Below are 57,671 nucleotides of genomic sequence, written 5' to 3'. Positions count from 1 at the left end.
TTTAATTGCCTTGGTGTTTTTATATTTCTACTTAAAAAAGAAAGATCATCCGCTCAAACTCGACTTCGAGTTGATTCGTCATATTCGCCATCAACATGATCTCAGCAAAATTATCTTAAAACTAGGCATTCCTACAGGTATTCAGATGGTCACGACCTCTGTGGCCGGTCTCGTGATTGTCGGTTTAGTTAACCGCCATGGTGCTGATGCCACTGCTGCATATGGCGCGGTCAATCAGGTTTTGAACTATATCCAATTCCCGGCCTTGTCCATCGCGATTGCAGCTTCTATTTTTGCCGCGCAAGCCATCGGTTCGGGTCAATCTGAACTAATTAATCGCGTGAAACGTACGGCCATCGGGATGAATTTCATTATTACTGGCATCTTGGTGGCATTGGGCTATTTATTCTCTAAACATTTAATGGCGCTGTTTATTACAGATCCTGAAGTTGTGGTTCTCGGTCAAGAATTGCTGTTCATTGTGCTTTGGTCGATTTTATTTTTTGGTGCCAGTGCGATTTTTGCTTCCATCATGCGGGCCAGTGGAACGGTGACCGTGCCGATGATTATTAATATTATGGCGATTATTTGCATTGAAGTGCCGTGTGCCTACCTATTTAGTGAATGGTGGGGCTTAAAAGGCATTTGGTATGCCTATGCTTTGGCCTTTGTTAGCTTATGTATTTTACAAGGGCTGTATTACCAACTGGTATGGAGACGAAAAGCCATCAAAGTATTGCTATAAAATATGCTAATAGCGTTCAATGCCAATACACGCTTTAAGTTTACATATGGAAAATCTTGTACAGATCCATGCATATAGTTTGCCGTTAAACTGCTGTTTAATTTTCAACATTTGGTTTTATATCCTGTTGATTTATCTACACTTAAAACACAATAGATTTAAAAGTTACATATTTTCAAACAATTATGGTTTGGCATAGATTTTGTTCTTATCCCTTTTATCTTTTAAGAATAATTGGGATGAGAAATTTTTTATGTCTAAACGTCAAATAAAGCTTGGGGCTTTTATTCCAACCACCTCACAGCATGTCGCGGGTTGGCGCCACCCAGAATCTCGCCCACAAGATCATCTCAATATTGATTATGCAATTGAACTGGCAAAAACCGCAGAACGTGGTCTATTCGATGCCTACTTTCTTGCCGATGGTCTGTCTGTCCGTTGGAGTTCTGCTGTCGAAGGTGAAAAAGGTTTAGGCGATAAAGGCGTCGGCTTTGAACCCGTCACATTGTTTGCAGCCTTGTCTGCTGTGACGCAAAATATTGGCTTTATTGCCACAGCATCTACGACTTATGAAGACCCTTATATTTTGGCGCGTAAATTTGCTTCTTTAGATCATATTTCTAAAGGTCGTGCTGCGTGGAATGTGGTAACGACAGCCTCTGCCGATGCCGCAAAAAACTTTAACATTCAGCAGCACCCTGAACCCAAAGAGCGTTACGAACGTGCCGATGAATTTATTGAGGTGACTCAAAAACTTTGGGACTCATGGGAGGATGATACCTTCCATTACAACAAAGAAACTGGGCAATTTTTTGATGCCCGAAAACAACATCAGCCCAATCATCAGGGCCAATACTATCAGGTACTGGGTGCACTCAACGTCTCTCGCCCACCGCAAGGCTATCCGGTGATTGTTCAAGCTGGGCAATCTGAAGATGGTCGTGAACTAGCCGGTAAATATGCCGAAGTGATTTTTACAGCACAGCAGAACTTAGCAGATGCGCAAGCCTTTTATCGTGATGTCAAAAACCGCTTAGTGAAATATGGCCGCCATGCGGATGACTTGAAAATTATGCCGGGGGTTTCGATTTTTGTTGCCAAGACAGAGCAAGAAGCCCAAGAAAAATATGACTTTTTAAATAACTTAATTCACCCAGAAGTGGGTTTAAGTTTATTGTCTGCTTTGGCAGGTGGCATTAATCTGGCCAAATTTGATCTAGATGCCCCTTTCCCGAAAATAGAAGATGCAGACATTAATTTCTCCAGTCGTCAGCAAATGATGATTGATATTGCCCGTAAGCACAATTTTAGTATTCGTCAGCTCTATCAATATATCGCTTCAGCCCGTGGACATTGGACCTTGATTGGTACGCCTGAACAAGTCGTAGATCAACTGCAAGAATGGTTTGAGAATGACGCTGCCGATGGTTTTAATGTGCTGCCACCAACAACACCTGCAGGGTTGAATGACTTTGTCGATCTCATCGTTCCTGAACTGCAACGTCGCGGTCTATTCCGAACGGCTTATGAAGGCAAGACCTTACGAGAAAACTTAGGTTTAAAACGACCTGAAAACCAATATGTTTTAGAAAAAAGACATACCTCCCAAGCCTCATAAACCAACGTTTAATAAAACTGAAAAACAAATGCCCCAACTGGGGCATTTTTATGGACTGATATTAATCCAACTTAAACGATGATCATACTGACCTATATTTGATAAGCCTAAAAAAAGCCCTGAATTCAGGGCTTTTACATTGTCTAGGTGATGGTCAATTCAGACTTACCATGCAAATTTATAATCGGCAAATCGGTGAGATAAAGGTTCAAGCAACTGATCTTTTACTGGATCACTAAAGTCAGTCAAAATGTCATTTTTAATATTGGTCAGACGGACATCTTCGCGTTTACGCGGATGGGCTAAATGAATATCTACAATACGTTTAATTCGTCCCGGATGTGGCTGCATGACCACCACTCGATCGCCCAAAAATACCGCTTCTTCGACATCATGGGTGACAATGATCATGGTGATTTTTTCACTTTGCCATATTCGCTGTAATTCATCCTGTAAATTTTGACGCGTCAACGCATCAAGTGCACCAAAGGGTTCATCGAGCAGCAAAATCTGTGGTCGATTCACGAAACTCCGGGCAATCGCCACACGTTGATTCATCCCACCAGACAACTGCGAAGGATAAGCATCTTTAAATTGGGTTAATTTGACCAACTCTAAATGTTCATCAATCAATACATCTTCTTCTGCACGGCTAAACTGGCTTTTATGCAATGCAATCCGTACATTTTCCCGTACCGTCAACCATGGAAACAGGCGATGATCTTGAAACACGATACCACGTTCCAAACTCGTGCCCTGTATAGGCTGACCATCAACCAAAATCTGGCCCTGAAACTGACGCTCTAGACCAACCAACAACCGTAATAATGTGGATTTTCCGCAGCCACTACTTCCCACAATACTAATGAACTCACCCGGCTGAATATTCAGGTTAATGTCCTTAAGTACGGTTAAGTCTTCTTGCTTTTGTGTGGGATAATGTTTCGTTAGCTGCTGAATAGAAACCGAACCAGCTTGTTCTACGCTCATATCATTATTCTCTATTTGTGCTGACAAACTTTGCTGGACTAAACCTTAGAGTTTAGCCAGTGACACTTCCGTCGATTTAATTAACACCACCACCTCTGAACCTACTTTTAAGTCTAAATCCTTCACCGAACGTGTCGTGATCACGGACGTAAAAAAGCCCGCTTTGGTTTCCACATCAATTTCTGAAACCACAGGACCTTCTACGATTTCATTAATCACGCCTTTGAATTGGTTTCGCACATTTACTGAAGTAATCGCCATTTTAATTATGCCTTTTGTTATTTAGAGAGCTTTACTATAAAACAGTTCAATCACTTGCTATATCTTGATTTATCCTTTAGTTATCCCGATTTTATTTATCTTAAAATCAGATAAATAATCCACGCATGAATTTATCGGTGAAACTGATATTTAAATATCGAATTATTATTTATCTTTTATTTTTAAATCTTTCATCATGATCTGCATTGTCAACAACTATAAGAAACGATATGTCTATTTTGACCCACCCTGCAGTGCCCTCTGCACTGAAACATAAACGGGCAACAGCGACGGTCTTTGCAGACCCGTTATCGCAAGCGTTGTTGTCTCGAATTGAACAAATTGCACCAAGTGAGGCCAATGCACTCATCATTGGTGATACAGGCACAGGAAAAGAGTTAGTTGCACGCCAAATCCACCAATTAAGCCATCGTGCCAAAGGTCCATTTATCGCAGTGAACTGTGGTGCCTTTACCGAGTCATTAGTCGAAAGCGAATTATTTGGACATGAAAAAGGAGCCTTTACAGGGGCAATTAATAGCCGTGTCGGTTGGTTTGAAGCAGCCCATAATGGCACCTTATTTTTAGATGAAATTGGTGACCTGTCCTTGCCTATGCAAGTCAAATTACTCCGTGTTTTACAAGAAAGAGAGATCGTTCGAGTCGGCTCACTCAAATCCATTCCAATTAATGTCCGAATCATAGCCGCAACCAATGTCGATTTAGAGCATGCCGTACAGGACGGGCGTTTCAGGGAAGATTTATTCTACCGCTTACATGTGGCGTTGCTACGCATTCCACGTCTCTCAGAGCGTCGTAGTGACATTTTGCCTTTGGTTAAACACTTCATTCAGGTCTATCAAACCAACCCACATGACACACCATTACGCCTCAGCCCATTGGCGCTCAAGAAACTCCATTTACATAGCTGGCCGGGAAATATTCGCGAATTAGAAAACACCATTCAACATGCGATTTTAGTTAGTGAAAAAGGTGTGATTGAACCAGAAGATATTAGTTTTTCGAGTATTCAAAGTGCATCGTCGTTTTCGCGTGCAGAACCTTTTAACTTACAAAATGCCACCTCTGCTGTAGCCAACATCAAAGATATTCAAGATGCTGGACAGTTACTTGAGCAGACCTTTTTACAAATTTTTCAAGCCGCAAATCAACTTAAGCATGACAATATTAATGAGCTGATTGAAGAAAAATTTATCCGAAGTGCGTATCAGCACTGTCAATACAATCAAGTGCATACGGCTCGTTTGCTTGGAGTGACAAGGAACGTGATTCGCACTCGCCTAATTAAATATGGCTTATTATAAATAAGTCATATTTTTATTTATTCCACATTAAAATAATAATCCCAAAAACTGATACATAAATATTCATCTACATTATTCTTTATTCATTGCATTATTTTAAATATAAAAAATCAGTAATAAAAAACCTCGGTATATCCCGAGGTTTTTTATTTATTTTTCCATTTTGTCTAGATTATTCCACGGGGTTTCGTTTCCACGCTGTAAAGTATTTTTCTAGTCCAATCAAGAAATAGTTAAAGGATAAGCCTACGAGGGTAATGACTAATATGCCTACAAACATTTGTGGAATTTCAAAGCTAAATTGCGAATAAATAATCAGATATCCCAGACCTGCTTTGGCACCAAACATTTCTACTGCAACTAAGGCCAAAATCGAAATCGCCCCTGCCAGACGGATACCGACAAAAATCGTGGGTACGGATGCAGGTAGAATCACTTTTCGGAACAATTGATAGGGTTTTAGGCCCATGGTTCGTGCCGATTTAATCAGTAAAGGATCGACCGTTTGTACGCCTGTAATGGTGTTCAATAAAATCGGCCATGTGCACGCGTAGACCAACAGACTGATTTTTGAGGTTTCACCAATGCCTAAAAATAAGATAAACAGCGGCATCAACGCCAATGCTGTGGTATTTCGAAACAATTCTAACAAGGGATTTAAGGTTTCAGCCACGAGCTTGTACCAACCAATGATGAGACCCAAAGGAATGGCGATCGCTAGGGCCAAAATGAAACCAATAATGGAACGCTTTATACTGGCCAAGAAATGGATGCCTAATTGACCGCTTTGATATAGCTGCCATGTAGTTTCCAATACCACAGATAACGGCGGTAAAAAAGCCGGATTGACCACACCACTCCGCGGCAGAATCTCCCACAGCAAGAAAAAAGCCACAATGGCAATGGTGCGTTTAAAGACCGTGTTTAACCAAGTGAATTGTAGTCTGGGTTTAATGTCGTTATACGATTGCGTATAACTGATGGCTTGTTTAGTCGATGACATAAATAAATCCTCTGAATATTTTAGTTATGTGCAAGCTGTTTATGTTTTTCGAGGGCTTGCGCTTTAATCACTTCTTCACTGAGCAATGACCAAATTTTATGGCGAATTCGGCCATATTCAGGCAATGAACGGACATCTTCACTGGAGCTGCGCAGGCTTTGAGGAATTTCAATCACTTCCTTAATTCGCCCCGGTCTTGAGGTCATAATCGCCACGCGCTGACTCAGATAAATTGCTTCATCAATACTGTGAGTAATAAAAACAATGGTTTTTTTCGAGCTTTTCCAGATATTGATCAGCTCGGCTTGTAAGGTTTCTCGGGTTTGCGCATCTAGGGCAGCAAAGGGCTCATCCATTAATAAAATTTCTGGTTCATAAGCCAAACTTCGGGCAATCGCAACCCGCTGTTTCATCCCGCCGGAAAGCTCATTCGGATAATGCTTTTCAAAGCCACTGAGACCCACAAGCTGCAAATAGTATTCGGCTTTTTCACGGCGTTCTTTTTTTGCTACGCCTTTGGCTTCTAGACCAAATTCGATATTTTCCAGTGCGGTTAACCATGGATAGAGCGCATATTGCTGAAACACAATGCCACGGTCTAAACCCGGTTGAGTAATCTGCTTACCACTCAGTATAATCTGCCCTGCAGACGGTTTGGTTAAACCCGCAATTAAGTCTAATAATGTAGATTTTCCACAGCCACTTGGCCCCACGATTGAAACAAATTCACCCGGCTGAATATCCAAAGTAACATTTTCTACAGCAACAAATTCTGGCTTATAGTTTTTACTGCCGACATGGTTCTGTGCAGGAAAAACCTTACGCACGTGATCTAAATGTAATGCACTGGTCATTGTTATGTTCCTTTTGATTTTTGGTCTTTCGCATAGGGATTAAATTCATTGCTATAGATGCGACTGACCTCAATTTGATTCGGTTTTAATTTGTGTTCTTTTTCTAAGGCACTCACCCATGGGGCAAAATCCTGATCTTTTTGCACACCACCCACTTCGTGGACACCTGTGCCTGTGTAATATGGAATCAGTGCTGTATTTTCATTGCGTTGACGTTTTTCGATAATACTTTCCATACGGGCAATGATTTGCTCTTTCGGCGTGTTGTGTAGCCATTCTTGAGCTTTGGCCACGCCACTGACAAAGGTGCGAGCCAACTCGGGATGCGCTTGAATAAAATCTCCGCGCATCGAAAAACTGCCTGCGGTAAAGGGGCCGTATAAGTCAATATCTTTAAAGATGCTGCGTACACCACCATTTTTTAAGGCACGTTTTTCCAAAATGCCAGAGAACACTGCAATATCAATTTGCCCATTCCTTAAGGCTTGTTCTGAGCTCACCGGTGGCAACATAATCAGCTCAACTTGACGGATTTCATCATCGGTTAATCCATGGCGAGCCAAATAATCTTTCACCACAAAATCATAATGCGCCCCGTAGGCATTCACTGCGACTTTCTTGCCAATAAAGTCTCGTGGGCTACGAATAGGACTATTTTCTAGCACATAAAAACCCACGTTTTGTTCAGCATCACTGCCATAAGAAGCCACTACGGGAACGACATCTAGACCCGCAGCGATGACCTTCACCACAGCACCATTAAAGGCGCCAGCAAAATCAACATCACCGGCCACCAAAGTGAGTAAATCTTGTGGCCCACCTTGTACCGTGCCGACATAACTGAGTTTAACGTCGCCTAAATAGCCCAAGTCTTGTGCCAATTCAGGTAAGGACACCAGTCCCGGATAGCTTTGATAGCGTAGTTCTTTTAAAGCCACTTGCTGAGGTTCATCCACTCGCTGCGTGCTGCAACCAACCAAGGCTGTGCCACCGACCAATGCTGCAAGGAACATATTGCGCCAGAGTTGAGGAATGTTATGGATTGTCATTTTTTTCATTGTTATGTTCTCCTATCCAACCTGCTGCCAAGCTAAAACTTTACGCTCAACCCAAGTCAGTACCGTATTGAGCAACACGCCCACAATGCCTATCAGCAACATGCCAAAAATAATCAGTTCGACATCAAAAGCCTGACGCCCTTGAATCACGATATTGCCCAGACCATTGCCATAGTTCGCCAATAAAAATTCAGAGCCGATGGTGGCAAGCCATGCGAAAATCAGCCCAAGTTGTAAACCGACAAAAATCTGCGCCGAAGCACCGGGTAATATCAATTTACGAAACGCGTATGTCTTGGGAAATTGGTAGACTTCGGCCACTTCACGATATTTATGCGAAATACTGCTCACACCTTCAAAGGTGTGTAGCGCCACGGGATAAAACACCGACAAGGTAATAAACAGCACTTTGGCGCCATGTCCCTCACCTAAAAAGGTCGAAATTAGTGGCAACCATGCAAACAGCGAAATTTGACGCAATACATGAAAGCTCGGTGCAAATAACCAATTCGAAAGGCGTGAACTCGCGATCAAGATGCCAAATAACACACCCGCTATAGCACCTATGCCATAGCCAATAAAATTACGTGCCAAACTTTCGCTAAAACCTGTCAAAAAGCTCGGTTGTTGGAGCACGATCACAGCTTTTTGCAGCACGAGCCATGGACTAGGAATCAACTTCGGATCGACCCAGTTTTGCTGTGAAGCCAAAGCCCACAGTGCGATAAATGTCACAGGCAGAACGAGTGCTTTTGCTGCTTTAACTAAGACTTGGCGCGCTGCCCCGTGTAATGAAAGAATGCTCATGAGTTCCCTCCTACTCGGGTTGCGTGAAAGCGTGCCGTTTTTTCTAACCAAGCCAGCAAGGTATCTAAGACATAGCCCGTAATACCAATCAAAATGATCGCCATGAAGATCAAGTCCATCTGCATTAGCTGACGTCCCCACACCATGAGATAACCAATTCCTTCACTACTTGCTAATAACTCGACAAAAACCAATGCCAACCACGCCTGCATAATGCCTTGACGTAAACCACTGATCACACTGGGTAGTGCAGCTGGGAAAATCACTTCTTTGAGTTTCTGCCAATTGCTGTATTGGTAAACCTCTGCCACTTCCATCAAACTATTCGGCACATGAGTAATGCCCTTATAGGTTGCAATCAACAGCGGTGGTAACACAGCCAATGAAATAGCGGCAATCTTCAAAGCCTCATCGATGCCTAAGAAAATCATCAATAATGGAATCCAGCCAACAATCGGAAATTGAGCAACAAGATTCACCGTCGGAAAAATAAAGTCCCGACTACGCTTTGCTAATCCCAACACAGTACCAAGCAAAATCCCGACACTGGCACCAAGCAAGACACTCCATAAAATACGTTTGGCACTGATGGCAAAATGAAAACTCAATTCTCCGCTTTGCCATAATTCGACTGTGCTTTGCCACACCAGACTCGGTGCAGGTAAAATCTGCTCAGGCAACCACTGTTTAAGTGTTGCCACATACCATAGACCGAACAACAAAACTGGCATCAGGAGTCCACACGCCACTTGCAAAGTTAGTTTTAAATAGGTCTTAAAAAAATCCAACGCACTTCGGTCACTTTGCAAGGGAACCGAATGTGCAGATACATCCGTAAGGCTCATAATTCTTGTCCTTTTACGCTCTGTTCTGAGACATCAGGTTTTAAAAATTGAATAAATTCCTGATCTTTGCTGATCAAAATAATCAGACCAATAAACACCAGCCCGATTGGTAAAAATAAATTTTGTAGTCCAACCTGTGCGCCAAATACGGCGCCTATCAAGCCACCCAACAGTCCACCCGAAGGTCCGACGAGGGCTAAAATTGGAGAAATCTTAGCCATCGCGGTTTGCTCACCGACTCGGGCGAAAGACATAAAATTGGCGATATGCAACATACCGAGTCCAAGTCCAAACATGACCGAAGCAGGCCACATCAACAGCGTGATTTTGGTTAAGGCTAAAATCAGTAATGCCGTTGCCATCAGGCTTAGGCCAATCAAATAAAATTTTTGATAACCCATCAGCTCAGCCAAACCGCCCATGCTAAATAGCGATCCCACAAACACAATGCCTTGTACGGTCAGCAGCATCACCGCCATTGGCTCTGAAAGTGCAAAACTTTGGATAGCAATCACCACAATGAAAAAGCCAAAGTAGTTATTTGCCACGCTGCTCAAAAATTCCAATATGCAGACAATCCGCAGCGAGGCATGGGTTTTGATGAGTGCCAAAGGCGCCACAATATCTCGCCATTGAAAATGCGGGTGATTCGTCGCTTGCGGAGTGCTACGTTGAAAGCACCACGGAGCCAACAGCAAGGTGCCTAAAAAAAGCAAAGACACCACATAAAAACTTCCGCCATAGCCGAAATGCTCGATCAACAACACGCTCAGCGCAGGCGCAATCAGGAAATATCCCATCATGTGCGAACCGCGAAACCAACCCGCACGGGCTGGACCTAGACGTTTTAAGTTGCTCAAAAAAACGGTATTGATCGAAACAAAGCGCATGGGTAAGACAAAACTCACCAAGACTGTCACCGCAAAGAGATACCATGCACCAGCTTTGAGTGGCGTTAAGCTATAGACCACAGCGCCCAACACACTGCCCATGCAGAATATTTTCAAAGACCCAAAGCGCTGTACCAACACGCCAATCGGCAATGCCATGATCAAAATGCCAAAATTTTGCGCTGCTGAAATTAACCCCAATTGCAATTCGGTGGCTTCTAAATGCACGGCATACAAGGAAATTAATACCCGTGCGACACCCACACCCAGTCCAGCCAAAATCGTGAGCAGCACAAAACTGCTCATAAATTTGGTGGTTAATGGACTGGCAATTACATTGCTTTCAATCGGACGACTCATGGCTGCGACTTACTTCGGTTGACCTTGAGCATTAAATTGGCGCCAGTAACCCTCTAACTTCAGCTCTTTCAAGGCATTATTTAGATACTTCGGCTCATACCATGTTTTGGTATCCACATCACGACGGATTAAGCGAGCGTCTTTGGCAATTTTTAAAGCACTGTCAATTTGTGAACGATGGAATTCATCGAGTAATGGTGTAGTACGGTCTTTTAAATTCCAGCCATCCCACGTTTTTTGATAATCCACCAACGGAATGCCACTTTGTGCCCAAAGTTTATATTGCGCACTACGGTTGGCTTCTTGAGAACTCCACTGCGCTTGTTTAATCAGTGTCGTCACGACACGTTGCACCACCTCTGGATATTGTTTTTCAAAGCTTTCGGTCACCCAAAAGTGCGCAATCGGTGATACTTTCGGATCTTTAATTTCCAATAATGTTTTCGCCACACCACGTGCTTGCAAACTAAATGGCGAAGTAATCGTGGCATCAATATCTCCCGTCGCTAACGCCGTACGTGCCGAATAAGCATCTTGCGAAATCACTCGTAAATCGCGCTCAGTTAAATTGTATTTTGCTAATACACGGTTAAAGACGATCTGACCATTGGTGCCTTTAAAGACGGAGAATTTTTTGCCTTTTAGATCTGCAAAGGATTTAGCATTTGATCCGGCAGGCACCACCACATAGGTAGGACCAAAACGCCCTGTTGAAAACAAGACTTTAGTTTTTAATCCCGTTGAACGTCCAACCAATGAGGGCAAATCGCCATGCAATGCAAAGTCCACTTTGCCATTGGCTAAAGCTTCGTTGGTTGCAGGGCCTGCTCCGGGGAAGAACAGCCAATTCACCTTAATGCCATCTTTTTTAAATTCTTGTTCGAGCACACCTCGTAAATGTGCTGTAGCTACAAAACTACCGCCCACTTTGGGTTTACCCCCCTCACCCGCAGCTGATACTGAAATGCGAATTTCTTTGGGATTGGCAGCATGCAATTGAACGCTTAAACCAAGTGCTGAAAGTGCCAAGAATGTGGCTGCGATTTTTTTAGAGATAATTTTCATTTTAAATGTTCCTTAATGGTTTAAATATTTGAATTAAAAGGTGTACTGAACCTGAGCTTGCAGCTCATTGGTGTCTTTTTGATTTGCCGTTTCGACATCAAACAGGTAGTGATTCAGCTGTAATTGGAATTTTGTGGTTTGCGCAAAAAACAGATTTAAACCCAAAGAGTGAATGTCATATTCACCAATACGGCCGCTCGCGGTGTCGAGATAAGTCGCGTTGTTTTTATTCGGGTTATAGCAGTCAAAACGGTAATAGCCTTGGACTGACTTCGGCCAGAAATCATCAAATTTGGCATTGGATTTAATACTGTTGTAGAACTGATCGCCCAAGGTGTAGAAAGCGGTAAAAGTATGCCCTTCCGCTTTGGCTTCTTTGATGTCTTGGGCTACAGTGTCGACATAATCGGTCTTGCCTTGCAGATATTCATAGGTCACGCCAAATGGGGCGTGGTTATAATAAATATCGAAACCCAAACGATCGCGTTTTGCAGCATTATCAGTGATTCCGCTGGCTGAAATTTTCGATTCACCTTTGATATAAGAGGCCCCAAACTTCAACTCACGGAAAATGCTGGCGTAGTCCACTGGCAAGGTAAAAGCCACACGACCGATATAATCTTTGCCGTTGTTGTCATCTGCCTTATTACTGGCGTTCCCATTGGTTACCCCTAAGGCATACTCAAATAGCGGCGCACGGTAGTTCGATGCAAAGTCGACAAAAGGTTTGGCATCTCCACGGACGATAAATCCATTTTGACGATTAAACAGTCCTAAAAAGGTCGAAGCTGCAGCGGTACTAATGGTTGGACGCAAATCTTCAGGAGACTGCACATCTAGACCAAAGGGCAATAACTGCTGACCGAGCGTAAAGTTGAGTTTGGCTGTTTCGGGGCCCGCATTGGTGGCAAAAGCGTTATAGCGAACAAAGGCATCCAGTAAATTAAAGTTACTGTTATTGGTGCCATCATTGCGTTTGCCATAACCAAAGGACAATTGATAATCGAGGTTTTTGCCTTCGTTATAATCACGAAATAAATTCCCGCGCACACCAATTAGCGCAGTCCCAATATCAAATGTCGATTTGGTTGCACCCAACACACCCGTTTCATCGAGCGCACTGGCACGTAGTTGAACCGTGCCATACAGGGTTGTGTCACGGGTCGATTTGGTGGTTTGACGTTCATATTGACGTGACTGATCGTACTTATAGTTTCCAATATCTGCACGTAAGCCGTCGATATCTTCGGATGTTGCTGTGGTTACTTCTGCAACTTGCGTTTCACCTTCAACATCAGCGGCGTTGCTCGTATCGTCTGTCGTCACAGCGGCCGTTTCGACGACTTGGCTTTTCGTCGCACCAGATTCCACGGCATTTAAGCGTTTTTGCAAACTCTCAATTTGTTGTTTTAAGCTGCTCAGTTCTTGCTGAAGTGCTTCATCGGATGCAAAACTCAGCTGACTGGTTGCGGATAAAATCAGTCCGACCGCAACGGTTAATGTGGTTTTTTTCATGATTTGGTTTCACTAACATTTTTCCCAAAGCGCAAAATCCCCCAACCCCATGCAAGGTGCATGAAGTGAATGTACTGCGTGGGTTTTTTAAAAATTAATCTGAGTGGTCGTAGGTTTTATTCAACTTATGCACGACCGAAACTCGAAGACAGCTTTTAGAATTTAAGCGCGCATCATCGCGAGTGTCATAGCACAACAACATGCCTGTTGTAGGACACGAAAAGCAGAAAGATATCGATGCGTAAAAGTACTCATAAATGTTCCATACAGTGGTGAGTTTTGTTCACTCTAATATGGCAACAACTGTGCCAACATTTTAAGTAATTATTTTTTAAAGTTTTATTATTTAAATCTGATAAATTCTGTTGGTTTAAACGCCAAAAAACTGTTGGTTATTCAACAGTTGCTTATTTCAAATCATCAGTTATTTCCATTTTTATATCTCATTTTATGAAATAAGAAATACGCTTTGGGCTTTTAATAACTGATGTTACGCCTGTAAAAGTAATTTCAGATTTTTAAAATGATTTTTAAATCTATTCGATGGAGTCTTACATCTAGGGATTGAATAACGGGATTAGCCTTCGGCTGGAGGTACTCTTACGAAACGTTGTTTCTCATTCGACAAAATGAGAAGCGTGCTTCGAAGGAAACCATCTTGCGGTGCAATACACCTCAACGACAAAACTCATTCAATACCATCAAATGATTCAAAGGATCGCAAAAACATTTTTGATTAAAAGTCGTCTTGTCTCAAACAATTGCGGATGACACTACCGCGTATCGTTCTTTTATTTGGATCAAATTGCGCTTCTAATATTACTAGAGCATAAAAAAACCCACTGACGTGGGTTCTTTTCAATTGATTTTAATTACCGCTTATTGACCAAATTTAGTCGCCATGGCAGTTAATTTTTGATAACCCGTCGGTAGCAAACGTTGAATTAAATCAATCGCTTTTGCATCATTACCAATCAATAAACGACGCTTATCTTTTTGTACTGCTTCAATGATTTGACGAGCCGCTTCTTCAGGTGGACAACGCAAGAATTTATTAAACGACTGTGCCGATTTTTGTGGGTTCATGCCTAAACTTTTCAAGCTGTCATTCATTTTTGCGGCATTGGCAATATTGGTACGAATACCGCCCGGATGTACACATAACGCACTCACGCCACAGTTTTCAATATCCAATTCTTGGCGTAAAGATTCGGTAAAACCACGTACTGCAAATTTAGTGGCATTATATGCCGACTGTGTTGGCTGTGCTGTTAAGCCAAACAAGCTGGAAATATTGATGATATGACCTTCACCACTTTGCTTGATATACGGTAAAAATTCTTTGGTGCCATAAACCACACCCCAGAAGTTAATATTGACAATCCACTCTAGCTCTTCGTAGCTTGCCCCTTCAACGGTCGTACCCAATGCCACACCCGCATTGTTAAAAATCATATTCACCGAACCATGATCTTTAACAGTCTGTGCTGCCCATGCTTTCATTGCTGCAAGGTCTGACACATCGAGTTTTTGCGTCGTTACACGTACATTGCTGGCTTTAACCAATTCAACGGTTGCCGCTAGACCCTGTTCATTCACATCGCTTAAAGACAGATGGCAGCCTTGTTTAGCCAAAAGCACAGCCAATTGCTGACCAATACCTGAACCTGCACCTGTAATGGCAGCCACTTTATTTTTGAAGTTTTTCATTGTGATTCCTTATTCCTTTATGCTGCCGCTTGGCTTTATCACAGCGTGATCTCATTTGCCAATGTGTGCAGTTCGTCGACTTAATATAGTTTTGACAATACATATTGTCAATGTCATCTTAGGACGTGCTAAGCTGTTGAAATCGCCAATGCTTAAACATAGGTTTAAACTGAAATTATTGCTAAAATAAGACAAAATTCTGCTTTAGTTCAGCGTATATTTTCATGACAGATGCAACAAATCACACAGAACAACAACAGGCAAAAAATGTGAAGGAACGTCAATTTAAAGGGCTTTCTCTCAGTGAACGTAAGCAAGCGCGACGTGAAAAACTGATTGAAGCCGGTATAGAAGCCTATGGAACACATGGCTTTTTTTCAGTGACTGTGAAAGATATTTGTTTGGAAGCCAAGCTGACCGAACGCTATTTTTATGAATCATTTAAGAAAAGTGAGCAACTGTTCCAGACCATCTTTTTAAAATTAATCGATGAACTGCAACAAAACGTGATGCAAGCCATCATGCAAGCATCCACCGATTCTAAAAAAATGATTGAAGCAGGTTTAACCGCCCTACTGTTAACTTTAAAAAATAATCCCCGTATGGCGCGCATCATTTACATCGATGCTATGTTGGTACAAGAGCTACATAACCAAGCCACGATTCATGAAACCATGATGCGCTTTGACCGTATGATTCATGCCTTTGTCATGCTCATGATGCCGAATATTGATCGTTCAGAACGCGAAATTTCAATGGTCGCAACAGGTCTCAATGGTTATGTCACCCAAATCGCGATTCGCTGGGTCATGAGTGGTTATAAACAGCCGATTGACGAAGTTTTATCGTCATGTAGCGTGGTCTTTTTGGCCTTGTTGGATGCTTTTTCTGAAAAACCCAGGAAATAAATTCTGAGTTCAACACTGATCTTTACAATTTTTTGAATGATTTTTTTGTGACAACAACATGATGCAAAGCCCATGTTGTTGAATATTTCAGGATTTAAATTGTCACAATTTCTTTCTAAACCCCAATGAAAGATCATTTTTGCAATGATACTGTCATAATTAATCTTTGTAATAAGCCTGTCATAAATATAAAACGGTCTACCGTTTACATAAAATAGGGTATTGCGCTGTGAAAGATGACTATATTTTAATCGTCGACGACGAACTCCCGATTCGGGAAATGATCCATACTTCACTGGATATGGCTGGTTTTCAATGTCAGCAAGCTGAAGATGCCAAACAAGCGCACCAAATGATTGTGGATCAGCGTCCTGCACTGATTTTATTAGATTGGATGATGCCTGGCGGCGTGAGTGGTGTAGACCTATGTCGTCGTTTAAAACGCGATGAAAATTTGTCAGAAATTCCAGTCATCATGCTCACTGCGCGCGGCGAAGAAGACCATAAAGTCCAAGGTCTGGACGCGGGTGCAGATGACTACATGACCAAACCCTTTTCCACCCGTGAGTTAGTGTCACGCATTAAAGCTGTGCTGCGTCGCTCAAATGCATTGGGTGGTGAAAAAACCATTGATGCCAATGGTTTAATCCTCGATCCAGTCAGCCAACGTGTCAGCTTTGGTAACACCATTTTAGATATGGGACCGACTGAATATCGTTTACTGGCCTTCTTCATGACTCATCCTGAACGTGCCTATACCCGTGCTCAATTATTAGATCAGGTTTGGGGTGGAAACGTGTATATTGAGGACCGTACCATTGACGTGCATATTCGTCGTTTGCGTAAAGTTCTTGAACCTTTCCAAGCCGATCGTTATGTCCAAACTGTTCGTGGTACAGGTTACCGTTTCTCTACCCGTGCAGACGCTGTGATGGGTTAGTCATTTTAGGTCTTTAATTTTCTATGTACGAACCGTATCCCGTCCCTGAACTTGCCAGTGAACATAAAAAATTCCGTTACAGCAGTTTATGGACTTTTGCCAAGCAGGATTTGAGACTTCTGGCATTTTTCCTACTCATTGCTGCACTCATCGGCTTTGGTATCGGGTACTTATGGATCTGCATCTTAGTTGCCTTTGCAGTGTTCTTTGCATTGCAAATGCGTTCGCTGTACTTGGTTAACGAATGGATTTCAAACCGGCCCTATGATGTCCCGCCGAATTTAGACGGTATTTGGGGGGCTTTGCTCTTTAATGTATACCGTGCGCAGCGCCAAGAACGCATTGTACAAGCTGAAATGGTCGGCCTAATTGACCGCGCTCAATCTTCCTTGGTGGCGCTTGCTGAAGCTGTGGTATTGATTGATGAATTACACCAAATCGAATGGTGGAACCCTGCCGCAGAAAAACTTTTGGGGATTCAACAGCTTGATCAAGGGCGCAATATTTTAAGCATTTTAAGACAGCCCAGTTTTATCGAATACTTTACCAATATCGATTTAGCCCCCGATGGTTTGAAAATGAAATCATCAGTGCTCGAAGACCATTATGTGCAAGTCAAATTAACCCGTTTTGGTCGCGAAAGTCGTTTATTGGTGGCTTATGACGTCACGCGCATGCATAACCTTGAGCAAATGCGTAAAGACTTTGTCGATAATATTTCACATGAGCTACGCACACCACTTACGGTTTTAAGTGGCTATATCGAAACCTTTACCGATCAGGAAGATTTAAATCCACGCTGGAAACGCGCATTCGATCAAATGCAGTCTCAAACCCGCCGTATGAATGCTTTGGTTAATGACTTGTTATTATTATCTCGTCTGGAAAATGATAAAAAAGTTGCTAAAAATCAAATCATTGAAATGCCCAGCCTAATGAACCAACTATATGACGATGCACATGCTTACAATGTGGATTATGGACATACACTGAATCTCGAGATTGATAGTCACTGTGACCTGATCGGATCAGATATGGAATTGGCGAGTGCCTTTAGTAACCTCATCACCAATGCAATTAAATACACCCCGAAAGGCGGTACCGTGACCATTGGTTGGCATGATGATGGTACGCATGGTTATTTTACCGTTGAAGATACGGGTATCGGGATTGACCCGAAACACTTACCCCGTTTAACGGAACGGTTTTACCGTGTGGACAGCGCACGTAGTCGCCAAACCGGAGGAACAGGTTTAGGTCTTGCCATCGTGAAACACGTTTTGATGCAACATCAGGCACACCTTGAAATTGAGTCCAAAGAAAACCGTGGTTCGCTGTTTAAAGTCGTCTTCCCTAAAGAACGCTTGTATCATGTGAGCTAAGCAGAATCATCCTGCCGGTCTTGCTGTGCTTCCAACTGTTGTTCTTGTTGTTTGGCACGGCGATATGCAGGACGCTGTTGCATCCGTTGTAAGAAAGCCTGAATTTGTGGATATCGCCCTTGAGTTCTGGTCATGACGGCTTCTAATGGAAACGTCATCTGAATATCCGCAAAGCTAAACGGTCCCGCAAAATATTCATTTTCCGCTAAATGTTTTTCTAAAAACTCGATATGTTCTTTTAAGCGAGGTCGTACAAAACCTTTTTTCACCCCATCACAAATGCGATTAGCTACGGGTTTGATGACCCAAGGTACATGGCGTGGCACATTGCTCATGACCAACTGCATTACCAACAACGGCATTAGAGAACCTTCGGCATAATGCATCCAAAAGCGATATTGTTGTTTTGAATGTTCCGCCTTGGCTGCAAAAAAATCATGCCGATCATACTTCTCTTGTAAATACTCCAAGATCGCTGCAGATTCTACCAAGACCAGTCCATCATCCTGCAATATGGGCGACTTCCCTAAAGGATGGATGGCTTTAAGCTCAGGGGGAGCAGACAAATTTGGCTGGCGCAGATAAAACTGAACCTGATAATCCAGTCCTAATTCCTGCATTGCCCATAAAATACGAAATGAACGAGATTTTTCTAGATGATGTAGCACCCGCATGGGTTCATCTCCTATATGAAGTCTAAAATTTTCTTATTTCTGGCATGCCATTATTATTTTGAAGTACTTAAATCATAAAAAGTGTCAGATCACTGCTTGGATCTGTATCAAAACTAAATTTTGCACATTACAGTAGCGACCTGCATTTAAATTAAACTAGAGTGGTTTTAATGTCTACACTGCGCAATAAAGTTTTTGTCACTGGAGTTTTTTCACAAATGGACAAGATCTTTTGCTCTAATTCTGCATCCAAGGATGTTTGAAAATGCAGGCGTCGCTCAACCCATTCAGCACCTTCACGGTTCGCACAAAAGTCTGCCTCGACACTAAACTCCCCCAATTGGATTTGTTTATGTGCTGCATACATGCGCAAGGTAATCATGGTGCATGAAATTAAAGAGGCGCACAGTAAATCATACGGTGCTAAACCTAAATCCCCGCCGCCAAATGATTCGGGCTTATCGGTAATAAGTTGATGTTTTCCACTCTGAATTTCACCTGACCACGGTGCTTCTAAGGTGTTTACTGTTGCCGTTGCGACGATACCCATAATGACTCCCTCATGGTTATACCGCACCATTTTCACCACAGGTACGGCTGTTCATTTTTATTTTTAAGTTAACGTGATGGACGCATTTTATCAGGGAAAGCCGGTGCTTCTAGTCGTGGACCATCATAGTCTGGAATAGAGCCAAAACGTTCGTCCTGATTAATCCACTGCTCACGGGCAATATTCAATTCTTCTTGTGTACGCCCCACAAAATTCCACCACAGCAGAATCGGTGATTCAAAAGGTTCCCCCCCTAATAATAAAACACGGCCACCTGCATGCAGATCAATTTTGACTTGGGTTAAGCCCGGCTCAAGTACCACCATATTGTCTTCATTGAGCTCGTGACCATTGATACTGGCAGTCCCTTCGAGGGCCATAAAGCCATATTCAAATTTTGGATTGAGCGGCAAGACGGTACTTTGACTTTCCGAACTACTCAGATCGACCCCCAATAATTCACTATGCACTTTTACCGGCGATTTAGTCTGTAAAAATTCACCCACCAATACCGTCAATTCAATCCCGTCTTGTGTCACCACAGGCAACTCTGGGTAATGGTCAAATTGGGGCGCCATATTGATTTTGTCATCTGGCAATGCAATCCAAAGCTGCGCAGCATGCATTTGTGTTTCAGACTCTGGAGCAACCTCAGTATGCGAAATACCATAACCCGCTGTCATGAGATTGACTTGTTTGGGCTGAATTAACTGATGTGTGCCCAAACTGTCGGTATGCATCATGGTGCCATCAATCATCCAGGTGAACGTTTGCAAACCAATATGTGGATGCGGCCCAACATCTAAGCCATCACCTTGAGGAAAATGCACTGGACCAGCATGATCAAGGAAACACCATGCACCAATCATTCGTTTATGACGACTTGGTAAAGCTCGTTTAATCACTGTGCCTTGACCAATTTCAGCACGGCGCAGTGGAAATTCTTGAATGAACTGATTGACGTATTTTTCACAATCGTCGGAATGAGATATTTCTGTGTAATTGGTATTGGTCATATTCTTACCCTAAATTTGGCTAAGCCGATGCAAGGACTATCGGCTAGAGCTATGCATTTTTTCCATTATATCTGCATTAACTCAATCTTCTTCAGCTGTCATTAATACGCTGAATCACAGAGATAGGACAATCGTTTTTTTGTTGCCTAATATGACATACAGCATAACAGTTTTCGATGCTTATTTAGACAACATCCAATGCGAAATTACTTGTTCAAATCACGTGAAATGTAAATTTAAGTAACATAAATTAACACTCACTTTTGACCAAACAATACCAAATAATTCACAAATCATTGAAATAACGTGTTTAATTTTAAACAAAAATGATATAGATTATTTGAGTTACATAAAATTACATACAAACCATGCTCACCCGTCGGTAATCTTGCATGATCAATGAGTATAAGAAAGAATCACGTGCACTGATCCAAAAAGCCTTGAAAGGAACCGTTGTTCGCGTTCCTGCTCAATTTCGTCAAGAATTTTTCCACTACCATCGTCGTCAACTTTTTAAATTCTTTTTCCAAGTCAACATCGTTGCACAATTGGCCTATCTCTCTTATGCCATAGCGGATTGGTTTATGTTGCCCGATGTGGGTTTGCTCGCGATAGGCTTAAAAACGGCCTATACCTTACTGATGATGGGCATCACATGGGTCATTTATACATATAGCAAGAGCATTTTACTCTTTGACTTGATGCTTCCCCTATCGATCGTTGGCGCTTCTGCCCTGTGGTTTAGCCTACTCAATTTATCCAATAGCCCCGATGTGCCGATCTATTTATATGCATCTTTGGTTTTTATTGTGTTAGCCAATTTATGTGTGCAAATCCGCTTTAAGGCTGCTGTGCTCATTTCTCTATGTATCAGTCTAATTTTACTGATTGGGGTGTATTTCGCCATTTCTGGCAATATCCATCAACTGCAACTGTTTATCTTGATCTATTCGCCCGTATTGTTATTTAGTTTGTATATCAGTTGGAATTCAACACAAAAATCCAGAATTGTGTTTTTACACAGTAAACTCGATCAGTTGAACCGAGAAGCGCTCAATATTATGGCGCATACCGACGTGCTGACCGGCTTAAACAATCGACGTCAATTTATTCAACTTGCCAATTATCATATTCAGCATCAGTCCAAACCGTTACAGCCACTTTCATTACTGATTTTTGATGTCGACAAATTTAAAAATATTAATGATCAGTTTGGGCACTATATTGGTGATCATGTTTTACAACAAATTGCCGAAACGTGCCGACATACTTTACGTAGCCAAGACATCATTGCCCGCTTCGGTGGTGAAGAATTTATTATCCTTTTACCGCAGACACACCTGCGTCAGGCTCAAGATATTGCCGAACGTCTGCGACGGGCAATAGCCGATGATTATTTAGAACTTGATACACTACAAAAACTTAAATTTACCGTTTCAATTGGTGTTGCCGAATTTGGTCAAAAAAACCGAGATTTACAAAGTGTAATTCGCATGGCCGATCAGGCACTTTACCAAGCAAAATCTGCAGGAAGAAATCAAATATCAACTTATAAAACAGCAAGTTAATAATATATTTTGTAACATTCAACAGACGATTTTTTATCATTCATTCGAAAAATCCCAAGTTTCAGGTAGATATTTTTGTATGTTTTTTATTCATAATTTTCCTAAGCCATTTATGGAGAAGGGACATGTCTGTTGATGTACGAATGAGTTCTCGGACTAATTCGTCTGCTCAGGAAGTTCGTAAAAATCATACTCATACTTTGAAACTTTCTGAGTGTGATCTTGCCAATCGTGCCGAGATTGAACAAGCCATTGCAGATCCTTTTGCACGTATTCCTACGCAGTTTAGAAACTATTTTCTACAACATCAGTATGCCCATCAGTTACCTTATTTACGTCAAGTGAATTACATGGCGCAGATTACGTTTCTTCTTTATTTCTTTGCTGACATTTTTATTATCCCTGACATGTTCTTTTGGTCAGGTCTTTCTCGAGTGGCCATGATTATTGCTGCCCTATTGGTCAGCTTCTATCTGTTTAAATACAAAAAAGATATTCGTGTGCTCGACATGATCTTACCGATTGGGACAGTCTGCAGTACCGCGATTTGGATTGGCTTATTACTGGCTTCAAATAGCCCAATGGTCTCGTCCTATATCTATGGTGCGTCGATCTTTATTTTAATTGCCAATGTCTGCGTACAAACACAATTTAAGCCAGCCTTGTATTGTTCGGGCCTCATTTCGCTATTGGTGTATTTTGCGGTGAGTCAGCTTTTATCATGGCAAGAAGCACTGATTTTTGTGGTGGTGTCTATTCCTGTTTGGATGATCAGCCTGCATATGAGTTGGAACAATACACTCAATGCACGTCGTCATTTTTTACGTACCCTACTTGACGACTGGAATATGCATACACTGAAAAATTTAGCGCATACAGATGAGCTCACCCAGTTATACAACCGTCGTCAGTTTGTTCAGTTGGCTGAGCACCGTATCCATGAATGGCCAACGCCTGCAAGTACTTGCTTATTGATGTTTGATGTCGATCATTTTAAACATATTAATGATAATTACGGGCATGATGTTGGTGACCAAGTACTGCAATGTATCGCTGAAACCACCCGCAAAGAAATGCGCCAAAAAGATGTCTTGGCTCGCTTTGGTGGTGAAGAATTTATTGTGCTGCTGTCGGAAACGCAAATACAGGATGCAATGTTAATCGCAGAACGTATTCGTTTAACGCTTCAAAATCAATCATTGCTAAATGTCGCAAATCACCCGATCCAATTTACCGTCTCCATTGGTGTTTCACAGCTTAAATCACATAAACAAAATTTAACTGAACTGATTAAGCAAGCGGATATTGCACTATATCAGGCAAAAGAAAATGGCCGTAACCGTGTAGAGCGCTATGATTCAAGCATGAAACCCGAACGTAAATCGACAAAGTCATGGCAAAGCTTTACCCATAAAGCGAAGCCTAAAGCTGAACCGAATAATGAAAGCGATAGTAGTTGGTCAATTGTTTATAAATAGAATGTTGAGATATAAAAAAGGACGCCGAGGCGTCCTTTTTTCTTAGAAATATCTAGGTTTCCCTAGATCGCCGCGAGCATAGCTCTCGGTGTAATTTAGGCAAGAAACGTTGTTTCTTGAAATCCAAAACTGCCGCGAGCATAGCTCTTGGCGTAATTTAGGCAAGAAGCTTCGCTTCTTGAAATCCCTAAATTACTCCCATTCAATCGTAGCAGGTGGTTTAGACGATACGTCATAAACAACACGAGAAACTTCAGCAATTTCGTTCATGATACGTGTAGAAATCTTGTCTACAAGATCATAAGGAAGGTGTGCAAAACGTGCAGTCATAAAGTCCACAGTTTCTACAGCACGAAGCGCGATTACCCATGCATAACGACGGCCATCACCTACGACACCCACAGATTTCACAGGTTGGAATACGGCAAATGCTTGTGCAGTTTTGTCATACCAGCCGCTTGCGCGAAGTTCTTGCATGAAGATGTCATCTGCTAGACGAAGGATGTCAGCATATTCTTTTTTCACTTCACCAAGAATACGTACACCTAGACCTGGGCCTGGGAATGGATGACGGTAAAGCATTTCAAATGGAAGACCAAGAGTTGTACCTAAACGGCGTACTTCGTCTTTGAACAAATCACGGATTGGCTCAACCAATTCGAATGCTAAATCTTCTGGTAAACCACCCACGTTGTGGTGTGATTTAATCACGTGCGCTTTACCTTGTTTGCTTGCCGCAGATTCAATTACGTCTGGGTAAATAGTACCTTGAGCAAGGAAGTTCACACCATCAAGCTTACGTGCTTCTTCAGCAAACACTTCAATGAATTCACGGCCGATGATTTTACGTTTTTTCTCTGGATCAACTTCACCAGCAAGAGCTGTTAAGAAGCGATTTTCAGCGTCGGCACGAATCACGCGGATACCCATGTTTTTCGCAAACATATCCATCACTTGTTCGCCTTCGTTCAAACGAAGTAAACCGTTATCTACAAATACGCAAGTCAATTGGTCACCAATCGCACGGTGTAAAAGTGCAGCCACAACAGATGAATCGACACCGCCTGAAAGACCCAATAGAACTTTTTGATCACCAATTTGCTCACGAAGTTGTTCTACGCGAAGATCGATGATGTTTTCTGAGTTCCACAAGTTACGGCAACCACATACGCCATGTACGAAGTTAGACAATAACTCAGCACCTTTCGCAGTATGAGTTACTTCTGGGTGGAATTGGATACCGTAGAAACGACGTTTTTCATCAGAAACCATCGCCACTGGGCAGCTTGGTGTGCTTGCAGTGATTTGGAAACCTTCAGGAATTTGAGTCACTTTATCGCCATGACTCATCCACACTTTTAATTGGTCTTTGGTATCTTCAAGATCACCAATTAAAGCATCACGGACTTTAATATCAACTTCTGCATAACCAAATTCATGCACAGTACCTGGCTCAACTTTACCGCCAAGCTGTTCTGACATGGTTTGTAGACCATAGCAAATACCTAAAACAGGTACACCAAGTTCAAATACAACTTGTGGTGCGCGCGGACTACCTTCTTCATGAACACTTTCTGGACCACCTGAAAGAATGATCCCGTTTGGGTTAAATGCACGAATGTCTTCTTCAGACATATCAAATGCGTACATTTCTGAATAAACACCAGCTTCACGTACACGACGTGCAATAAGCTGACTATATTGAGAACCGAAATCCAAAATCAGGATACGGTCTTCAGTAATTTGGGTATTGGTAGTCATGGCAAACAACTATGCAGGCAACGAATATAAGCGCCGTATTCTAACATTTTTCTTGGACTTTCGCACACTATTCGGACAGGGACAAAAACCACAAGCCAAACGATGTTTTTTACAACACATTTCAGGACTTTACCCATCCGCTTTCAATCAGCGATAGACATGAAAAAAGCGGCAGAACGCCGCTTTGATGGATGCTCGGACTCATAACCGCTTTATTTTGATTTTTCAATCCAATGATCCAAACTGAATTTACCTGCACCATGTAACATAAGAAATAATAAGCCGCCAGACATCGCCAAGTTTTTCATAAAGTTAATGCCATCTTCAGCACCACCATGGAATAAAAATGCAGTGATTAAACTAAATACGGTTAGACCCAATGCCGCAAAACGTGCTTGAAAACCAAACAATAAAGCTAAGCCGCCACCCAACTCAACTAAAATGGTGATAGGAAGTAGCCCTGCCGGTACACCCATTGACTCCATATAACCTGCGGTTGCAGTGTAAGCCGTAATTTTGCCCCAACCTGCCACAATAAAAATATAAGCCATTAATATACGTGCAACGAGACTGATCACTGCATTGATTTGAGGCTGTTGACTCAGATTTTTCACCATCAAATTTGGGTTAAGCATACTGAAACCTATTCTTAATACTGTTCAAAAGATGTGCTTAGATTAGGTCGTTTCTTATTCTCTTTAAATATGCTTTTATAATACTCATCATTCCATATATAGAACGATTTTACTGATAATTAATTACGTTTTAATACTGACTTTACTGCCCCAGACTGATAGCATCAGACCACTATTTTACGCATATAAGCCCCATGGAACTGATTGATTTTATACTACATGTTGATGACCATTTACTCGAGTTCATTACCAATTATGGCGTATGGATTTATGCAATTCTGTTCCTGATTATTTTTGTTGAAACCGGTTTGGTGGTCATGCCCTTTTTACCGGGTGACAGTCTTCTGTTTGCAGCAGGCGCGCTCGCTGCGTCAACAGGTGCCATGGATCCGTGGGTTTTGGTGATTTTGCTGTTTATCGCGGCAGTCTTGGGCGACACGCTGAACTACCATATTGGTAAATATATTGGCCCACGTGTCTTTGAAATTGAATCACGCTTCATTAACCGTCAACATTTGGTGAATACGCAAAAATTCTTTGAAAAACACGGTGGTAAAACCATTATTTTTGCCCGCTTTATTCCTTTTGCACGAACCTTCGCGCCTTTTGTCGCAGGTGCAGGCAGCATGAACTACAAGTACTTCCTGACTTTTAACATGATTGGTGCGATTTGTTGGGTTGGCTCATTTATCACTTTGGGCTATTTATTTGGCAATATGCCAATCGTGAAAGATAACTTCACCCATCTGATCTTCGGCATCATTATTATTAGTGTTTTACCGGGTGTAATTGGTTTTATTCGAGCAAAATTAAAGAAATAAACCGATCTGGTGAACGCCTTTAAGCAAAAAAGCGTAAAACCACAGGGAACATACATAAAATCAGCATCAGGGCCGATCCTTTATACAGAAGATCGGCCTTAATTTTTTGGGTCTTACCGGCCAAAATCGTCCGTCCAAATGACATCCAAAACAACGCAACAGGCAGCAAAACCACACTAAATACAGCGAAAACCAAAATAAAATTTAATGGGCTTGCCCAAGTTTCAATCGGGAAAATACCTGCAGCAAAAAGCAAGGCTTTCGGATTTTTTAATGAGGAAATAAATAATTCACGTGGTTGAATTGAAGGATGTTTTTGATTGTACTGATGTAAATGCGTCGATTTCCACAAATGAAAAGCCAACCATAAAACATAAGCAATACTAAGAAAATGCAGCAAGTGAATTAAATTCGGCCACACTGGAGCGCTTAAATGAATAATCAACGCCCACAAATTAATAGCATAGAAATAGCCCAATAATTCTGCAGGAATCAGCATGCACGTCTTTGCAATGCCTTTTTGATGTGCAGAGCTTGCCATTAGTGCATTGCTAGGTCCCGGCGTCATCATCACCGCAATCATTGCCAATACAAAAAGCCAACTCTCAATCATAAATACCCAGACAATGTTTCAAAGCGCACACCTTAGCCGAAATGAATTTAAAAAAACAAGTACGCGCTAGGTCAGTTTTATCCTTGTACAAGTCAATGCACTCACGCTGAATGTTCAAGACTAGAAGGAGGTGTTAAAATTTACGAATGATATTTAATTTAATTTTTTCATAGATTTAAATATTTTATTGGCTCTAAATAGTGCATTTTATTTGACTCAAAAAAAATGCCAGTAGACGCCTCGCCTACTGACAAATTTTATTACACTTTTCTCATAGCACAGGCCTGAGCCCCTGCTCATGATCCGTTTATGATTTTGCTGCGGTAGCCGAATTTGCGCGAACGATAATCGGACAACCTTTAAATTTTGCTGCCTGTACAATCGCTTCTTGCTCACCTAGAACGCGTGAAAGTTCGGTACGTTTAGTATTCGAAGATTGTCCCATATTGACCGAAATACTCGGACCAATTCCCCAACCTCCACGGCTGCCCCAGCCACCACCGAGGCCAACACCGACACCAACGCCTGTGCGCTTCGGTGTTTCTACACCATTTTGAATATAGTCGTGGATTCGGTTGTATTCGCTTTGCAATTGTTGGCAACTCAAAGACTGATACTGTGTAGGTGAAACATAGCTTGGTTTAGGCGTACTTGCACATGCACCCAATACAACAGCAGTGAAAGCAACTAGACCACATTTAAGTGCATTCATACTTTTCTCGATACTACTTTTGTTCAATTTCATTGAACAATGATTGATAGGCTTGCGTCAATTTATGATCTGCAGCCAAATGGATTAAAGGTTGATTTTTATGATGAGATTCTTTCATCAGCACCGAAGGCGGCAACATGCTGTCCAATACAGGCAGACCTTCATCTTTGAGTTGTTGTACAACTTCGCGCGGCAACTTCGCCTGTGCCTGAAATTGATTGACCACAATGCCTTCAATTTCCAAATGATCATTATGATCATCCTGCGTTTCCAACACATTTTCGATCAGGGTCTGTAAAGCTCGTTTTGAAAACACGTCACAGTCAAATGGAATCAGCACGCGATCTGCCGCAATCAACGCAGATAAAGTAAAAAAGTTAAAGGCAGGCGGTGTATCAATAAACACTCGATCATATTGACCGCTCATCTGCTGCAAAGCATCACGCAGTTTGTAAATTTTATGCTTAGATTCTAAGGCATGTGCCAAGGCGCCTAAATTTGGACTGGCAGGAATTACATCTAAATTTTTAAACGGTGATTGATGTACATAGCTTTCTAGACCTTTAGTACGATTTTTTAAAATCGAACCGATGGCATTTCCCAACAATCCTTTACTTTGTTGTGTCCCCAAGACTTCATCAAAATAATTTTCAATATTGGGTTCAAGTGCAGGCTTATCTGCCGAATACGTCGCATCATCCCCCAACAAATATTGGCTTGAATTGGCTTGAGGGTCGAGGTCAATCACCAAAGTTTTTAAACCTTGGTGCGCGCTTATCGCAGCTAAATTAACCGTAATACTCGATTTCCCCACACCACCTTTTTGGTTAAATACCACACGCGTACACATTCAAAACCCTCTAATCTTTGTTTTTCTACTCAAGCCTTGAAATCGGCCATGTGGATAAGCCATTTATCCAAAAACTGGTTTGATTATAACCAATGTAATGATGAAAATAAGTGCAACAGCTGCAATAAATAAGCCCGCACGGCGCTGAACCAATAAAACACTGTCATCTTTCTTATACGCTTTAGATAAAGAAGACAGCAGCGCCAAAAACAACACAACTTTGGCATAGAACCATGGCTGCACATCAAAGTTCTTCATAAACAATAAGATAATTCCCGTCACGGCAATTAATGTCATTGAGCCATGTTGCAAAGCTACAAAAAACTTACGACCTGCTGGATTGGGTAAATTGCCCTGCGTCCCTTTAAACAGCGTAAAAGCACGAATGAAAATGGCAGCACAGCCTAGAGCCACGCCACACATATGAATGATTTTAATGATTAATTGCGTTTCCATGGCTCACCTTAAGATGACTTGGGTGCATGCGCACATTCAGGGCTAGTGGTATCTTGACCTTTCCATTCTTCGGGTAAAAACGCATGAATGGCCAAGGCATGAATTTGCCCCGGACTAAGTAAATCACCGGCTGCGGCATAGACTTTTTGATGACGTTGCACCAAACGCAAGCCTGCAAAAGCCTCACTCACGATCACAGCTTTAAAATGCGATTCTTTACCTGGGAAATAACCACCATGACCTGCGGACTCATTCACCACTTCAAGATGTGTAGGCGCTAATGTCTGTAGACGCTCAATTAATTGCTGTTCTAAACTCAAAACGGCTCTCCCAAATTCAAAAAAAGTTCAACTGGTCTTAGTATAGCCTGTATTTGTTGAAGTTCTTGTGTCGCAAAGTTGCTGAAACCGCCTGAATTGCATGATTTCATCAAAATGGAAGCCTTTGACCTGCAAAAATATTCCAATTTTCAAACAAATTGTTTTTATTTTATGCAAACGATGCACAGTTTTTCATAAAGTTATTGACCTGAAAAATCCTTAATGTATTATACGTGGCTATGCGGGAATAGCTCAGTTGGTAGAGCATAACCTTGCCAAGGTTGGGGTCGGGAGTTCGAGTCTCCTTTCCCGCTCAAAATTTTTTCATTCGGTTTTTTATTTAAAAAATTGGATAGACTCCGCGGGAATAGCTCAGTTGGTAGAGCATAACCTTGCCAAGGTTGGGGTCGGGAGTTCGAGTCTCCTTTCCCGCTCCAAATTTTTTTCGATTCAGTTTTTTAGTAAAAAAACAGGATAGACTCCGCGGGAATAGCTCAGTTGGTAGAGCATAACCTTGCCAAGGTTGGGGTCGGGAGTTCGAGTCTCCTTTCCCGCTCCAAATTCAAAAAGCCCTCATCGAAAGATGGGGGCTTTTTTATTGCAGATTGAAAAACATTTGAATCAATTTATAGCCCTTTTTTAATCTTTGCATAGCTCTATGATATTGAGCATCTATTGGAGTTCAAGCTGATTGACCACCATTAATAAAAAGTATTAAAAAAACAGCTAAGCCCCTGTCTTAGATATATTATTTTTAAAGTTGAATATCTACAAAGTTGCTAAAACCAGATTTACATCTTCAATACTCTTGTTGTTTTTCCTGCATCTATTGTTTTAAATCAAACACTTATTTTATCAAATTTGCATAATTTTTATGCAGATTAAATGCTAAACAGACATTTTGCTAAGTTAAGAATAATCCATCATTTAAAGAATCACGCATTTACGAGTAGCGTTTTGATATCTATTAAAGGTGTCATTATGTCTCATTTAATCTCTGAAAATATTCATGTTATTGAAAACGACTTAGAAGCAATTCATGCAGCGTATCACGTTGCAGATTTTGCTTTGGAAGGTCGAAATGAACGTGATTAGAACCGCCTACTCCCATTTGCAGAAATCGACTTATTCAGTCAGAAAGGTTTAGGCGGTATTCGTATACCCAAGCAATTTGGCGGTGCCTACGTGTCGAACAAGACACTGGCGCAGGTTTTTCGCATTATCAACAAAGCAGATTCTAGCGTGGGCCAAATTCCACAAAACCAAATTGCCTTGCTGTATATGATTGACCTCATGGGAACAGATGAGCAAAAAGCCTTTATTTTTAATGAAATTTTACAGGGAAAACGTTTAGCCAATGGTGGCCCAGAGCGCAATACCAAAGATACCAAAACCTTAAATACAACGCTGCGCATTGAAAATGGAAAGTATGTTGTTAATGGTGAAAAGTTCTATTCAACCGGCAGTAGTTTTGCAGATTGGTTGGCGATTAAAGCCGTTCACCCTGAAGGTCATGTTGTCCTGACCATCATTGATCGACACGCTACAGGCGTAGAAGTGATTGATAACTGGAATGGTTTTGGTCAGCGCACAACGTCAAGTGGCACCGTCAAACTGAACCATGTCGTGGTAGACCCCCTATTAATTTTTGATGAACGCAAGCTTTCTGCAGGGCCAACGTATCGCGGTGCCTTTTCACAATTGATGCAAGTCGCGATCGATGTCGGGATTGCGGAAGCTGCCTTTGCAGACACCCTTTCTACAGTACAAAAAGCCCGTCCGATTGTGGATGCACAAGTTGATAAAGCCAGTTTTGAGCCTTACACCCTACAGGAAGTGGGTAAATCTGCCGTTTTACTGGATGCTGCGATTTTACTTTTAGATGAAGCCGCAGATTATCTCGATGAATTAGATCAGCTTGATCAGGTGAGCGAACAACAAGCTGCTCTGGCTTCGATTCGCGTCGCTGAAGCCAAAATCTATGCCAATGATGCAGCCTTACAGATCTCTGAAAAACTCCTTGAATTAGGCGGCAGCCGTGCAAGTTTGAGTGCCCATAACCTTGATCAACACTGGCGCAATGCCCGAGTACACACCTTACATGATCCTGTGCGCTGGAAGCTGCATACCTTAGGCGACTATTACTTAAATCATAAATTACCTGCACGCCATGCGTGGATTTAAGGAGAATTCTGATGACCTCATTTCCAAATATTAATTCGCTACAGGCCGCATCAACAACACCTGCGCATATTATTCAGTCCGATGCAGAAGCACTTGAAATTGCAAAACAATTAGCCGAACAATTTAGAAAAAATGCCGTGCAACGTGATGCCGAACGCATACTGCCGTTTGATGAAATCGAGGCCTATAGTCAATCTGGTCTCTGGGCAATCACGGTTCCCAAGGCATTTGGCGGTGCCGAAGTTTCAAGTTATACCGTGGCGCAAGTGATTGCGCTTATGAGTGGTGTTGATGGTTCAATTGGACAAATTCCACAAAACCATTTTTATGCATTGGAAGTATTACGAAACACCGGTACAGCTGAACAAAAGCAAAAGCTTTATGCCGAAGTGCTTGCTGGCGCACGTTTTGGCAATGCCTTAGCCGAGTTTAAAACCAAAACCGCTGCGCAAAAACAAACGTCGATTCGCCCTCATGACAATGGTTTTGTGGTGAATGGTGAAAAGTTTTATTGCACCGGCAGTTTATTTGCACATCGTATTCCCACATTGGTCAAAGACCAAGATGGTCGTGAATATTTAGCCTTTATTACACGTGAAAGTACAGGTTTAGAGCTGATCGATGATTGGACAGGGTTTGGACAGCGCACCACGGGTAGCGGCTCTGTAAAATTTCACCAAGTTGCAGTTCCTGCCATAGATGTCATTCCCTTTGATCGGGCATTTACGGCGCCGACATTGGTTGGGCCATTTGCGCAAATTATGCATGCTGCGATTGAAGTCGGTATAGCTCGCGCAGCCTTTGAAGAAAGTTTGAGCCGCGTACACCAAGCTCGACCATGGATTGATTCAGGTCTTGATCTTGCAAGCGAAGATCCTTTAACCAAATACGAACTCGGTCGCATTGCCGCAGATGTTCGCGCCAGTGAGGTCTTGCTGAAACAAGCTGCTCGCTCCATCGATGCTGCTCGCCCACAGCCCAATGCTGAAAACATCGCAAAAGCTTCTCTAGATGTCGCGAAAGTGCGTGTGCATAGTACTGAAACCGCACTTAAAGCTGCATCAAAATTGATTGAGCTTGCAGGCAGCCGTGGCAGTCAGCGTGAAGATGGCCTAGATCGATTTTGGCGTAATGCACGTGTCCACACCTTGCATGATGCAGGGCGTTGGAAATATTTCTTCATTGCCAATTACCTCCTAAATGGCGTATTACCCCCACGTCGAGGGACCTTGTAATGAGCGAAATCACCACAGCAGATATCCAATCACATACAGCCAAGAAAATTTTACTGAATGCCTTCGACATGAACTGTGTCGGCCATATCAATCATGGCTTATGGACCCATCCACGCGATGAGTCACACCGCTTTAATGAACTAAGCTATTGGACCGATCTTGCCAAAACCTTGGAGCAAGGGCTGTTTGACGGGCTATTTATTGCGGATATCACCGGGGTCTATGATGTTTATGAAGACAATATCGATCTCACACTTAAAGAGTCGATCCAACTGCCGAGCCATGACCCCAGCACCCTGATTTCTGCAATGGCTGCGGTCACTGAAAACTTAGGTTTTGGTGTAACAGTCAATTTGAGCTATGAAACGCCTTATCAATTTGCACGTCGATTTGCCAGCCTAGACCACCTGACCCAAGGTCGAATCGGCTGGAATATCGTGACTGGATATTTAGATAGTGCAGAACGCCTCATTGGGCAAAAAGGCTTGAAAGATCATAACCTACGCTATGAACAAGCTGAAGAGTTTTTGCAGCTTTGCTATAAGTTTTGGGAAGGCTCTTGGGAAAATGATGCGGTTCAAAAAGATAAAGCAAATCGCATCTTTAGCGACCCCAAAAAAGTACATGCCATTCAACACCAAGGCAAGTTCTATCAAAGCCAAGGGGTATTTCAAGTTTCCCCTTCAATACAGCGCACCCCTGTGTTGTATCAGGCCGGTGCTTCACCACGTGGCTTAGCTTTTGCCACACAACATGCGGAAGGCATGTTTATCGGTGCAGACAGCGCTGAAAAAGTCAAAAATCAGGTACAAAAAATTCGCAGCCAAACTGCAGCGCAAGGTCGTGACCCACAAGCTGTGAAACTCTTTGTTGGCATTACGGTGGTGACTGCAGAGACCGATGAACTCGCCCAAGAGAAATTGGCTGAATACATTCGCTATGCCAACCCTGAAGCGGGACTAGCACACTTTTCCAGCTCGATTGGGATGAACCTCGCCAACTTTGCAGAAGATGAAGCCATTCCATATCAGCAGACCAATAGCATCGCATCTGTCAATCAAAAATTTAAAGAGCAAAAAATTACTCGCCAAGATTTGCGTGCTCAGCACGTTCTAGGTGGGCGATATCCGCTCTTTGTCGGAAGTGGCGCCAACGTTGCAGAACAGTTGATTGACTATTTGGATGAAACTGGCATCGATGGATTTAATCTGACTCGCACCGTTGCACCTGAGTCACATCAAGATTTTATCCATTTGGTCATTCCAGAATTACAGCAACGTGGTCGCTATAAAACTGCGTATGACACCGGTAGTTTGCGGCAAAAACTGTTTCAACAAGGTGACCATTTAGCCAAGACACATCCTGCTCATCGCTACCGATGTCCCACTTCAGACACGTCATCTCAGGCAGCGCTTAAAAACGTTGAAACAGCATAAGCTGCATTTATAAAACAACATGTTAGACAAAAAATTTAATTATTTGGAAATATAGAGGTGTGCCATGGCACAAACAGCAAAATCTAAATTCACACTGATTGGTGTGATCGTAGCCATCTTGGTGATTGGCTTAGTCATTTGGAATCAACAAAAGAAAAGTCATCAAAGTGAATTGGTGATTGGGATTAGCCCATCTTTTGCTAAACCCTTACAAGTCGCTGCAGATGAAGCCAAGCAGCAAGGGCTGAATGTGAAATTGGTGGAATTTTCAGACTGGAATACCCCAAATATCACCTTAAATCATGGTGATATTGATGCAAACTTTTTTCAACATCAGCCGTTTCTAGACAATGCAAAAAAAGAAACGGATTTTAAAATCAAAGCCTTTGATGTTGGTGCTGCAACCCATGTTGGGCTGTATTCCAAAAAGTATAAAAACTTTGCTGATTTACCCCATAAAGCCAAAGTGGTGATTCCGAATGATCCGGTCAATCAGGGCCGTGCCTTACAACTGTTACAGCAAGCCAAGCTCATTGAACTGAAACAGCCAGATAACTTTTTATCGACTTTAAATGACATTGCAGCGAATCCTAAACAGCTTCAATTTATTGAGGTGGAAGGCCCTCAAACGGCACGTGCAATTGATGATGTCGATCTGGCTTTTGGCTATCCACATTATTTACGTCTAGCAAAAACTGCCGATCCTGAAAATGCCTTACTGTTTGACTCCAATACTGACAAGCGTTTTGCCATCTTATTTGCCGTACGTGATGACTATGTAGATCGCGACGATAAACTGCGTAAATTTGTCGATATTTATCAAAACTCACCTAAAGTTAAACAAGCATTGGACGCAGATTTTGGTGCAAAACTGTGGTTCCCTGGTTGGAAATAAGGAGTCGCTCATGGTGAGTTTCGGTTCATCGGTTGAATTTGCCGTCCCGCATATCCAAATCAAAAATTTAAATAAATTTTATGATGTGCAAGGACAGCAGGTTCATGCCTTAAAAGATATCAATCTGAATATTCCACAAGGCAAAATATTCGGCATTATTGGGAAAAGTGGCGCGGGTAAATCCTCACTGATTCGAACGCTGAATGGCTTAGAACAAATCAGTGATGGCAGTATTCACATCCATCAACAGGAATTATCTCGCCTAAATCACGCAGAGTTGATTGCTCTGCGTCAGCGTATTGGGATGATTTTTCAGCATTTTAATTTGATGTCTGCCAAAAGCGTGTATGACAATATCGCGCTGCCCCTTAAAATCGCCAATTTCAGTCAAGCCGATATCGCTCAGCGAGTGAATGAAGTGCTGAAGTTGGTAGGTCTTGAAAATAAAGCAGCGCACTACCCTTCTCAACTTTCGGGCGGGCAAAAACAACGTGTTGGGATTGCACGAGCGTTAGTTCATCATCCAGAAATTTTACTCTGTGATGAAGCGACTTCTGCACTCGATCCTGAAAGTACTTCTGTTGTGCTGTCTTTGCTTAAAGAAATTAATCAAAAGCTCGGTATTACCATTGTGTTGATTACCCATGAAATGCAGGTCATTCGCGAGATTTGCGATCAGGTTGTAGTGATCGATCAAGGCGAAATTGTAGAAGCAGGACAGGTTTGGAAAGTGTTTTCTACGCCTCAGCAGCAGATCACACAAGAGTTACTCAACCTTGAACAACTTGATTTACCAAGCGACATTCAGCCACAACCGTCAGATTCAAATGATCAAATCATTTTAAAATTACGCTATGAATCGACACTACAACAGTCGCCGGACTTAAAGTTTATTTTTGATCAATTTCAGGCGCCAGTACATCTGTATCAAAGTCATATCGATAGTATTCAAGGGCATTTAATTGGCTCGTTGATTGTTGCTGTGGACCACAGCCATTTAGAGATCAACGCCTTATCTGAACAACTTAAACACCATATCGCACAGATTGAGGTACTTGGCTATGCACGATCAACTCATTGATTTACTGATTAGTGGAACCATTGATACTTTACTGATGGTCGGCGTTTCAGCTTTTGTGGCCTTTCTGATCGGCCTGCCTTTAGCGGTCGTATTGGTGTGTAGTGCTGAACACGGGATTTATCCTTCAAAAAGCCTAAACCACACCCTAGGTTGGTTGGTCAATATTACCCGTTCGGTGCCTTTTCTGATTTTAATGGTGGCACTCATTCCGCTCACGCGCTTTATCGTGGGCACCAGTTATGGCGTTTGGGCTGCCGTCGTACCTTTAACCCTTGCGGCCACGCCTTTTTTTGCACGCATTGCAGAAGTAAGCTTACGTGAAGTCGATCAAGGTCTGATTGAGGCCGCTCAAGCCATCGGCTGTAATCGCAAACAAATCATTTGGCATGTGCTGCTCCCTGAAGCGCTTCCTGGCATCGTCGCGGGCTTTACTGTGACTTTGGTGACCATGATTAATTCTTCTGCTATTGCAGGGGCGATCGGTGCAGGTGGTTTGGGGGATATTGCTTACCGTTACGGTTATCAACGCTTTGATATGCAAATCATGCTGGCAGTGATAGTGGTCTTGGTCGCGATCGTGATGCTGGTTCAAGCCTGTGGAGATCACATTTCCAACCAGCTCGATAAACGCAAAATTTAAAACGACCCTCACGATTATTTTTCGTATTTCTTAGAAAAATAATATGCCGCTACACATAAAAAAAATACCCTAATCTGGATTAGGGTATTTTTTCGATCAGTTGTAAAATTGATTCTGCTTAAACAGAATCTGTAGACCAAATTAATAGGTCACACGGACATAATCACGATATTCAGGTTTCCAGAAATTCTCTTCAATGGCCTGTTCTAGTACTTCAATGCTGACATTTGGCGCAACACCATCAGCAATCGCAGCTAATGCCACTTTCAATGCGATTTTCTTCGAAATATCCTGTAAATAATCCAAACTTGGCAATAAATCGGCATTTGGATCTGCCAATTTTGGTGAACAGTCTGCCAACGCCGTACTCGATGCCATCAGCATATTTTCCGTCACACGTTTCGCCCCAGATGCAATCACACCGAGACCAATCCCCGGGAAAATATAGGAGTTATTGCACTGTGAAATATGATGAATCTTTCCATGATAATTCACTGGTGCAAATGGACTACCAGTCGCAATCAGAGCCTTACCTTTGGTCCACTCAATAATATCTGCAGGCACCGCTTCGACACGCGATGTCGGATTAGACAGTGGCAACACAATAGGCTGTTCACAATTCGCAGCCATCGTTTCAATGACCTCTTGGCTAAACAGCCCTGGTTGTCCCGAAACACCAATCAGTACCGTAGGTTTGGCATTTTTCACCACATCCAACAGTGAAATCATAGATTCGGCATCAGCCCAATGTGCAACATTGTCTGTAGATTGGGCAAGTTTACGTTGGAAATCTAAAAGATTCGGCTGATTTTCAGTAATTAAACCAAAGCGATCGACCATAAACACCCGCGCACGCGCTTGAGCATCGGTTAAACCTTCCGCCACCATTTGCTTGATGATCTGTTCTGCAATCCCGCAACCTGCTGAACCTGCCCCTAAGAATGTGACGATTTGATCTTTGAGCTGCTTGCCTGCTGCACGTGATGCCGCAATTAAACTTCCGACAGACACCGCTGCTGTTCCTTGAATATCATCATTAAAGCAGCAAATTTTATCGCGATATTTTTCCAATAAAGGCATCGCATTTTTTTGTGCAAAGTCTTCAAATTGAATCAGCGCTTTAGGCCAGCGTTGTTGTATGGCTTTAATCACGTCATCGACAAATTGATAATATTCTTCACCGCTGATACGAGGCTGACTCCATCCCATATAAATTGGGTCATTCAACAGCTGTTGGTTATTGGTTCCGACATCTAAAGTAATCGGCAATGTATAAGCTGGACTGATCCCACCACATGCGGTGTACAGTGACAACTTACCAATTGGAATCCCCATCCCGCCAATGCCTTGGTCACCAAGTCCAAGAATACGTTCACCGTCCGTAATAACGATCACTTTCACGTTCTTTTTATTCACGTTATGAATAATTTGGTCAATATGATCACGGTCAGGATATGAAATAAAAATCCCACGATGACGACGGTAAATATCTGAAAAGCGCTGACAAGCTTCACCCACTGTTGGTGTATAGATGATCGGCATCATCTCACTAAGGTGGTTTTCAATTAAGTGATAGAACAATGTTTCATTGGTGTCTTGAATATTGCGCAGGTAAATATGCTTATTGATATCACTATTAAATGCACAATATTGCTGATAAGAACGCTGACTTTGCTCTTCAATGCTTTCCGTGACGTGTGGAATTAAACCGTGCAAATTAAAGCTCTTACGTTCATCTTCATTAAACGCAGAGCCTTTATTTAAAAGTGGGAGTTCTAAAAGTGTATTTCCGGCATAAGGAATATATAAAGGACGTTTCGTTTTCAAATTTTCACTGGGCATTATTTAACTCGTTTAATTAATCTTTTGTTTCGCACTGCAAAAAGCGAAATGCACAAAAGTGACTATCTCGTTATTTGTTATAGCCTATCCTGATTCGAGCGCTTTGGGGCATTTAGTAAATTGATAGTAGTTTTAGTTAGATTTTATAATCTGATAACTCGATCATGCATCCAATCATCGCAACGCCTATTTTGGCTTAAATGTATACGACTTTTAGCGAATCTTAGAAAATAACAAAAATAATTAATGATTAAATTTCAATCAATTAAATAAATTCAAAACAAAGCCTTAATTTTGGTAGGTCTTTGGTAGGTGTGAATTTAAAACATCCCTCGCAATACTCAGTTTAGGTGAGTATCACCCATAACAAATGACAATGAATGGTAGAAGGAATCGCACCATGGCTTTTAAAAATATTGCAGATCAAACAAACGGTTTTTACATCCCTTGTGTTTCACTTTTTGGCCCCGGCTGTGCTAAAGAAATTGGTGCAAAGGCGCAAAATCTTGGCGCAAAGAAAGCGCTTATCGTGACCGATGCCGGTCTTTACAAATTTGGTGTGGCAGATACGATTGCCGCATATTTAACTGAAGCTGGCGTAGAAAGTCACATCTTTCCGGGCGCAGAACCCAACCCAACTGACACCAACGTGCATAGCGGTGTAGATGCCTACAATGACAATGGCTGTGACTTTATTGTCTCTCTCGGTGGCGGCTCTTCTCATGACTGTGCCAAAGGCATTGGCTTAGTCACTGCCGGTGGTGGTCATATTCGTGACTATGAAGGCATCGATAAAAGTACAGTTCCAATGACTCCACTCATTGCGATTAATACCACCGCAGGTACGGCATCAGAAATGACCCGTTTCTGTATCATTACCAATACTGAAACCCATGTAAAAATGGCGATTGTCGATTGGCGTTGTACCCCACTTATCGCTATTGATGACCCAAAACTGATGATTGCGAAACCTGCGGCGCTCACTGCAGCAACCGGTATGGATGCATTAACACATGCGGTCGAAGCTTATGTTTCTACAGCAGCCAATCCTATTACCGATGCTTGTGCTGAAAAAGCCATTTCAATGATCAGTGAATGGCTCAGCCCTGCCGTCGCCAATGGCGAAAACCTAGAAGCACGTGATGCGATGAGCTATGCACAGTACTTAGCAGGGATGGCATTTAACAATGCATCTTTAGGTTATGTCCACGCGATGGCCCACCAACTCGGCGGCTTCTACAACTTGCCACATGGCGTATGTAATGCCGTGCTGTTACCACACGTTTGCGAATTCAACCTGATCGCCTGCCCTGACCGCTATGCACGTATCGCGCAGCTCATGGGTGTGCCAACCGATGGTTTAACGGTGACTGAAGCGGCTTATGCAGCGATTGCAGCAATCCGTGAACTGTCTGCTTCGATTGGCATTCCATCGAGCCTTTCTGAACTCGGTGTGAAAGAACAAGACCTCAGCATCATGTCTGAAAATGCGCAAAAAGATGCCTGTATGCTCACCAACCCACGTAAAGCGACTCATGCTCAAGTGGTTGATATTTTCAAGGCAGCGCTTAAAGCCAATGCCTCTGTGGTCGACTTCAAAGCAGCCGTTTAAGTTAAGCCCAATAGGTCTTCATGTTTAAGTGACCCAAGTGCCTACATTATCCTTTGAGTCTGGTGATGTAGGCTCAACTGAATCCATTTCACCTTTTATTTCAGGAAAGCGACTATAGATTGGTCGCTTTCATACTGAGGTCACTCTTTTTTAGTCCGCATAACAGCATCGATTATTCATTTGACAAAAGCTTATGGCTCATCAAGGATAAAGCATAATGTCCAATAATATTAATGAGTATAATAATGAGCCATTCACCAATTCAGTATCAGCCTGATGTTTTGGGCGCAGGCTATGAACAAGCCACGCTGACCTTCCCGGATGATTATGAAGGCCCTGTGGTTGCCACACTGGTTCGCAAAAAAGCCACAGCTCCCACCTCCAAAGCGGTGCTCTATATCCATGGTTTTATCGATTATTTTTTCCAAACCGAAATGGCCGAACGCTTTAATCAGCACGGTTTCGACTTTTATGCCTTGGATTTAAGAAAATATGGTCGCTCCATCCGCCCGCATCAAAAATACTATAATGTGCATGCACTGTCTGAATATGATGCCGAAATAGATCAAGCCCTAACGATCATTGCTGATGAAGGTCATGATGCCTTGCTGCTCTGTGGTCATTCTACCGGTGGCTTAACCACCACTTTGTATGCGGCGCATCATCAAAATCATCCTTTAATTCAAGCCCTTTGGGTTAACAGCCCATTTTATGATTTCAACATGAATCCAGTGAAACGCGCACTGGGTATTCCACAGCTGAGTAAATTGGCAAAGACTTTTCCAAATTTAAAATTCCCAAGTGAACTGAATAAATGGTACACCGCCAGCTTACACCATGAACTCAAGGGTGAATGGGACTTCAATTTAGACTGGAAAAAGACCCGCTATCCAATGGTATACATCAGTTTCGTCCGCAGTATTTATGAAGCTCAAAAGGAAATTCATCAAGGTGTGACGATTGATGTACCGGTATTAGTGATGCATTCACATCAAACTAAAAATCCCAAAAAATGGGGTAAAGCAGCGCAGACCAGTGATGTGATTTTGGGTGTAAAAGATATCCAAAAATATGCCAAAAAAATTCAAGGCGATGTCACCATTCAAAGCATTCACAATGGCTTGCATGATTTAGTACTTTCGGAAAAAACCGCGCGAGAACAAGTCTATACCCAGCTCTTTCAATGGCTGGCCAATAAAGGCCTTTAATAGCCTGAATTACATTGCAACTTACTGTTTTAGTTTCAACAAAGTCTGATGTACGGGATGTGATCTCGGCATCAGCTCAATCAGGCGTTCAACCGCATCAATGGCTTCAGGAAAACGCGCGACATGCTTGAGCAGAACATCCGTTTCCTTGGCATTAAAAATCGCTTGGCTTAATCGTGACTCAAGACAATCACGCCATGCCCCTAAAAAAGGACTTTCGGTTTTGGCCAAGAAAACCCCTGAACACAGTTTTAATGCAGAATCGAGATAACCTGCATCTAAAGCTTGCTCGGCTTGTAAAAAATCGGCTTCGACTTGCGCCAATAGACGGTAGGGACGTGAGCCTAACATACCGCCCAAAATATCACGAAGCTGCGACATTTCCGCTTTTAAAGTCCCAACACTTACCTTGCGTTCACCATATAAGGCTTGATGCAAAGTATCTAAGGTCATGCCTTGCGGACATAGGGCCAAGATGGTCAAAATTTCTATTTGCCGCGGGGTCAGCACCATCACTTTGCCATTAAATAACACTTGCGGCACAGCAAAGGCCCGAATATACAAATGCTGTTTTTGAAAATCGAGTAAAGCCGATTGAATAATCGAAGCGCAGCGTTCGGCCGCAAGTAACCCTAAACTATTGTGGTTTTTCCACACAGTGGATAAATCAACCACGCCTAAAATTTGCTGCGTATGTGGATCGATAATCGGTGCTGCATAGCAGACCCATTCATGTACTGATGGCATGTAATGTTCATTTGAAAACACACAACTCGACTGTTGGGTTTTTAAAGACAAAGCTAATGCATTGGTACCGACCAATTCTTCGCGCCATTGCCCACCTGCAATAAAATGCACACTTTCCGCAGCACTTTGCATTTGCCGACTCGACGCACTCCAAATAATCGTGCTACCTACATCACCCACGGCAAGTACCATCGACGACTTTTCGGCAATGTGTTTTAAATCTTCGGCACAATGTTGCAACGCGTGATGCAATGCCGACTGCTGTTGACTCTGAGGACTTAAATTCACCAAAGGCGCAGCACTCCGGTTTTCCGGAATTTCCGCCTGCGCCGATCGCTGCCAAGAACTCGCAATGCTCTCATTCAATTGCGAGCTTTGCTGCTTTGACAGACTCATGCCCTGCCTTAACCGTTCGACATTCTGTCGTTTTTCAGATAAATCCTTCTGTATCATCATTCATTATTCTCACAACAATTCATGACTAAAAATCCGTTTCCCGGCTTTTGTTTTTAAGACTGAAAAAAAATATTGTAAACCTTCTTGTCTCCAACCTTTTTCCAACCTTATACAGGCTATGCTAATCAAATAATGTACAAAAGTACCTTATACCAAAGCTGTAGATTGCCACAGATGGGCAGCCCAACAAGATCATAATAAACAAGCAAAGGAAAATTCATATGCGTTATGTCGATCCTAATCAACCCGGTTCAAAAGTTCAGTTTAAAGCTCAGTATGAAAACCTGATTGGTGGCCAATGGGTCGCGCCAGTGAAAGGTGAATACTTTGAAAATATCTCCCCTGTAGACGGTAAAGTTTTTACCAAAGTGCCACGTTCTTCTGCTGAAGATATCGAACTGGCTTTGGATGCAGCGCATAAAGCCAAAGCCCAATGGAACGCCTCTTCCCCAACGACACGCTCAAATATTTTATTAAAAATTGCCGATCGACTTGAAGAAAACCTAGAGCTCCTTGCAGTTGCAGAAACATGGGACAACGGTAAACCGATTCGTGAAACCTTAGCCGCTGATATTCCACTGTGTATTGATCATTTCCGTTATTTTGCAGGCTGTATCCGTGCCCAAGAAGGCGGTATTTCTGAAATTGATGAAAATACCATTGCGTACCATTTCCATGAACCACTTGGTGTGGTCGGTCAAATTATTCCGTGGAACTTCCCAATCTTGATGGCGGCTTGGAAACTCGCACCTGCACTTGCCGCAGGTAACTGTATTGTATTGAAACCTGCAGAACAAACACCGGTGAGTATTTTAGTTTTAGCTGAACTCATTCAAGACCTACTCCCACCGGGCGTGCTGAATATTGTGAATGGTTATGGTGTTGAAGTCGGTCGTCCATTGGCGACCAATCCACGCATCTCAAAAATCGCCTTCACAGGTTCAACCGCTGTCGGTCAAATGATCATGCAATATGCGACTGAAAATATCATTCCTGTGACTTTAGAACTTGGTGGAAAATCACCAAATATCTTCTTTGAAGACATCATGGACAAAGACGATGAATTCTTAGATAAAACACTCGAAGGTTTTGCCATGTTTGCGCTGAACCAAGGTGAAATCTGTACCTGTCCTTCACGTGCTTTGGTGCAGGAAAGCATTGCTGATCGATTCTTGGAAATGGCAGTAGAGCGTGTGAAACGTATTAAGACGGGTCATCCTTTAGATACTGACACCATGATTGGCGCACAAGCATCGCAAGAGCAGCAAGATAAAATCTTGGGCTGTATCGCTACAGGTAAAAATGAAGGTGCACAGCTCATTACTGGTGGTGATCCACGTAATGAAGTCGGGACTGGTTTCTATATTGAACCAACCATTTTCAAAGGCACTAATGACATGAAGATTTTCCAAGAAGAAATCTTCGGCCCTGTGCTTTCAGTAGCAACTTTTAAAGACTTCGACGATGCCATCAAAATTGCCAATGACACGATTTATGGTCTCGGTGCAGGTGTTTGGTCACGTTCAGCGCATACTTCATATCGTGCGGGTCGTGCTATTCAGGCAGGTCGTGTATGGACCAACTGTTATCATATCTACCCTGCACACGCAGCATTCGGTGGCTACAAAAAATCAGGGATCGGCCGGGAAAACCACAAAATGATGCTTGATCATTATCAACAAACCAAAAACCTATTGGTGAGCTATGACACCAAGCCGATGGGCTTCTTCTAAGTCTTGATTTGAGTTAGATCATAAAAAAGCGAATCGAGGTTCGCTTTTTTCAATTTTTTTAAATGCTCCATACATGTATCACCAAGCGTTACTGCGCGTGTAACGCATCCTCTACGAAATGTAGATGATCCACACCCCAATACAATTCATCATTCACAAACCAACTTGGCGCCCCAAACACACCACGTGCAATGGCTTCTTCGGTAATAACTTTAAGCTCAGACTTTACTTTTTCATCTTCAAGCCATGATTTAACCTGCGCTACCTCCAATCCAAGCTCCTGCATCAATTGAATTAATTCATTGAGATCATTTAAATTGCGTGGCTGACCAAACATTGCGTTAAAAATACCCGTCAGTACATTGAGAAATACTTCAGGCTGAAATAATTGGACTGCGGTTATCAAACGCATCAACTGCAAAGTATTAATCGGAAAATACGGATTCATCTGTACTGGTATCTGCCATAACTTTCCCCAACGTTGAAGATCAATCATGGAATAACGTGCCTTCGCAGGTACCGCCATTGGGCTACTATTGCCTGTGGCTTTAAACACCCCACCCAATAACATCGGTTTCCAGATAATCTCTGCCTGATATTGCTCAGCAATATGCTGAATACGGTGAAATCCGATGTAGCTATATGGACTGCCAACATCAAAATAAAACTCGATTAATTTCATTTTTTTCGTCCTTTTTTTGCTTGTTTTTCCTAATATTTTTAAATCAGTGCTTACCAGCGTTCCATCCACGGTCGCAGATCTAATTCATGCGTCCATGCATCTCGTGGTTGCTGTGAGAGATGCCAATAATTTTCTGCAATATGTACTGGATTTAAAATACCATCTTGCGCTTTTTTTGCGTACAAATCGGGAAAAGTCTCTTTAATAAAGTCGGTATCAATCGCCCCATCAACCACCACATGCGCCACATGAATATTTCTAGGCCCAAGTTCACGCGCCATGCTTTGTGCCAAGGCACGAAGCGCATGTTTTGCGCCAGCAAAAGCGGCAAAGCCTGCGGCACCACGAACCCCAGCCGTCGCACCCGTAAAAATAATTGTGCCAGATTCACGGCTCACCATGCGCTTCGCCACTTCCCGACCCGTTAAAAATGCCGAGAAACATGCCATTTCCCAAATCTTGAAATATTTACGTGCAGTTTCTTCCAAAATACTACATGGCACATTGGCACCAATATTAAAGACCATGACCTCAATCGGGCCAATGTTTGATTCAATGTGCTCGATGAGTTCAATCACTTGCTCTTCTTTTCGAGCATCCGAACCAAAGCCAAAAGCAGTCCCTCCCTGTGCTTGAATTTCAGCAATTAAGGGCTGTAATTTGTCGACATTACGCCGCGTCATACATGCGGTATAACCACCACAAGCAAAGCGTTTGGCAATTTCACCACCGGTGGCATCTCCTGCACCAATGATCAATGCCACACCTTTGACAGGCTTAGATATATGATTATTTTCCATGACGATCTCCTCGTGCTGGATAGTTTTTATATTCCATGTGCGATCAATTTTATTGAATAACGATCGTTACTATAACGAATACTATGTTATGATTAATTTATCGTCAATCATAATTTTTTAGGGTCATGCACATGCGCTATAAACCCGAATACAAACAACAAAAACGACAAGAATTGCTCAACATTACGGGGCAAATTGCGAAAAAAAATGGCTTTGCTGCAACAGGTGTTGACGGCTTAATGAAAGCTGCAGGTGTGACCAGTGGCGCATTCTATTCACATTTTTCGTCAAAACAGGATTTACTCAAAGCATTGGTTGAATATGAATTGCAGCAAAGCTTTAACATGTGGCAAAGCAACCCGCATCATAATGCAGCCGATTGGATTAATTTTGAATTAGACCGTTACTTAACCCCTTCCCACCTTGAATATCCTGAACAAGGCTGTGTTTTGCCGACACTTGCGACCGAAGTAGCTCGTGCAGATGACACGATTAAACAGGCCTATGAAAAGGAATTACTGCGCGGTCATGCTTTATTTAGCGCACATTTGGCGAGTGAAGAAAAAGCTTGGGCCATAATGTCCCAACTGGTCGGTGCGGTTTTAATTGCACGGGCAATGCATGATCCCGAATTACAAAAAAGCATTTTGCAGGCCAATAAAATGATCATTCAAGATTATTTAGCTGCACACTCAGCTGCATAAGTGACGATTATTTTATGTGATCCTTCATGTAGTTATGCGATTAAACACTTCCGATAAACTGTCAACTCCCTAAGGCTCAATTATTCAATATCCGTATAAGGTTGCCAATTTTTATGCTTTTCAATCGCTTAAAGATTGGGCATAAATGGCACAATTCAAATAAAGTCCTCTTTTCAAGGTTCTGACGACTGTGTATAACAATGAGCCATTAAAGGAAAATGATAAGCATAGGCAAAGAACGCAAAAAAACGTTAGACTATGCAACAATCAATGCAAGTAAATGTCATTCGAGACAAACAAAAAGGTGAAGATTGATGCCGCTCAATACTGTTGAAGAGCTCGTAGCTGATATTCGTGCAGGAAAAATGGTCATCCTGATGGATGATGAAGATCGTGAAAATGAAGGCGACCTTGTTATCGCTGCGACCCACGTACGCCCTGAAGATATCAACTTCATGATTACGCATGCGCGTGGTCTTGTATGCTTAACGCTCAGCAAAGAGCGTTGCCAACAGTTAAATTTACCACTCATGGTTGATGCCAATGGTGCGCAGCACGGTACCAACTTTACCTTGTCTATTGAAGCAGCAAATGGCATTTCAACAGGCATCTCACCTGCAGAACGTGCGCACACCATTCAAACAGCGGTAGCTGCACATGCTAAACCAGCTGACATCGTACAGCCAGGCCATATTTTCCCGCTGATGGCGCAGCCTGGTGGTGTCCTTCACCGTGCAGGTCATACAGAAGCCGGCTGTGATTTATCGCGTTTAGCCGGCCTAGAACCCGCATCTGTGATTTGTGAAATCATCAATGAAGACGGCACTATGGCGCGTCGCCCAGACCTTGAAGTGTTTGCTGAAAAGCATGGCTTAAAAATGGGGACGATTGCGGACTTAATTCACTACCGCATGACCAATGAGCAAACCGTTGAGCGCATTGATCAACAAACTTTAGATACTGAATATGGTACTTTTGAATTGTTCCGTTACCGTGAAATTGGTAACCCAGACATTCATTTAGCACTGGTTAAAGGCGAACCGAAACAAGGCGTAACCACAGTCCGTGTACACGGTTTCAATCCCGTTCGCGACTTACTAAAACTGAATAAACAAGATGGCGCTCCGGCGTGGAATCTCGATAAAGCACTCAAAGAAATCGCATCCAGCGATCGTGGTGTTTTAGTGTGGATTGGTCAGCGTCATTTACAGGACTTAGGCCCTGCTTTAGAAAATTTAACTGCACCGAAAAATGTTAAATCCAATGCAGCACTGTCACAGCAGTACCAAACCATTGGTGTCGGCGCACAAATTTTACGTGATTTAGGCGTGGAAAAAATGAAGCTTCTTAGCTCGCCATTACGCTTTAATGCACTATCAGGTTTTAACTTAGAAGTGGTGGAATACATCACCGCAAATCAAACATCAGAGAAATAATCGAGGTTGCTATGGCAGTTCGCCGTATTGAAGGTATGTTACATCTCGCAAACGAAGACCGTTATGCGATTTTAGTTGGTCGTTTTAATAGCTTTGTTGTTGAACATTTGCTAGAAGGTGCCGTTGATACATTGAAACGTCATGGCGTATCAGAGGATAATATCACTATTGTTCATGCACCGGGTGCTTGGGAACTTCCAGTGGTTGCAAAGAAACTTGCAGCTTCAGATCGTTTCGATGCCATCATCGCGCTTGGCGCAGTGATTCGTGGTAGCACGCCTCACTTCGATTTTGTTGCTGGCGAATGTGCCAAAGGTTTAGGCGTTGTTGGTCTAGACACTGGCTTACCAGTAATTAATGGTGTATTGACTACGGATAGTATTGAACAAGCGATTGAACGCTCAGGTACAAAAGCAGGCAATAAAGGTAGTGAAGCTGCCTTAACTGCTATTGAAATGGTTAACTTGTTAAAGGCTATTTAACGCTATGTCGCAAACACTTCAAGCAACTTATGCAGCAAAACGTAAAGCACGTCGCTTTGCTGTACAAGGAATTTATGAATGGCAAATGAGCCGCAATCCTGTGCATGAGATTGAAGCACGTACGCGTGTGGAAAATGCCATGCACAAGGTAGATCTCGGCTATTACCACGAGTTATTGACCGAGGTTGTTGCCAATCATGAAGCATTGGATGCGCTTTTAATCCCTGTACTCGATCGCGAAATTGAAGCCTTAGATGGCGTTGAACTTGCAACCCTTCGTTTAGGTGCGTATGAACTCAAAGAACACCTTGAGATTCCTTACCGTGTCGTACTCGATGAAGCGATCGAGTTAGCTAAACATTTTGGCGGTGCAGACAGCCATAAGTACATCAATGGTGTATTGGATCGTTTAGCGACTACATTGCGTGCAGCAGAAAAGCAACAAGCTAATTAATTTATTAAGTAGTACGTTGTATGGCTGAGTTCTCTATCATTGATACCTATTTTAATCGTCACAGCAGTAGTGCTGTCGATTTAGGGGTCGGTGATGACTCAGCCTTGCTCACCCCTCCTCCACAGCAACAATTGGTCATCTGTGCCGATACTCTCGTTGCTGGACGTCATTTTCCTCTCGACACCAACCCACATGCTATTGGCTGGAAATCTGTAGCCGTCAACCTTTCTGACATTGCTGCAATGGGCGCCAAACCGCATAGTATTTTACTGGCATTAAGCCTACCCCAAATTGATCATGAATGGCTCAAAGGCTTTAGTCAGGGTTTATATGATTGTTGCGATCAATTTGGTGTGAGTTTAATCGGTGGGGATACCACTCAAAGTCCTCATCTGACGATTTCAGTCACAGCATTAGGCTGGGTCGATATAGGCAAAGCAGTAACCCGATCAGGCGCTCAAGTTGGTGATTTCATTTGTGTCAGCGGTCAAGTTGGCGATGCTGCGTATGGATTACAGCATTTAGGACACCCACTGCAAAAGCGTTTAGATTATCCAACCCCACGTTGCCAACTTGGTCAACAGCTCAAAGGCTTAGCCAACAGTATGATTGATGTCTCTGATGGGCTCGCACAAGATTTAGGACATATCCTCGCTGCTTCACACGTCGGTGCAGAAATTGAATTAGATCAACTTCCTATCGATCACGATGTAAAACAATTACAACAAGAAAAGCAGTGGCAATACGCCCTCGCGGGTGGAGATGACTATGAGTTATGCTTTACAATAAGCCCGCAGAATTATCAAAAACTTCTGCAACTAAAATTAGATGTAAACATTAGTAAAATCGGTCAAATCATCCCAAATTTGGGAATCCGTTATAACAACCACGGTGTGGACCAAGTCATAAAATTTAAGGGATACCAGCATTTTGCATAAGCCAGCCATTAATTTTAAATCCATGTCTTGGTTTAACCGAGTCATCGCCTTTTGTGGCGTGGGATTTGGCTCGGGTCTTGCACCCAAAGCACCGGGCACCTTTGGCTCTGCTTTTGCTTTGTTGTTTATTCCAGGTTGGCTTGCAATCGGCTTTTTCAACTCCATTATAGTCATGATCATCATGTCGATTATTGGTATCTATATTTGCGGTCAAACCGCCAAAGTCATGGGTGTTCATGACGATGGCCGCATCGTATGGGATGAATTTGCCGGTCAGTCTATTACCTTCCTCCCAATTTTATATCTTGGGCAAATGAGCTGGACTTGGGCATTGATTGGTTTTGCTTTATTCCGTTTATTTGATGTCTGGAAACCGTGGCCTATTCGTGTCATTGACCGTCAAGTCGGTGGTGGCTTTGGCATCATGTTCGACGACATTATTGCAGGTCTTTGGGCCGCGCTTTGCATCTGTATTTATTTTTATATTTTGTCTATGTAATAGAAACACCTAGGATTAAACATGTCTACTAGCGTTATTATTCTTGCTGCAGGTAAAGGGACACGTATGCGTTCTCGTTTACCCAAAGTATTACAACCACTCGCAGGACAACCCCTACTTGGCCATGTCATCAACACTGCGAAAAAACTAAATGTAGAAGAAATAATTACCATTTATGGGCATGGCGGCGAATTGGTTCAAAACGCGTTTGCACATGAAAATGTCAAATGGGTTGAACAAGCAGAACAATTGGGTACAGGCCATGCAGTCAAAGTGACTCTGCCTGTCCTAGCAAAAACCGGGATTTCTTTAATTCTCTCAGGTGATGTGCCTTGTATCACTGAAGCAACATTACAAAAACTATTAGATGCATCTACTCAAACAGGTATTGGCTTAGTAACTTTAACGGTTGCTGATGCGACAGGTTATGGTCGTATTGTACGTGAAAATGGCAAAATTCAAGCCATTGTTGAACACAAAGATGCCTCTGAAGAACAACGTAAAATCAAAGAATTTAATACCGGTATTTATGCCGTAAGTAATGCTAAATTGCACGAATGGTTGCCAAAATTAAGCAATAATAATGCGCAAGGTGAATATTACCTGACCGATATCGTTGCCATGGCGATTGCCGACGGTCTCGAAGTAGCATCTGTTGAACCAGAGCGTGCATTCGAAGTGGAAGGTGTCAATGACCGCGTACAATTGGCAGCCCTTGAGCGTGAATTTCAGGCATTCCAAGCTAAACAACTGATGCAACAAGGCGTTCACCTGATTGATCCTGCACGTTTCGACTTACGTGGCACACTGACTGTTGGTCAAGATGTCCGTATCGATATCAACGTGATTATTGAAGGTGATGTTGAACTCGGTAATAACGTTGAAATTGGTGCAGGTTGTATCATTAAAAACTCCAAGATTGCGGCAGGCACTAAAGTTCAACCATATAGCGTTTTTGACAGTGCCATTATTGGTGAAGAAGCTCAAATCGGTCCATTTGCACGTTTACGCCCAGGCGCAAAATTGGCCAATGAAGTGCATATTGGTAATTTCGTTGAAGTTAAAAATACCACTGTCGGGTTAGGCTCAAAAGCCAACCACTTTACCTATTTAGGTGATGCAGAAGTCGGTGCAGGTTCAAACATTGGCGCAGGCACCATTACCTGCAACTATGATGGCGCAAACAAATTTAAAACCATTATCGGTGACTCAGCCTTTATCGGCTCAAATAGCTCATTAGTCGCTCCTGTCACCATTGGTCATGGTGCAACAGTGGGTGCTGGCTCAACCATTACACGTGACGTGGCAGACAATAGCCTTGCGGTAGAACGTTCGAAGCAATTTGCCAAAGAAAACTATCAACGTCCCCAAAAATTGAAGAAATAAGAGGATTAAATTATGTGCGGTATTGTCGGTGGCGTTGCAGAACGTAGTATTACCAATATTTTAATTGAAGGCTTAAAGCGTCTTGAATATCGTGGCTATGACTCTGCGGGTTTAGCGCTGATTAATAAAGGCCATGTTCTACGTGAACGTCGCGTAGGTAAAGTTGCAAATCTTGAACAAGCCGTTGAAGAAGCAGATATCGCAGGTTCGGTCGGTATTGCACATACGCGCTGGGCAACCCATGGTAAACCGACTGAAAATAATGCCCATCCGCATATTTCAGGCAATGTGGCTGTTGTTCATAACGGTATTATTGAAAACTATCAAGAGCTTAAAGATGATCTTGAAGCGCTTGGTTATGTTTTTACATCACAAACCGATACAGAAGTTGTCGCACATTTAGTCAATGACGCTTTAAAAAGCACCCCGAGTCTTTTAGAAGCGGTTAAAAGTGTCGTACCTCAACTCAAAGGTGCTTATGCACTGGGTATCGTACATACCGACCATCCTGATGAATTAATCACGGTGCGTGAAGGTTCACCTCTCGTGATTGGTGTCGGTATTGGCGAGAACTTTATTAGCTCGGATCAATTGGCACTTTTACCAATTACCAACCGCTTTATCTACCTTGAAGAAGGTGATATTGCACGTTTAACACGTAATACCATTGAAGTATTCGTCGATGGTAAATTGGTAAATCGTCCAATCAAAGAGCTTGATGCGACTGTCAGCAATGCTTCAAAAGGTGAATATAAACACTATATGCTCAAAGAAATTTATGAGCAGCCTGAAGCGATTAAACAAACGATTTCTCAAGCCTTAAATGGTAATGCACTTCGTGATGATTTCCTTGCCAATGCAGCTCAAGATTTCAGCCAAATTCAACAAGTGCAAATCATCGCTTGTGGTACCAGCTACCATGCCGGCATGATTGCCAAATATTGGTTTGAACAACTGATTGACGTGCCTTGCCAAGTCGAAATTGCCAGTGAATTCCGTTATCGCTCGCCTGTGATTGTGAATAACACACTGTATGTTTGTATTTCTCAATCAGGTGAAACAGCCGATACTTTAGCTGCACTGCGTGATACGCAAAAGCGTGCAGCAGCGAAAAGCTTGAATATCACCACCATGACCATTTGCAACGTGGCAACCTCGTCGATGGTACGTGAAACCAACTACAGTTTGTTGACGCTCGCAGGCCCTGAAATTGGTGTTGCTTCGACTAAAGCATTTACCACACAGCTTGCGGCATTGATGCTATTGGTATTGAAAATTGGTCAAATTAAGCAAAGCATTTCAACTGACCGTGTCTCTGAAATTATTGCAGCGCTTTGGCATACACCAAAAGTGATTTTAGATACTTTACAAAATAATGCTGAGATTCTACGTCTATCAGAATTATTTGTTGAAAAAAATCACTGCCTATTCTTGGGTCGTGGAACTGAGTTCCCTATCGCACTTGAAGGTGCTTTGAAACTTAAAGAGATTTCATATATCCACGCAGAAGGCTACGCGGCTGGTGAATTAAAACATGGTCCATTGGCACTAGTTGATAATGATATGCCTGTAGTGATTCTTGCTCCACAAGATGACATGTTGGATAAACTCAAATCGAATATGGAAGAAGTGCAAGCACGTGGTGGTGAGTTATTTGTCTTTGCAGATGAAAATAGCGGGATCAAAGCCAAAGATCGTCAACACGTGGTTTATGTGCCAAGTGTGAATGAAATCTTGGCACCAATTGTGTATAGCATTCCAGTACAACTGCTCTCATATCATGTTGCAGTGCTGCGTGGAACAGATGTCGATCAGCCACGTAACTTGGCGAAGTCTGTGACGGTGGAATAATTTAAGGGTATTAAAAAGGGCGCTTAAGCGCCCTTTTTATTCAGTTTTATTTTTCAAAGAATAATGATATTAGTTCACTTTTATTTCTTTGCCACGGATATAACCATCAACATAGAACTCCAATTGCTCCAATGCCCAATTAACATCGGCTTCAATTGCAGTTAAGTTATAAATTCGCTCAAAAATAGGCAGTAATTCCTCAAGCGGATAATGCTTTTCAAATGAACGAAGAATACGACTATGATCCGTCACTTGAGTATCTTCCTGATCAATCAATAACTCTTCATACAATTTCTCACCAGGACGTAGTCCAGAATAATGAATTGCTATATCACCGATATCCGTTCCTTCTTCACGAACTTTTAAACCGCTTAAAGCGATCATTTGACGTGCTAAATCCTGAATTCGAACAGGATCTCCCATATCTAACAAAAATACATCACCACCTGTGCCGAGAGCTCCAGCCTGAATAACCAATTGTGATGCTTCGGGTATTGTCATGAAGTAACGAGTGACATCAGGATGTGTAACGGTAATCGGGCCACCTTTGGCAATTTGCTGTTTAAATAAAGGTACGACCGAACCTGAAGAACCTAGAACATTACCAAAACGCACAATACTAATTTGTGTTTGATTTTGCGCCTCAGCCATTGCTTGGCAATATAGCTCTGCCATTCGCTTCGAAGCACCCATCACATTGGTTGGGCGGACTGCTTTATCAGTTGAAATCAATACAAAGGTTTCCACGCCTTTTTTAACAGCTGCATTTACACTAAAAGCTGTACCCACAGAGTTATTTTTTAATCCTGCTAAAGGATTACATTCAACTAAGGGGACATGTTTATAAGCTGCTGCATGATAAACGGTTTGCACGTGGTATTGTTCAATGACTCGCTCAAGTTTAGCTTCATCTAATACTGTTCCTAAAATTGGAATAATTTCAATATTACAATTCAGACGTAGCTCTTTATCAATGCTATATAGTGCAAACTCAGTGAGTTCAAATATTACTAATTTTTGTGGATGGTTTTTAATAATTTGCCGACACAACTCCGACCCAATTGAGCCTCCTGCTCCTGTTACCATCACGACTTTATTCTGGATGTTTTTCGCCAGTAATTCAGGAACTGGAGGTACAGGGTCACGACCCAATAAATCAATAATATCAATTTCACGAATATCGGAAACATGGATATCACCATCGACCAATTTCGTTAAGCCAGGAATTTCAGTAATTTTAATATGCGCTGGCTCTAAGAACTTCACAATTTCACTTTTACGTGTACGTCCTACAGAGGGTAATGCAATTAAGATTTCATCTACTTTTTCTTGATCAAGATGCTTAAGTGCTTGTTCGGCATTATAAACCTTTAAACCACCAATAATTTGCCCTGTAAGTGACTCATCATCATCGATAAAAAATAATGGAAAATGCTCATCAGAACGATTTAGCATAGCCGCAATTTGTTGACCTGCGTAACCTGCACCATAAATCACAATTTTTCTTTTGGGCATATTCGTTTGTAAACTAGCTCTCACGATAAAACGAATTGCGCTACGACTAAACCACACCCAAGCAAACATTAAAAAACCAAACATCAATGGAATTGAAGTGGGTATAAATGCATGACTACAGTACGCTAAAGCGTATAAACCTAAGATTGTTAATCCTGTAGCAATTGCTAAACGCGTAAAAAAAACTTCATTAAATGTACGAACAATAAAATGATAAAGTCCACAAATGAGTGACATAGCTACAGCAAGAGTACTTACCCAAAGTGAGCCGTATGCGATATTAGGAACAACTTCAGCCCCTAAATTAAATTCACGTAACGCATAACAAAACCAGATGAGAACTGGAAACGCTAAAAAATCTAAAATTACTAAAAATAATTGTTTGGCGTATCGAGGAGAATTCACCAAGGGCATAATGACTGATTTCACAGGATTAGTCTTCTCTATGCTATTTATATAATTGAACTAAAAATGTTTTTAGTCGATCTAGCATTTTTAAACAAATGTAAAAATGTAAGCGAGTTCAATTACTGAGACTCGCCACACAGAAAATGAATTAAATTTTTGAAAGTACACTTTGAATTGCGTGAATTGTTGTACTTAAACTACTTTCACTTAAGGTTGGATGCACAATAAACATCAGACTAGTTTCTCCAAGTTTTTGTGCATTTGGTAAACGCTGTTCAGGGCGCCAAGGCGTTCCATCAAAAGCATGTTCTAAATAAACCTCAGAGCATGAACCACTAAAGCATGGGACACCTTGTGCCGTGATTTCATTCATAATGCGATCACGTGACCAACCTTCAGGTAAATGCTCTGGATTCACTTGAACATAACATTTATATGCTGCATGTACATATTCCTCACTTGGCTGTGAGACAGTTATATATGGTGTTTCAGCAAAGGCTGCATAGATTTTCTGCATGTTTTCATTACGGACCTTGGTCCATTCAGCCATTTTTTTCAACTGAATACGCCCAATGACTGCTTGCATTTCCATCATGCGCCAGTTGGTGCCAAACGAATCATGTAACCAGCGGAAACCTGGCGGGTGCTGCTTGTTATAAATGCTGTCAAAGTTTTTACCATGGTCTTTGTATGACCACATTTTTTTCCATAAGGCTTCGTCATTAGTGGTAACCATGCCGCCTTCACCGCCAGTGGTCATGATCTTATCCTGACAGAAAGACCAAGCACCAATGTGTCCAATAGAACCCGCAGATTTCCCTTTGTATTTTGCGCCGTGTGCCTGTGCACAGTCTTCAATAACATAAATGCCTTTATCGTGCGCTAGCTGCATGATTGGATCCATATCACACATCCAACCCGCCAAATGTACACAGATAATTGCTTTAGTATTTGGTGTTAAAACAGCTTCGATTGTACGCGCAGATATATTTTGCGAATCTAACTCTACATCTGCAAATATAGGGTTTGCACCAGCGGTAACAATAGAGCTTGCAGATGCTAAGAACGTACGTGAAGTCACAATCACGTCATCCCCTGCTCCAATGCCCAAGGCTTTTAATGCAACATCAAGCGCAACCGTACCGTTTGCCAAAGCTACGGCATATTGAGTTTCTGCAAAAGCGGCAAATTCTTTTTCAAATTCACGGCATTCTTGACCCGTCCAATAGTTTACTTTATTTGACAGTAATACTTTTGATACAGCATCTGCCTCTTCTTGCGTAAAGCTTGGCCACGGTTCAAATGCAGTGTTTAACATATCTATTTCCTAAATTGATTTTTTAAAAATCTTTATTTCTTCTCTAAAATTCGGGCTGGATTACCTACAACAATAACACCTGCGGGAACACTTTTAGTCACGACTGCCCCCATACCAACCACAGCACCTTTACCAATCACTAATGGTTTGTCTGGGGTACCTTGTTTGATCACCGCACCAGTACCAATATAGGCATGATCTTCAATGTGAATATTGCCATTGCATTTTACACCTGGTGCAAATGTGACATAGTCACCAATAACGCAATCATGCGCAACATAGCTATAAATGTTGGCATGGAAGAATTTACCAATTTTAATATTTGAAGTAATACATGTAAAAGGACACAGTAGACTGCCTTCACCTATTTCAACTTCATCTAGAATAACCGTATTCGCC

53 protein-coding genes, 3 tRNA genes and 1 pseudogene (2 of these 57 cut by a window edge) are annotated in these 57,671 nt (G+C 42.2%); 29 read left to right on the top strand and 28 right to left on the bottom strand.

What is annotated here, in order from left to right; translation table 11 throughout:
- Positions 1-745, top strand: partial view of an MATE family efflux transporter gene (locus FTT99_RS11670; protein ID WP_180130838.1) — the 3' portion only. Its footprint begins 623 nt before the window's first position; the window shows 745 of its 1,368 coding nt (coding positions 624-1,368); the start codon falls outside the window, past its left edge; its stop codon occupies positions 743-745.
- Positions 746-998: 253 nt separating this feature from the next.
- Complete coding sequence (locus FTT99_RS11665; protein ID WP_180122450.1) at positions 999-2,363, top strand: LLM class flavin-dependent oxidoreductase; 1,365 nt, start codon at positions 999-1,001, stop codon at positions 2,361-2,363.
- A gap of 165 nt (positions 2,364-2,528) precedes the next feature.
- On the opposite strand, the gene FTT99_RS11660 is transcribed toward FTT99_RS11665, so the two are convergent.
- Both FTT99_RS11660 and FTT99_RS11655 read right to left on the bottom strand, forming a co-directional pair.
- Positions 2,529-3,353 (bottom strand): ABC transporter ATP-binding protein, encoded by an 825-nt coding sequence (locus FTT99_RS11660; protein WP_180130836.1) that lies wholly within the window; start codon positions 3,351-3,353, stop codon positions 2,529-2,531.
- Between the two features lie 45 nt (positions 3,354-3,398).
- Positions 3,399-3,614, bottom strand: a complete 216-nt coding sequence (locus FTT99_RS11655) for a molybdopterin-binding protein (protein ID WP_067765474.1) — start codon at positions 3,612-3,614, stop codon at positions 3,399-3,401.
- Between the two features lie 230 nt (positions 3,615-3,844).
- Between FTT99_RS11655 and FTT99_RS11650 the strand changes: the two genes are divergently transcribed.
- Positions 3,845-4,939, top strand: a complete 1,095-nt coding sequence (locus FTT99_RS11650; protein ID WP_180130834.1) for a sigma-54-dependent Fis family transcriptional regulator — start codon at positions 3,845-3,847, stop codon at positions 4,937-4,939.
- Positions 4,940-5,111: 172 nt separating this feature from the next.
- On the opposite strand, the gene FTT99_RS11645 is transcribed toward FTT99_RS11650, so the two are convergent.
- The 9 genes from FTT99_RS11645 to FTT99_RS11605 form a co-directional block, all read right to left on the bottom strand.
- Positions 5,112-5,942 carry an ABC transporter permease gene (locus tag FTT99_RS11645; RefSeq protein WP_078194039.1) on the bottom strand — a complete coding sequence of 277 codons (831 nt, stop codon included), beginning with the start codon at positions 5,940-5,942 and terminating at the stop codon, positions 5,112-5,114.
- Between the two features lie 20 nt (positions 5,943-5,962).
- On the bottom strand, positions 5,963-6,796 hold the full coding sequence (locus tag FTT99_RS11640; protein ID WP_180130832.1) for an ABC transporter ATP-binding protein: 834 nt from the start codon (positions 6,794-6,796) through the stop codon (positions 5,963-5,965).
- 2 nt (positions 6,797-6,798) lie between these two features.
- Positions 6,799-7,854 carry an ABC transporter substrate-binding protein gene (locus FTT99_RS11635; RefSeq protein ID WP_257229279.1) on the bottom strand — a complete coding sequence of 352 codons (1,056 nt, stop codon included), beginning with the start codon at positions 7,852-7,854 and terminating at the stop codon, positions 6,799-6,801.
- Between the two features lie 12 nt (positions 7,855-7,866).
- Positions 7,867-8,661 carry an ABC transporter permease gene (locus FTT99_RS11630; protein WP_180130829.1) on the bottom strand — a complete coding sequence of 265 codons (795 nt, stop codon included), beginning with the start codon at positions 8,659-8,661 and terminating at the stop codon, positions 7,867-7,869.
- Positions 8,658-9,506 (bottom strand): ABC transporter permease, encoded by an 849-nt coding sequence (locus tag FTT99_RS11625; RefSeq protein ID WP_180010791.1) that lies wholly within the window; start codon positions 9,504-9,506, stop codon positions 8,658-8,660. Before FTT99_RS11625 ends, FTT99_RS11630 begins: the two co-directional genes overlap by 4 nt.
- On the bottom strand, positions 9,503-10,756 hold the full coding sequence (locus FTT99_RS11620; protein WP_180130826.1) for an MFS transporter: 1,254 nt from the start codon (positions 10,754-10,756) through the stop codon (positions 9,503-9,505). The genes FTT99_RS11625 and FTT99_RS11620 overlap by 4 nt, the downstream gene beginning before the upstream one ends.
- Before the next feature lie 9 nt (positions 10,757-10,765).
- On the bottom strand, positions 10,766-11,821 hold the full coding sequence (locus FTT99_RS11615) for an ABC transporter substrate-binding protein (RefSeq protein WP_180118175.1): 1,056 nt from the start codon (positions 11,819-11,821) through the stop codon (positions 10,766-10,768).
- 33 nt (positions 11,822-11,854) lie between these two features.
- Positions 11,855-13,336, bottom strand: coding sequence for a carbohydrate porin (locus FTT99_RS11610; protein WP_180161500.1), 1,482 nt, complete (start codon positions 13,334-13,336; stop codon positions 11,855-11,857).
- A gap of 879 nt (positions 13,337-14,215) precedes the next feature.
- On the bottom strand, positions 14,216-15,046 hold the full coding sequence (locus FTT99_RS11605; protein WP_078194047.1) for an SDR family oxidoreductase: 831 nt from the start codon (positions 15,044-15,046) through the stop codon (positions 14,216-14,218).
- 224 nt (positions 15,047-15,270) lie between these two features.
- Between FTT99_RS11605 and FTT99_RS11600 the strand changes: the two genes are divergently transcribed.
- From FTT99_RS11600 to phoR, 3 genes are all read left to right on the top strand, one after another.
- Positions 15,271-15,954 carry a TetR/AcrR family transcriptional regulator gene (locus FTT99_RS11600; RefSeq protein ID WP_111885789.1) on the top strand — a complete coding sequence of 228 codons (684 nt, stop codon included), beginning with the start codon at positions 15,271-15,273 and terminating at the stop codon, positions 15,952-15,954.
- 229 nt (positions 15,955-16,183) lie between these two features.
- Entirely contained in the window at positions 16,184-16,894 is a 711-nt protein-coding gene (phoB, locus tag FTT99_RS11595; protein ID WP_078194048.1) for a phosphate regulon transcriptional regulator PhoB, read from the top strand.
- A gap of 23 nt (positions 16,895-16,917) precedes the next feature.
- A complete protein-coding gene (gene phoR / locus FTT99_RS11590; RefSeq protein WP_180130820.1) occupies positions 16,918-18,276 on the top strand; it encodes a phosphate regulon sensor histidine kinase PhoR in 1,359 nt (452 codons plus the stop codon).
- Here phoR and FTT99_RS11585 read toward each other — a convergent pair.
- The 3 genes from FTT99_RS11585 to FTT99_RS11575 all read right to left on the bottom strand — a co-directional run bounded on the left by FTT99_RS11585 (position 18,273) and on the right by FTT99_RS11575 (position 20,516).
- Positions 18,273-18,950, bottom strand: coding sequence for a glutathione S-transferase family protein (locus FTT99_RS11585; protein ID WP_180116334.1), 678 nt, complete (start codon positions 18,948-18,950; stop codon positions 18,273-18,275). The genes phoR and FTT99_RS11585 overlap by 4 nt on opposite strands.
- A 151-nt stretch (positions 18,951-19,101) precedes the next feature.
- A complete protein-coding gene (locus FTT99_RS11580) occupies positions 19,102-19,500 on the bottom strand; it encodes an OsmC family protein (RefSeq protein ID WP_180003541.1) in 399 nt (132 codons plus the stop codon).
- A 68-nt stretch (positions 19,501-19,568) separates the two neighbouring features.
- Positions 19,569-20,516, bottom strand: a complete 948-nt coding sequence (locus tag FTT99_RS11575; protein ID WP_180059665.1) for a pirin family protein — start codon at positions 20,514-20,516, stop codon at positions 19,569-19,571.
- A 392-nt stretch (positions 20,517-20,908) separates the two neighbouring features.
- Between FTT99_RS11575 and FTT99_RS11570 the strand changes: the two genes are divergently transcribed.
- Entirely contained in the window at positions 20,909-22,084 is a 1,176-nt protein-coding gene (locus FTT99_RS11570; protein ID WP_180010806.1) for a diguanylate cyclase, read from the top strand.
- Positions 22,085-22,227: 143 nt separating this feature from the next.
- The gene (locus FTT99_RS11565) at positions 22,228-23,562 is read left to right on the top strand and encodes a GGDEF domain-containing protein (RefSeq protein ID WP_180130849.1); all 1,335 of its coding nucleotides are present in this window, start codon (positions 22,228-22,230) and stop codon (positions 23,560-23,562) included.
- Between the two features lie 192 nt (positions 23,563-23,754).
- On the opposite strand, the gene guaA is transcribed toward FTT99_RS11565, so the two are convergent.
- Positions 23,755-25,323: a glutamine-hydrolyzing GMP synthase gene (guaA, locus tag FTT99_RS11560; RefSeq protein ID WP_078194056.1), complete on the bottom strand. Its 1,569-nt coding sequence runs from the start codon at positions 25,321-25,323 to the stop codon at positions 23,755-23,757.
- A gap of 212 nt (positions 25,324-25,535) precedes the next feature.
- Positions 25,536-25,958 (bottom strand): DoxX family protein, encoded by a 423-nt coding sequence (locus FTT99_RS11555; RefSeq protein WP_180107664.1) that lies wholly within the window; start codon positions 25,956-25,958, stop codon positions 25,536-25,538.
- Between the two features lie 194 nt (positions 25,959-26,152).
- Here FTT99_RS11555 and FTT99_RS11550 point away from each other — a divergent pair, with 194 nt between their 5' ends.
- Entirely contained in the window at positions 26,153-26,779 is a 627-nt protein-coding gene (locus FTT99_RS11550; protein ID WP_078191514.1) for a DedA family protein, read from the top strand.
- Between the two features lie 19 nt (positions 26,780-26,798).
- Here FTT99_RS11550 and FTT99_RS11545 read toward each other — a convergent pair whose 3' ends face one another.
- From FTT99_RS11545 to FTT99_RS11525, 5 genes are all read right to left on the bottom strand, one after another.
- Positions 26,799-27,392: a LysE family translocator gene (locus tag FTT99_RS11545; RefSeq protein ID WP_180107665.1), complete on the bottom strand. Its 594-nt coding sequence runs from the start codon at positions 27,390-27,392 to the stop codon at positions 26,799-26,801.
- A gap of 307 nt (positions 27,393-27,699) precedes the next feature.
- Positions 27,700-28,104, bottom strand: a complete 405-nt coding sequence (locus FTT99_RS11540) for a hypothetical protein (protein ID WP_078191516.1) — start codon at positions 28,102-28,104, stop codon at positions 27,700-27,702.
- 13 nt (positions 28,105-28,117) lie between these two features.
- The gene (locus FTT99_RS11535) at positions 28,118-28,954 is read right to left on the bottom strand and encodes a ParA family protein (protein ID WP_180107666.1); all 837 of its coding nucleotides are present in this window, start codon (positions 28,952-28,954) and stop codon (positions 28,118-28,120) included.
- 63 nt (positions 28,955-29,017) lie between these two features.
- A complete protein-coding gene (locus FTT99_RS11530) occupies positions 29,018-29,410 on the bottom strand; it encodes a SirB2 family protein (RefSeq protein WP_180049492.1) in 393 nt (130 codons plus the stop codon).
- Positions 29,411-29,418: 8 nt separating this feature from the next.
- Positions 29,419-29,730, bottom strand: coding sequence for a BolA family transcriptional regulator (locus FTT99_RS11525; RefSeq protein ID WP_078191519.1), 312 nt, complete (start codon positions 29,728-29,730; stop codon positions 29,419-29,421).
- A 241-nt stretch (positions 29,731-29,971) separates the two neighbouring features.
- Here FTT99_RS11525 and FTT99_RS11520 point away from each other — a divergent pair.
- The 9 genes and pseudogenes from FTT99_RS11520 (at position 29,972) to FTT99_RS11480 (ending at position 37,201) form a co-directional block, all read left to right on the top strand.
- Positions 29,972-30,044 (top strand) — tRNA-Gly (locus FTT99_RS11520).
- Positions 30,045-30,091: 47 nt separating this feature from the next.
- Positions 30,092-30,167, top strand: a tRNA-Gly gene (locus tag FTT99_RS11515).
- A gap of 46 nt (positions 30,168-30,213) precedes the next feature.
- Positions 30,214-30,289, top strand: a tRNA-Gly gene (locus FTT99_RS11510).
- A 422-nt stretch (positions 30,290-30,711) separates the two neighbouring features.
- Positions 30,712-31,914: pseudogene (locus tag FTT99_RS11505) on the top strand (SfnB family sulfur acquisition oxidoreductase).
- A gap of 11 nt (positions 31,915-31,925) precedes the next feature.
- Positions 31,926-33,149 (top strand): SfnB family sulfur acquisition oxidoreductase, encoded by a 1,224-nt coding sequence (locus FTT99_RS11500; RefSeq protein WP_180161498.1) that lies wholly within the window; start codon positions 31,926-31,928, stop codon positions 33,147-33,149.
- A complete protein-coding gene (locus FTT99_RS11495; protein WP_180161496.1) occupies positions 33,149-34,585 on the top strand; it encodes an LLM class flavin-dependent oxidoreductase in 1,437 nt (478 codons plus the stop codon). The genes FTT99_RS11500 and FTT99_RS11495 overlap by 1 nt, the downstream gene beginning before the upstream one ends.
- A 64-nt stretch (positions 34,586-34,649) precedes the next feature.
- On the top strand, positions 34,650-35,480 hold the full coding sequence (locus FTT99_RS11490; RefSeq protein ID WP_078191522.1) for a MetQ/NlpA family ABC transporter substrate-binding protein: 831 nt from the start codon (positions 34,650-34,652) through the stop codon (positions 35,478-35,480).
- A gap of 10 nt (positions 35,481-35,490) precedes the next feature.
- The gene (locus FTT99_RS11485; protein ID WP_180024777.1) at positions 35,491-36,561 is read left to right on the top strand and encodes a methionine ABC transporter ATP-binding protein; all 1,071 of its coding nucleotides are present in this window, start codon (positions 35,491-35,493) and stop codon (positions 36,559-36,561) included.
- Positions 36,542-37,201 (top strand): methionine ABC transporter permease, encoded by a 660-nt coding sequence (locus FTT99_RS11480; protein ID WP_078191524.1) that lies wholly within the window; start codon positions 36,542-36,544, stop codon positions 37,199-37,201. The genes FTT99_RS11485 and FTT99_RS11480 overlap by 20 nt, the downstream gene beginning before the upstream one ends.
- 141 nt (positions 37,202-37,342) lie before the next feature.
- Here the strand turns inward: FTT99_RS11480 and FTT99_RS11475 are convergent, their stop codons facing one another.
- Positions 37,343-39,043, bottom strand: a complete 1,701-nt coding sequence (locus tag FTT99_RS11475; protein WP_180035110.1) for an NAD-dependent malic enzyme — start codon at positions 39,041-39,043, stop codon at positions 37,343-37,345.
- 400 nt (positions 39,044-39,443) lie between these two features.
- Here FTT99_RS11475 and FTT99_RS11470 point away from each other — a divergent pair, with 400 nt between their 5' ends.
- Complete coding sequence (locus FTT99_RS11470) at positions 39,444-40,655, top strand: iron-containing alcohol dehydrogenase (RefSeq protein WP_180078990.1); 1,212 nt, start codon at positions 39,444-39,446, stop codon at positions 40,653-40,655.
- Positions 40,656-40,900: 245 nt separating this feature from the next.
- Positions 40,901-41,863 carry an alpha/beta hydrolase gene (locus FTT99_RS11465; RefSeq protein WP_180161494.1) on the top strand — a complete coding sequence of 321 codons (963 nt, stop codon included), beginning with the start codon at positions 40,901-40,903 and terminating at the stop codon, positions 41,861-41,863.
- Between the two features lie 21 nt (positions 41,864-41,884).
- Here FTT99_RS11465 and FTT99_RS11460 read toward each other — a convergent pair whose 3' ends face one another.
- Complete coding sequence (locus FTT99_RS11460) at positions 41,885-43,066, bottom strand: transcriptional regulator (protein ID WP_180161491.1); 1,182 nt, start codon at positions 43,064-43,066, stop codon at positions 41,885-41,887.
- A gap of 221 nt (positions 43,067-43,287) precedes the next feature.
- Between FTT99_RS11460 and FTT99_RS11455 the strand changes: the two genes are divergently transcribed.
- Positions 43,288-44,799, top strand: a complete 1,512-nt coding sequence (locus FTT99_RS11455) for an aldehyde dehydrogenase family protein (protein WP_078194071.1) — start codon at positions 43,288-43,290, stop codon at positions 44,797-44,799.
- Between the two features lie 88 nt (positions 44,800-44,887).
- Here the strand turns inward: FTT99_RS11455 and FTT99_RS11450 are convergent, their stop codons facing one another.
- Complete coding sequence (locus FTT99_RS11450; protein WP_180161489.1) at positions 44,888-45,481, bottom strand: 2-hydroxychromene-2-carboxylate isomerase; 594 nt, start codon at positions 45,479-45,481, stop codon at positions 44,888-44,890.
- A gap of 50 nt (positions 45,482-45,531) precedes the next feature.
- Complete coding sequence (locus FTT99_RS11445; protein ID WP_180007988.1) at positions 45,532-46,281, bottom strand: SDR family oxidoreductase; 750 nt, start codon at positions 46,279-46,281, stop codon at positions 45,532-45,534.
- Positions 46,282-46,412: 131 nt separating this feature from the next.
- On the opposite strand from FTT99_RS11445, the gene FTT99_RS11440 reads away from it, so the two are divergent.
- From FTT99_RS11440 to glmS, 8 genes are all read left to right on the top strand, one after another.
- Positions 46,413-46,985 carry a TetR/AcrR family transcriptional regulator gene (locus FTT99_RS11440; protein WP_180161487.1) on the top strand — a complete coding sequence of 191 codons (573 nt, stop codon included), beginning with the start codon at positions 46,413-46,415 and terminating at the stop codon, positions 46,983-46,985.
- 314 nt (positions 46,986-47,299) lie between these two features.
- The gene (gene ribBA / locus FTT99_RS11435) at positions 47,300-48,421 is read left to right on the top strand and encodes a bifunctional 3,4-dihydroxy-2-butanone-4-phosphate synthase/GTP cyclohydrolase II (protein WP_111885508.1); all 1,122 of its coding nucleotides are present in this window, start codon (positions 47,300-47,302) and stop codon (positions 48,419-48,421) included.
- 11 nt (positions 48,422-48,432) lie between these two features.
- Positions 48,433-48,903, top strand: coding sequence for a 6,7-dimethyl-8-ribityllumazine synthase (ribE, locus tag FTT99_RS11430; RefSeq protein WP_111885509.1), 471 nt, complete (start codon positions 48,433-48,435; stop codon positions 48,901-48,903).
- Between the two features lie 4 nt (positions 48,904-48,907).
- Positions 48,908-49,357: a transcription antitermination factor NusB gene (gene nusB / locus FTT99_RS11425; protein ID WP_180161485.1), complete on the top strand. Its 450-nt coding sequence runs from the start codon at positions 48,908-48,910 to the stop codon at positions 49,355-49,357.
- Positions 49,358-49,377: 20 nt separating this feature from the next.
- Positions 49,378-50,295 carry a thiamine-phosphate kinase gene (gene thiL, locus FTT99_RS11420; protein ID WP_180161483.1) on the top strand — a complete coding sequence of 306 codons (918 nt, stop codon included), beginning with the start codon at positions 49,378-49,380 and terminating at the stop codon, positions 50,293-50,295.
- Between the two features lie 22 nt (positions 50,296-50,317).
- A complete protein-coding gene (locus tag FTT99_RS11415; RefSeq protein ID WP_078194116.1) occupies positions 50,318-50,794 on the top strand; it encodes a phosphatidylglycerophosphatase A in 477 nt (158 codons plus the stop codon).
- Positions 50,795-50,815: 21 nt separating this feature from the next.
- A complete protein-coding gene (gene glmU, locus FTT99_RS11410) occupies positions 50,816-52,180 on the top strand; it encodes a bifunctional UDP-N-acetylglucosamine diphosphorylase/glucosamine-1-phosphate N-acetyltransferase GlmU (RefSeq protein WP_180161481.1) in 1,365 nt (454 codons plus the stop codon).
- A 12-nt stretch (positions 52,181-52,192) separates the two neighbouring features.
- Positions 52,193-54,031, top strand: coding sequence for a glutamine--fructose-6-phosphate transaminase (isomerizing) (gene glmS / locus FTT99_RS11405; protein WP_180022204.1), 1,839 nt, complete (start codon positions 52,193-52,195; stop codon positions 54,029-54,031).
- A 69-nt stretch (positions 54,032-54,100) separates the two neighbouring features.
- Here glmS and FTT99_RS11400 read toward each other — a convergent pair whose 3' ends face one another.
- From FTT99_RS11400 to FTT99_RS11390, 3 genes are all read right to left on the bottom strand, one after another.
- The gene (locus FTT99_RS11400; RefSeq protein ID WP_180161479.1) at positions 54,101-55,975 is read right to left on the bottom strand and encodes a nucleoside-diphosphate sugar epimerase/dehydratase; all 1,875 of its coding nucleotides are present in this window, start codon (positions 55,973-55,975) and stop codon (positions 54,101-54,103) included.
- A gap of 127 nt (positions 55,976-56,102) precedes the next feature.
- Positions 56,103-57,272, bottom strand: coding sequence for a DegT/DnrJ/EryC1/StrS aminotransferase family protein (locus FTT99_RS11395; protein ID WP_078194080.1), 1,170 nt, complete (start codon positions 57,270-57,272; stop codon positions 56,103-56,105).
- A 32-nt stretch (positions 57,273-57,304) separates the two neighbouring features.
- Positions 57,305-57,671 carry the 3' portion of an acetyltransferase gene (locus FTT99_RS11390; RefSeq protein ID WP_180161477.1) on the bottom strand. It continues 287 nt past the right edge of the window, so only the last 367 of its 654 coding nucleotides appear in the window; the start codon falls outside the window, past its right edge; it ends in the stop codon at positions 57,305-57,307.

Origin of the sequence: Acinetobacter sp. YH12040 (assembly GCF_013420005.1) — a bacterium.
Taxonomy (GTDB): Bacteria; Pseudomonadota; Gammaproteobacteria; order Pseudomonadales; family Moraxellaceae; genus Acinetobacter; species Acinetobacter amyesii.
Note: the sequence above shows the minus strand (reverse complement) of the source record. Positions and strands in the feature narration are given on the sequence as shown.

Excerpts from the sequence above, each read along its gene's own strand:
- nusB (WP_180161485.1), top strand. The coding sequence starts at position 48,908 with ATGTCGCAAACACTTCAAGCAACTTATGCAGCAAAACGTAAAGCACGT.
- ribBA (WP_111885508.1), top strand. The coding sequence starts at position 47,300 with ATGCCGCTCAATACTGTTGAAGAGCTCGTAGCTGATATTCGTGCAGGA.
- FTT99_RS11485 (WP_180024777.1), top strand. The coding sequence starts at position 35,491 with ATGGTGAGTTTCGGTTCATCGGTTGAATTTGCCGTCCCGCATATCCAA.
- FTT99_RS11540 (WP_078191516.1), bottom strand. The coding sequence starts at position 28,104 with ATGAATGCACTTAAATGTGGTCTAGTTGCTTTCACTGCTGTTGTATTG.
- glmU (WP_180161481.1), top strand. The coding sequence starts at position 50,816 with ATGTCTACTAGCGTTATTATTCTTGCTGCAGGTAAAGGGACACGTATG.
- FTT99_RS11545 (WP_180107665.1), bottom strand. The coding sequence starts at position 27,392 with ATGATTGAGAGTTGGCTTTTTGTATTGGCAATGATTGCGGTGATGATG.
- FTT99_RS11500 (WP_180161498.1), top strand. The coding sequence starts at position 31,926 with ATGACCTCATTTCCAAATATTAATTCGCTACAGGCCGCATCAACAACA.
- FTT99_RS11455 (WP_078194071.1), top strand. The coding sequence starts at position 43,288 with ATGCGTTATGTCGATCCTAATCAACCCGGTTCAAAAGTTCAGTTTAAA.
- glmS (WP_180022204.1), top strand. The coding sequence starts at position 52,193 with ATGTGCGGTATTGTCGGTGGCGTTGCAGAACGTAGTATTACCAATATT.
- FTT99_RS11605 (WP_078194047.1), bottom strand. The coding sequence starts at position 15,046 with ATGAAAAACTTCAAAAATAAAGTGGCTGCCATTACAGGTGCAGGTTCA.
- FTT99_RS11460 (WP_180161491.1), bottom strand. The coding sequence starts at position 43,066 with ATGATGATACAGAAGGATTTATCTGAAAAACGACAGAATGTCGAACGG.
- FTT99_RS11650 (WP_180130834.1), top strand. The coding sequence starts at position 3,845 with ATGTCTATTTTGACCCACCCTGCAGTGCCCTCTGCACTGAAACATAAA.
- FTT99_RS11640 (WP_180130832.1), bottom strand. The coding sequence starts at position 6,796 with ATGACCAGTGCATTACATTTAGATCACGTGCGTAAGGTTTTTCCTGCA.
- FTT99_RS11615 (WP_180118175.1), bottom strand. The coding sequence starts at position 11,821 with ATGAAAATTATCTCTAAAAAAATCGCAGCCACATTCTTGGCACTTTCA.
- FTT99_RS11395 (WP_078194080.1), bottom strand. The coding sequence starts at position 57,272 with ATGTTAAACACTGCATTTGAACCGTGGCCAAGCTTTACGCAAGAAGAG.
- FTT99_RS11630 (WP_180130829.1), bottom strand. The coding sequence starts at position 8,661 with ATGAGCATTCTTTCATTACACGGGGCAGCGCGCCAAGTCTTAGTTAAA.
- FTT99_RS11445 (WP_180007988.1), bottom strand. The coding sequence starts at position 46,281 with ATGGAAAATAATCATATATCTAAGCCTGTCAAAGGTGTGGCATTGATC.
- FTT99_RS11570 (WP_180010806.1), top strand. The coding sequence starts at position 20,909 with ATGATCAATGAGTATAAGAAAGAATCACGTGCACTGATCCAAAAAGCC.
- FTT99_RS11535 (WP_180107666.1), bottom strand. The coding sequence starts at position 28,954 with ATGTGTACGCGTGTGGTATTTAACCAAAAAGGTGGTGTGGGGAAATCG.
- FTT99_RS11470 (WP_180078990.1), top strand. The coding sequence starts at position 39,444 with ATGGCTTTTAAAAATATTGCAGATCAAACAAACGGTTTTTACATCCCT.
- FTT99_RS11580 (WP_180003541.1), bottom strand. The coding sequence starts at position 19,500 with ATGGGTATCGTCGCAACGGCAACAGTAAACACCTTAGAAGCACCGTGG.
- FTT99_RS11565 (WP_180130849.1), top strand. The coding sequence starts at position 22,228 with ATGAGTTCTCGGACTAATTCGTCTGCTCAGGAAGTTCGTAAAAATCAT.
- FTT99_RS11490 (WP_078191522.1), top strand. The coding sequence starts at position 34,650 with ATGGCACAAACAGCAAAATCTAAATTCACACTGATTGGTGTGATCGTA.
- phoR (WP_180130820.1), top strand. The coding sequence starts at position 16,918 with ATGTACGAACCGTATCCCGTCCCTGAACTTGCCAGTGAACATAAAAAA.
- FTT99_RS11660 (WP_180130836.1), bottom strand. The coding sequence starts at position 3,353 with ATGAGCGTAGAACAAGCTGGTTCGGTTTCTATTCAGCAGCTAACGAAA.
- FTT99_RS11555 (WP_180107664.1), bottom strand. The coding sequence starts at position 25,958 with ATGCTTAACCCAAATTTGATGGTGAAAAATCTGAGTCAACAGCCTCAA.
- FTT99_RS11635 (WP_257229279.1), bottom strand. The coding sequence starts at position 7,854 with ATGAAAAAAATGACAATCCATAACATTCCTCAACTCTGGCGCAATATG.
- FTT99_RS11440 (WP_180161487.1), top strand. The coding sequence starts at position 46,413 with ATGCGCTATAAACCCGAATACAAACAACAAAAACGACAAGAATTGCTC.
- FTT99_RS11625 (WP_180010791.1), bottom strand. The coding sequence starts at position 9,506 with ATGAGCCTTACGGATGTATCTGCACATTCGGTTCCCTTGCAAAGTGAC.
- thiL (WP_180161483.1), top strand. The coding sequence starts at position 49,378 with ATGGCTGAGTTCTCTATCATTGATACCTATTTTAATCGTCACAGCAGT.
- FTT99_RS11550 (WP_078191514.1), top strand. The coding sequence starts at position 26,153 with ATGGAACTGATTGATTTTATACTACATGTTGATGACCATTTACTCGAG.
- FTT99_RS11475 (WP_180035110.1), bottom strand. The coding sequence starts at position 39,043 with ATGCCCAGTGAAAATTTGAAAACGAAACGTCCTTTATATATTCCTTAT.
- FTT99_RS11665 (WP_180122450.1), top strand. The coding sequence starts at position 999 with ATGTCTAAACGTCAAATAAAGCTTGGGGCTTTTATTCCAACCACCTCA.
- FTT99_RS11575 (WP_180059665.1), bottom strand. The coding sequence starts at position 20,516 with ATGACCAATACCAATTACACAGAAATATCTCATTCCGACGATTGTGAA.
- FTT99_RS11495 (WP_180161496.1), top strand. The coding sequence starts at position 33,149 with ATGAGCGAAATCACCACAGCAGATATCCAATCACATACAGCCAAGAAA.
- FTT99_RS11465 (WP_180161494.1), top strand. The coding sequence starts at position 40,901 with ATGAGCCATTCACCAATTCAGTATCAGCCTGATGTTTTGGGCGCAGGC.
- FTT99_RS11610 (WP_180161500.1), bottom strand. The coding sequence starts at position 13,336 with ATGAAAAAAACCACATTAACCGTTGCGGTCGGACTGATTTTATCCGCA.
- FTT99_RS11585 (WP_180116334.1), bottom strand. The coding sequence starts at position 18,950 with ATGCGGGTGCTACATCATCTAGAAAAATCTCGTTCATTTCGTATTTTA.
- guaA (WP_078194056.1), bottom strand. The coding sequence starts at position 25,323 with ATGACTACCAATACCCAAATTACTGAAGACCGTATCCTGATTTTGGAT.
- FTT99_RS11645 (WP_078194039.1), bottom strand. The coding sequence starts at position 5,942 with ATGTCATCGACTAAACAAGCCATCAGTTATACGCAATCGTATAACGAC.
- FTT99_RS11620 (WP_180130826.1), bottom strand. The coding sequence starts at position 10,756 with ATGAGTCGTCCGATTGAAAGCAATGTAATTGCCAGTCCATTAACCACC.
- FTT99_RS11415 (WP_078194116.1), top strand. The coding sequence starts at position 50,318 with ATGTCTTGGTTTAACCGAGTCATCGCCTTTTGTGGCGTGGGATTTGGC.
- FTT99_RS11655 (WP_067765474.1), bottom strand. The coding sequence starts at position 3,614 with ATGGCGATTACTTCAGTAAATGTGCGAAACCAATTCAAAGGCGTGATT.
- FTT99_RS11530 (WP_180049492.1), bottom strand. The coding sequence starts at position 29,410 with ATGGAAACGCAATTAATCATTAAAATCATTCATATGTGTGGCGTGGCT.
- ribE (WP_111885509.1), top strand. The coding sequence starts at position 48,433 with ATGGCAGTTCGCCGTATTGAAGGTATGTTACATCTCGCAAACGAAGAC.
- FTT99_RS11450 (WP_180161489.1), bottom strand. The coding sequence starts at position 45,481 with ATGAAATTAATCGAGTTTTATTTTGATGTTGGCAGTCCATATAGCTAC.
- FTT99_RS11600 (WP_111885789.1), top strand. The coding sequence starts at position 15,271 with ATGACAGATGCAACAAATCACACAGAACAACAACAGGCAAAAAATGTG.
- FTT99_RS11480 (WP_078191524.1), top strand. The coding sequence starts at position 36,542 with ATGCACGATCAACTCATTGATTTACTGATTAGTGGAACCATTGATACT.